This is a genomic window from Haloferax sp. KTX1, assembly GCF_902410085.1.
In the GTDB taxonomy this organism is placed as follows: Archaea; Halobacteriota; Halobacteria; order Halobacteriales; family Haloferacaceae; genus Haloferax; species Haloferax massiliensis.
Window position 1 is genome coordinate 332131 of sequence record NZ_CABPRH010000002.1, and the last position, 53810, is coordinate 385940.

At 69.1% G+C, this 53810-nt stretch carries 59 protein-coding genes (2 of these 59 only partly in view); 35 read left to right on the forward strand and 24 right to left on the reverse strand.

All coding sequences use genetic code 11. From position 1 onward, the window contains the following. Positions 1-599, forward strand: the 3' portion of a protein-coding gene (locus FY251_RS05925; RefSeq protein ID WP_148413874.1) for a Zn-ribbon containing protein. Its footprint begins 376 nt before the window's first position; only the last 599 of its 975 coding nucleotides appear in the window; its start codon lies off the left edge, out of view; its stop codon occupies positions 597-599. 346 nt (positions 600-945) lie between these two features. Further along, a complete protein-coding gene (locus FY251_RS05930; RefSeq protein ID WP_148413875.1) occupies positions 946-3513 on the forward strand; it encodes a DEAD/DEAH box helicase in 2568 nt (855 codons plus the stop codon). Between the two features lie 24 nt (positions 3514-3537). Here FY251_RS05930 and FY251_RS05935 read toward each other — a convergent pair whose 3' ends face one another. Both FY251_RS05935 and FY251_RS05940 read right to left on the reverse strand, forming a co-directional pair. Further along, entirely contained in the window at positions 3538-3927 is a 390-nt protein-coding gene (locus tag FY251_RS05935) for a universal stress protein (RefSeq protein ID WP_148413876.1), read from the reverse strand. Positions 3928-4008: 81 nt separating this feature from the next. Next, positions 4009-4710 (reverse strand): Sjogren's syndrome/scleroderma autoantigen 1 family protein, encoded by a 702-nt coding sequence (locus FY251_RS05940; RefSeq protein WP_148413877.1) that lies wholly within the window; start codon positions 4708-4710, stop codon positions 4009-4011. Positions 4711-4916: 206 nt separating this feature from the next. Here FY251_RS05940 and mdh point away from each other — a divergent pair, with 206 nt between their 5' ends. Together mdh and FY251_RS05950 are read left to right on the forward strand one after the other, a co-directional pair. After that, the gene (mdh, locus tag FY251_RS05945) at positions 4917-5831 is read left to right on the forward strand and encodes a malate dehydrogenase (protein WP_089777116.1); all 915 of its coding nucleotides are present in this window, start codon (positions 4917-4919) and stop codon (positions 5829-5831) included. Between the two features lie 111 nt (positions 5832-5942). After that, positions 5943-6869, forward strand: a complete 927-nt coding sequence (locus FY251_RS05950; RefSeq protein WP_148413878.1) for a CPBP family intramembrane glutamic endopeptidase — start codon at positions 5943-5945, stop codon at positions 6867-6869. A 60-nt stretch (positions 6870-6929) separates the two neighbouring features. On the opposite strand, the gene FY251_RS05955 is transcribed toward FY251_RS05950, so the two are convergent. Further along, on the reverse strand, positions 6930-8669 hold the full coding sequence (locus FY251_RS05955) for an excinuclease ABC subunit C (protein ID WP_148413879.1): 1740 nt from the start codon (positions 8667-8669) through the stop codon (positions 6930-6932). Positions 8670-8801: 132 nt separating this feature from the next. Between FY251_RS05955 and FY251_RS05960 the strand changes: the two genes are divergently transcribed. After that, the gene (locus tag FY251_RS05960) at positions 8802-10328 is read left to right on the forward strand and encodes a methyl-accepting chemotaxis protein (protein ID WP_148413880.1); all 1527 of its coding nucleotides are present in this window, start codon (positions 8802-8804) and stop codon (positions 10326-10328) included. 22 nt (positions 10329-10350) lie between these two features. Here the strand turns inward: FY251_RS05960 and FY251_RS05965 are convergent, their stop codons facing one another. Further along, the gene (locus FY251_RS05965; protein WP_148413881.1) at positions 10351-10887 is read right to left on the reverse strand and encodes a VIT1/CCC1 transporter family protein; all 537 of its coding nucleotides are present in this window, start codon (positions 10885-10887) and stop codon (positions 10351-10353) included. A gap of 122 nt (positions 10888-11009) precedes the next feature. On the opposite strand from FY251_RS05965, the gene FY251_RS05970 reads away from it, so the two are divergent. The 3 genes from FY251_RS05970 to FY251_RS05980 all read left to right on the forward strand — a co-directional run bounded on the left by FY251_RS05970 (position 11010) and on the right by FY251_RS05980 (position 13318). After that, the gene (locus tag FY251_RS05970) at positions 11010-11285 is read left to right on the forward strand and encodes a hypothetical protein (protein WP_148413882.1); all 276 of its coding nucleotides are present in this window, start codon (positions 11010-11012) and stop codon (positions 11283-11285) included. A 132-nt stretch (positions 11286-11417) separates the two neighbouring features. Beyond that, on the forward strand, positions 11418-12398 hold the full coding sequence (locus FY251_RS05975) for an ABC transporter ATP-binding protein (protein WP_148413883.1): 981 nt from the start codon (positions 11418-11420) through the stop codon (positions 12396-12398). After that, positions 12395-13318 (forward strand): ABC transporter permease, encoded by a 924-nt coding sequence (locus tag FY251_RS05980; protein WP_148413884.1) that lies wholly within the window; start codon positions 12395-12397, stop codon positions 13316-13318. Before FY251_RS05975 ends, FY251_RS05980 begins: the two co-directional genes overlap by 4 nt. A gap of 66 nt (positions 13319-13384) precedes the next feature. Here the strand turns inward: FY251_RS05980 and ligA are convergent, their stop codons facing one another. The 4 genes from ligA to FY251_RS06000 form a co-directional block, all read right to left on the reverse strand. Further along, the gene (ligA, locus tag FY251_RS05985) at positions 13385-15472 is read right to left on the reverse strand and encodes an NAD-dependent DNA ligase LigA (protein WP_148413885.1); all 2088 of its coding nucleotides are present in this window, start codon (positions 15470-15472) and stop codon (positions 13385-13387) included. Between the two features lie 93 nt (positions 15473-15565). Continuing rightward, positions 15566-15784, reverse strand: a complete 219-nt coding sequence (locus FY251_RS05990; protein WP_148413886.1) for a hypothetical protein — start codon at positions 15782-15784, stop codon at positions 15566-15568. A gap of 94 nt (positions 15785-15878) precedes the next feature. Further along, entirely contained in the window at positions 15879-17231 is a 1353-nt protein-coding gene (locus FY251_RS05995) for a cytochrome P450 (protein WP_148413887.1), read from the reverse strand. Positions 17232-17329: 98 nt separating this feature from the next. Beyond that, entirely contained in the window at positions 17330-17983 is a 654-nt protein-coding gene (locus tag FY251_RS06000) for a helix-turn-helix domain-containing protein (RefSeq protein WP_148413888.1), read from the reverse strand. A gap of 171 nt (positions 17984-18154) precedes the next feature. Between FY251_RS06000 and FY251_RS06005 the strand changes: the two genes are divergently transcribed. From FY251_RS06005 to FY251_RS06045, 9 genes are all read left to right on the forward strand, one after another. Beyond that, positions 18155-19474, forward strand: a complete 1320-nt coding sequence (locus FY251_RS06005) for an O-acetylhomoserine aminocarboxypropyltransferase/cysteine synthase family protein (protein ID WP_148413889.1) — start codon at positions 18155-18157, stop codon at positions 19472-19474. After that, the gene (gene metX, locus FY251_RS06010) at positions 19471-20718 is read left to right on the forward strand and encodes a homoserine O-acetyltransferase (protein WP_148413890.1); all 1248 of its coding nucleotides are present in this window, start codon (positions 19471-19473) and stop codon (positions 20716-20718) included. Before FY251_RS06005 ends, metX begins: the two co-directional genes overlap by 4 nt. Before the next feature lie 132 nt (positions 20719-20850). Next, positions 20851-22143, forward strand: a complete 1293-nt coding sequence (locus FY251_RS06015) for an O-acetylhomoserine aminocarboxypropyltransferase/cysteine synthase family protein (RefSeq protein WP_148413891.1) — start codon at positions 20851-20853, stop codon at positions 22141-22143. 158 nt (positions 22144-22301) lie between these two features. Next, positions 22302-23423 (forward strand): inorganic phosphate transporter, encoded by a 1122-nt coding sequence (locus tag FY251_RS06020; RefSeq protein WP_187367355.1) that lies wholly within the window; start codon positions 22302-22304, stop codon positions 23421-23423. Positions 23424-23563: 140 nt separating this feature from the next. Then, a complete protein-coding gene (gene fer / locus FY251_RS06025) occupies positions 23564-23953 on the forward strand; it encodes a ferredoxin Fer (RefSeq protein WP_089777101.1) in 390 nt (129 codons plus the stop codon). A gap of 119 nt (positions 23954-24072) precedes the next feature. Next, positions 24073-25014, forward strand: a complete 942-nt coding sequence (locus tag FY251_RS06030; protein WP_148413893.1) for a hypothetical protein — start codon at positions 24073-24075, stop codon at positions 25012-25014. 73 nt (positions 25015-25087) lie between these two features. Next, positions 25088-26146 (forward strand): A24 family peptidase, encoded by a 1059-nt coding sequence (locus tag FY251_RS06035; protein WP_148413894.1) that lies wholly within the window; start codon positions 25088-25090, stop codon positions 26144-26146. Positions 26147-26228: 82 nt separating this feature from the next. Beyond that, positions 26229-26597, forward strand: a complete 369-nt coding sequence (gene hisI / locus FY251_RS06040; RefSeq protein WP_089777098.1) for a phosphoribosyl-AMP cyclohydrolase — start codon at positions 26229-26231, stop codon at positions 26595-26597. Positions 26598-26687: 90 nt separating this feature from the next. Beyond that, complete coding sequence (locus tag FY251_RS06045) at positions 26688-26939, forward strand: hypothetical protein (protein WP_148413895.1); 252 nt, start codon at positions 26688-26690, stop codon at positions 26937-26939. A 45-nt stretch (positions 26940-26984) separates the two neighbouring features. On the opposite strand, the gene glmM is transcribed toward FY251_RS06045, so the two are convergent. Then, positions 26985-28349: a phosphoglucosamine mutase gene (gene glmM / locus FY251_RS06050; RefSeq protein ID WP_148413896.1), complete on the reverse strand. Its 1365-nt coding sequence runs from the start codon at positions 28347-28349 to the stop codon at positions 26985-26987. 139 nt (positions 28350-28488) lie between these two features. Here glmM and hisA point away from each other — a divergent pair, with 139 nt between their 5' ends. Continuing rightward, positions 28489-29205: a 1-(5-phosphoribosyl)-5-[(5-phosphoribosylamino)methylideneamino]imidazole-4-carboxamide isomerase gene (gene hisA, locus FY251_RS06055; protein WP_148413897.1), complete on the forward strand. Its 717-nt coding sequence runs from the start codon at positions 28489-28491 to the stop codon at positions 29203-29205. Between the two features lie 56 nt (positions 29206-29261). Here hisA and FY251_RS06060 read toward each other — a convergent pair whose 3' ends face one another. Further along, entirely contained in the window at positions 29262-29450 is a 189-nt protein-coding gene (locus FY251_RS06060; protein ID WP_148413898.1) for a hypothetical protein, read from the reverse strand. Positions 29451-29525: 75 nt separating this feature from the next. Continuing rightward, positions 29526-29684, reverse strand: coding sequence for a hypothetical protein (locus FY251_RS23045; RefSeq protein ID WP_255516599.1), 159 nt, complete (start codon positions 29682-29684; stop codon positions 29526-29528). 121 nt (positions 29685-29805) lie between these two features. Here FY251_RS23045 and hisB point away from each other — a divergent pair, with 121 nt between their 5' ends. Continuing rightward, entirely contained in the window at positions 29806-30399 is a 594-nt protein-coding gene (hisB, locus tag FY251_RS06070; RefSeq protein ID WP_089777093.1) for an imidazoleglycerol-phosphate dehydratase HisB, read from the forward strand. Between the two features lie 36 nt (positions 30400-30435). On the opposite strand, the gene FY251_RS06075 is transcribed toward hisB, so the two are convergent. Then, complete coding sequence (locus FY251_RS06075) at positions 30436-31119, reverse strand: hypothetical protein (protein WP_148413900.1); 684 nt, start codon at positions 31117-31119, stop codon at positions 30436-30438. A gap of 171 nt (positions 31120-31290) precedes the next feature. Here FY251_RS06075 and FY251_RS06080 point away from each other — a divergent pair, with 171 nt between their 5' ends. Next, on the forward strand, positions 31291-31794 hold the full coding sequence (locus tag FY251_RS06080; RefSeq protein WP_148413901.1) for an ACT domain-containing protein: 504 nt from the start codon (positions 31291-31293) through the stop codon (positions 31792-31794). Between the two features lie 304 nt (positions 31795-32098). Further along, positions 32099-32731 (forward strand): YigZ family protein, encoded by a 633-nt coding sequence (locus FY251_RS06085; RefSeq protein WP_089777090.1) that lies wholly within the window; start codon positions 32099-32101, stop codon positions 32729-32731. 28 nt (positions 32732-32759) lie between these two features. Here FY251_RS06085 and FY251_RS06090 read toward each other — a convergent pair whose 3' ends face one another. The 7 genes from FY251_RS06090 to FY251_RS06120 form a co-directional block, all read right to left on the reverse strand. Beyond that, a complete protein-coding gene (locus tag FY251_RS06090; RefSeq protein WP_148413902.1) occupies positions 32760-35627 on the reverse strand; it encodes a TRAP transporter fused permease subunit in 2868 nt (955 codons plus the stop codon). 6 nt (positions 35628-35633) lie between these two features. Beyond that, on the reverse strand, positions 35634-36119 hold the full coding sequence (locus FY251_RS06095) for a DUF1850 domain-containing protein (protein ID WP_148413903.1): 486 nt from the start codon (positions 36117-36119) through the stop codon (positions 35634-35636). A gap of 51 nt (positions 36120-36170) precedes the next feature. After that, positions 36171-37205: a TAXI family TRAP transporter solute-binding subunit gene (locus FY251_RS06100; protein ID WP_148413904.1), complete on the reverse strand. Its 1035-nt coding sequence runs from the start codon at positions 37203-37205 to the stop codon at positions 36171-36173. Between the two features lie 448 nt (positions 37206-37653). After that, positions 37654-37857 carry a hypothetical protein gene (locus FY251_RS06105; RefSeq protein ID WP_148413905.1) on the reverse strand — a complete coding sequence of 68 codons (204 nt, stop codon included), beginning with the start codon at positions 37855-37857 and terminating at the stop codon, positions 37654-37656. Positions 37858-38006: 149 nt separating this feature from the next. Then, entirely contained in the window at positions 38007-38687 is a 681-nt protein-coding gene (upp, locus tag FY251_RS06110; RefSeq protein ID WP_089777084.1) for a uracil phosphoribosyltransferase, read from the reverse strand. A gap of 108 nt (positions 38688-38795) precedes the next feature. Further along, positions 38796-39026 carry a hypothetical protein gene (locus FY251_RS06115; protein ID WP_148413906.1) on the reverse strand — a complete coding sequence of 77 codons (231 nt, stop codon included), beginning with the start codon at positions 39024-39026 and terminating at the stop codon, positions 38796-38798. After that, the gene (locus FY251_RS06120; protein WP_148413907.1) at positions 39023-40333 is read right to left on the reverse strand and encodes a GTP-binding protein; all 1311 of its coding nucleotides are present in this window, start codon (positions 40331-40333) and stop codon (positions 39023-39025) included. Before FY251_RS06120 ends, FY251_RS06115 begins: the two co-directional genes overlap by 4 nt. Before the next feature lie 101 nt (positions 40334-40434). Between FY251_RS06120 and FY251_RS06125 the strand changes: the two genes are divergently transcribed. The 3 genes from FY251_RS06125 to FY251_RS06135 all read left to right on the forward strand — a co-directional run bounded on the left by FY251_RS06125 (position 40435) and on the right by FY251_RS06135 (position 43657). Next, complete coding sequence (locus FY251_RS06125; protein WP_004968702.1) at positions 40435-40731, forward strand: hypothetical protein; 297 nt, start codon at positions 40435-40437, stop codon at positions 40729-40731. A 1-nt stretch (position 40732) separates the two neighbouring features. Continuing rightward, a complete protein-coding gene (locus FY251_RS06130; protein ID WP_148413908.1) occupies positions 40733-41698 on the forward strand; it encodes a TRC40/GET3/ArsA family transport-energizing ATPase in 966 nt (321 codons plus the stop codon). 135 nt (positions 41699-41833) lie between these two features. Beyond that, a complete protein-coding gene (locus FY251_RS06135) occupies positions 41834-43657 on the forward strand; it encodes a carbon starvation protein A (RefSeq protein WP_148413909.1) in 1824 nt (607 codons plus the stop codon). 54 nt (positions 43658-43711) lie between these two features. Here FY251_RS06135 and FY251_RS06140 read toward each other — a convergent pair whose 3' ends face one another. After that, a complete protein-coding gene (locus FY251_RS06140; RefSeq protein WP_148413910.1) occupies positions 43712-44365 on the reverse strand; it encodes a hypothetical protein in 654 nt (217 codons plus the stop codon). Beyond that, a complete protein-coding gene (locus tag FY251_RS06145; RefSeq protein WP_148413911.1) occupies positions 44362-44742 on the reverse strand; it encodes a cupin domain-containing protein in 381 nt (126 codons plus the stop codon). The genes FY251_RS06140 and FY251_RS06145 overlap by 4 nt, the downstream gene beginning before the upstream one ends. A gap of 88 nt (positions 44743-44830) precedes the next feature. Between FY251_RS06145 and FY251_RS06150 the strand changes: the two genes are divergently transcribed. The 6 genes from FY251_RS06150 to FY251_RS24215 all read left to right on the forward strand — a co-directional run bounded on the left by FY251_RS06150 (position 44831) and on the right by FY251_RS24215 (position 48690). Beyond that, the gene (locus tag FY251_RS06150; RefSeq protein WP_148413912.1) at positions 44831-45040 is read left to right on the forward strand and encodes a hypothetical protein; all 210 of its coding nucleotides are present in this window, start codon (positions 44831-44833) and stop codon (positions 45038-45040) included. Between the two features lie 73 nt (positions 45041-45113). After that, positions 45114-45806 carry a DUF5828 family protein gene (locus tag FY251_RS06155; RefSeq protein WP_148413913.1) on the forward strand — a complete coding sequence of 231 codons (693 nt, stop codon included), beginning with the start codon at positions 45114-45116 and terminating at the stop codon, positions 45804-45806. A gap of 106 nt (positions 45807-45912) precedes the next feature. Next, entirely contained in the window at positions 45913-46152 is a 240-nt protein-coding gene (locus tag FY251_RS06160; RefSeq protein WP_089777075.1) for a hypothetical protein, read from the forward strand. Positions 46153-46231: 79 nt separating this feature from the next. Continuing rightward, complete coding sequence (locus tag FY251_RS06165) at positions 46232-46603, forward strand: helix-turn-helix domain-containing protein (protein ID WP_004044838.1); 372 nt, start codon at positions 46232-46234, stop codon at positions 46601-46603. A 95-nt stretch (positions 46604-46698) separates the two neighbouring features. Then, positions 46699-47958 carry a threonine synthase gene (thrC, locus tag FY251_RS06170; RefSeq protein ID WP_148413914.1) on the forward strand — a complete coding sequence of 420 codons (1260 nt, stop codon included), beginning with the start codon at positions 46699-46701 and terminating at the stop codon, positions 47956-47958. 111 nt (positions 47959-48069) lie between these two features. Next, positions 48070-48690, forward strand: a complete 621-nt coding sequence (locus FY251_RS24215) for a hypothetical protein (protein WP_148413915.1) — start codon at positions 48070-48072, stop codon at positions 48688-48690. Positions 48691-48740: 50 nt separating this feature from the next. On the opposite strand, the gene serA is transcribed toward FY251_RS24215, so the two are convergent. Continuing rightward, entirely contained in the window at positions 48741-50318 is a 1578-nt protein-coding gene (gene serA / locus FY251_RS06180; RefSeq protein ID WP_148413916.1) for a phosphoglycerate dehydrogenase, read from the reverse strand. 139 nt (positions 50319-50457) lie between these two features. On the opposite strand from serA, the gene FY251_RS06185 reads away from it, so the two are divergent. After that, entirely contained in the window at positions 50458-51123 is a 666-nt protein-coding gene (locus FY251_RS06185) for a hypothetical protein (protein ID WP_148413917.1), read from the forward strand. Positions 51124-51156: 33 nt separating this feature from the next. On the opposite strand, the gene FY251_RS06190 is transcribed toward FY251_RS06185, so the two are convergent. Next, a complete protein-coding gene (locus FY251_RS06190; protein WP_148413918.1) occupies positions 51157-51594 on the reverse strand; it encodes a hypothetical protein in 438 nt (145 codons plus the stop codon). A 143-nt stretch (positions 51595-51737) separates the two neighbouring features. Here FY251_RS06190 and serB point away from each other — a divergent pair, with 143 nt between their 5' ends. The 4 genes from serB to FY251_RS06210 all read left to right on the forward strand — a co-directional run bounded on the left by serB (position 51738) and on the right by FY251_RS06210 (position 53439). Then, on the forward strand, positions 51738-52385 hold the full coding sequence (serB, locus tag FY251_RS06195) for a phosphoserine phosphatase SerB (RefSeq protein ID WP_148413919.1): 648 nt from the start codon (positions 51738-51740) through the stop codon (positions 52383-52385). 51 nt (positions 52386-52436) lie between these two features. Beyond that, complete coding sequence (locus FY251_RS06200) at positions 52437-52628, forward strand: hypothetical protein (RefSeq protein WP_148413920.1); 192 nt, start codon at positions 52437-52439, stop codon at positions 52626-52628. A gap of 185 nt (positions 52629-52813) precedes the next feature. Continuing rightward, complete coding sequence (locus FY251_RS06205) at positions 52814-53230, forward strand: DUF2178 domain-containing protein (RefSeq protein WP_148413921.1); 417 nt, start codon at positions 52814-52816, stop codon at positions 53228-53230. After that, positions 53227-53439, forward strand: a complete 213-nt coding sequence (locus FY251_RS06210; RefSeq protein WP_148413922.1) for a helix-turn-helix transcriptional regulator — start codon at positions 53227-53229, stop codon at positions 53437-53439. The genes FY251_RS06205 and FY251_RS06210 overlap by 4 nt, the downstream gene beginning before the upstream one ends. Before the next feature lie 33 nt (positions 53440-53472). Here FY251_RS06210 and lpdA read toward each other — a convergent pair whose 3' ends face one another. Beyond that, positions 53473-53810 carry the end of a dihydrolipoyl dehydrogenase gene (lpdA, locus tag FY251_RS06215; protein ID WP_148413923.1) on the reverse strand. 1090 nt of this gene lie beyond the right edge of the window, so the window shows 338 of its 1428 coding nt (coding positions 1091-1428); its start codon lies off the right edge, out of view; the stop codon is at positions 53473-53475.

Below are 53810 nucleotides of genomic sequence, written 5' to 3' on the forward strand. Positions count from 1 at the left end.
CGACCGACGACCCCGAAACTAAACCCCGCGGTTGGGGCGAGTGGCCGTCCGCGCCCGGCGAGTCTCCGGGGGCAGACCCGAAGGAGCCCGAAGAGTCGCGGAACGAACCCCGGGAAGAGCCCGCGGCGGGTCACCCCGATAGCTCGCCGGACTCGGCCTCGCCCCCGAATCGCGAACCCGGTTCGATCAACGCGCGCGAGACGGACGAGGACAACTCCCAGAGGAGCGCCCGGAGCGACGTCGTCACGCCGGAAGAACTCGCCGCGGCCGACGCGAACCGACGCGGTTCGGCGGCCGAGACGCCGCCCGAAGCGCCGTCCGACCCCGACGCGGCGGCCGGCCAGTCCGCCGACGCCGCACCCGGGGACGCGGACGGAACTGTCATCGAGCCGTCGTCCGACGACCGACCCAACTTGGACCAGCTCCGCGAGGAGCTCAACGACCAGTTCGAGAGCATCAAAATCGTCAACCCCGGTCAGTACGAACTCAACCTCATGGAGCTGTACGACCGCGACGAGTACATCATCTCGCTCCGCGAGGACGGTCGGTACGTCATCGAGGTCCCGGACTCGTGGGGTCCCGGCAACCGCGAGGACTGACCGCGGTTCTCGCGTCCGTCCGACTTCTCACCCCGCCGTTTCCGGTGGAACGCTGACCGTTCGTCCCCGTGCGTACGAGTCCAACCGTCGAATCGGCACAATCGTTATATACGATAGTTGAGAGTATATCTCCTTGGGGAAGCGCTATGTCCGATCCGCACAACGAAAAGGTCGCCGAGTGGGCGTCGCTCCTCGGAGCGTCGCTCCCGTCCGCGCGACCAGACGACCTCGACCTCGACACCGCCGACAGCGCGGGGTAACGACCGCCGCGGCGTCTCCCGGCGGACTCCTTTAGTTTCACCTCGCTCTGCGAACGCTTATCGGCGAGGGCGAGCAATCGTCACCGATGCCGGCCTCCGAGGACGTTGCGTACGTGGACCACCCGCTACTCGCGCCGTCGTTCATCGAGCGACGGCTCTATCAGATTCGCCTCGCCGGTACCGCGCGCAACGGCCACACGCTGGTCTGTCTCCCCACCGGCCTCGGGAAGACGACCGTCAGCCTGCTCGTCACCGCCCAGCGACTCCACGACGTGGGCGGGAAGTCGCTGTTTCTCGCGCCGACGAAGCCGCTCGTCCAGCAGCACGCCGACTTCTACCGCGAGGCGCTGACCGTCCCGGACGACGAAATCGTCGTCTTCACCGGCGACGTTCGGCCCGACGACCGGGCCGCGCTCTGGCAGGAGGCCCAGATAGTCATCGCCACGCCGCAGGTCATCGAAAACGACCTCATCGGCAACCGAATCTCGCTTCGGGACGTGACGCACCTCACCTTCGACGAGTGCCACCGCGCGAGCGGCGACTACGCCTACGTCTACATCGCGGAGCGTTACCACGCCGACGCCGAGAACCCGCTCGTCACGGGGATGAGCGCCTCGCCCGGCGGCGACGAGGAGGCCATCCTCGAAGTCTGTGAGAACCTCGGTATCGTCGACGTGGAGGTGATGACCGAGGAGGACGCCGACGTGTCGGAGTACACCCACGACACGGACGTGGAGTGGAACCGCATCCAGCTCCCCGACGAGATTCTGGAGATTCGCGACGCCCTCAACGAGGTCATCACCGACCGGCTGGAGAAGCTCAAGCAGTTGGGCGTCACCAAGTCGACGAAGCCCGATATCTCCCAGAAGAAGCTCAACCGGATGCGCGCGGAGCTCCAGCGGCTGATGAACGCCGACAAGTCGGAGGGCTACAAGGGCATGTCCACGCACGCGGAGGTCATGAAGCTCCGCCGGGCGGTCGAACTCGTCGAGACCCAGTCGGTCGAGTCGGTCCGGCGGTACTTCGAGCGCCAGCGCAACGCCGCCCGGTCGTCGGGCGCGTCGAAGGCCAGCCAGCGACTCGTCGCCGAACCGAAGGTCCGCGAGGCGATGCGGAAAGCCGAGTCGTTCGACGGCCTCCACCCGAAGTTCAGGAAGACGCGCATCCTCCTCGCCGAGACGCTCGGCATCCAGGACGGCGAGCGCGTCATCGTCTTCACCGAGTCCCGCGACACGGCCGAGGCGCTCACGGAGTTCCTCTCGGAGAGCTTCTCAGTCCGGCGGTTCGTCGGGCAGGGCGACCGCGAGGGCTCCGACGGGATGACGCAGAACGAACAGCAGGAGACCCTCGATAAGTTCCGAAACGGCGAGTTCGAGGTGCTCGTCTCGACCTCCGTCGCGGAGGAGGGGCTCGACGTGCCCGAGGTCGACCTCGTGCTCTTTTTCGAACCCGTGCCGACGGCCATCCGGTCCATCCAGCGGAAGGGCCGGACCGGTCGTCAGGCCGACGGTCGCGTGGTCGTCCTCCTCGCCGAGGACACCCGCGACGAGGCGTACTTCTGGATATCGCGCCGCCGCGAGAAGACGATGCAAAACGAGCTCCGGGACCTCAAGGGCGCGGCCGACGACCTCGAAGCCGAACTCGACCCCTCCCAGCGCGACCTCTCGGCGTTCGCGGGCGACGACGGCAGTTCCGCCGGCGACGCGGGGAGTTCCACCGGAAACGAGGGGGTTGACGCCGCGGCCGAGGGCGGTGCGAACGAGGCGTCGGATACCGGGTCGGACGCCGCATCGACCGCCACGAACGGAGAGACCGCGACCGCCGCGGCGACCGACTCCGAGGGACAGTCCGGCCTCGCCGACTTCGGCCCCTCCGACGAGGAGTTGGCGCGGGCGGACGAGGGCGACGATGGAAACGACAGCGATGGCGACGAGACGGATGACAGCGACGGCGACGAGACGGACGACTCGGCCACCGTCGCCGCGGCGGGCACGGACGACGAGGACACCGTCGAAATCGTCGTCGACCAGCGCGAACTCGACTCCAACATCGCCCGCACCCTCTCGAAACGCGAGGACCTGACGACCCGGCTGGAGACGCTCGCGGTCGGCGACTACGTCCTCTCGGACCGCGTCGCGGTCGAGCGAAAGAGCGTCTCGGACTTCCTCGACACGCTCACGGGCGGCGACCGGTCGATATTCGAGCAGATAGCCGACCTCACGCGCCACTACGCCCGGCCGCTTCTCGTCATCGAGGGGCGCGGGCTCTACGAGGAGCGCAACATCCACCCCGGCGCGATTCGGGGGGCGCTGTCGTCGGTCGCGGTCGACTTCAACGTGAGCGTGCTGTTCACCGAGGACGAAGACGACACCGCGGAGCTTTTGGCGACCATCGCCACCCGCGAGCAGACGGACCGCGAGCGCACCGTGAGCGTCCACGGCGGCAAGAGCGCGAAGACGCTCGACGAGCAACAGGAGTACGTCGTCTCCGCCATCGCGGACATCGGCCCGGTCACGGCGCGGACGCTGCTCGAAGCGTTCGGGAGCGTCGAGGCGGTGATGACCGCCAACGAGGACGACCTCAAAGAGGTTCGCGGCGTCGGCCAGGTCACCGCCGAGCGAATCCGCGAGGTCGTCGGGTCGGAGTACCGCTGAGCCGCGTTCACCGCCCGGAGCGCGTCAGGGAACGATAGTCACCGGAACGGCCTCGGCCCGAAGCACCGTCTCGGCGGCGCTCCCGAAGACGGTTCGCTCGACGATGCCGTCCTCGTGGTGGCCCATCACGACGTGGTCGAAGCCGCCGCGCTCGACGGTGTCGAGAATCTCCTCGCCGACGCGGTCGGCGGTCCACACGTCGACCGTGATGGTCGAGAGCTCCGGCTCGCCGCTGATTTCGCCCGCTTCGAGCCTGCCGCGCGCGTCGTCGAGAATCGCCGTCGTCGCGTCGGTCTGGTTGTTCGTGTAGTGGACGACGTGGAGGTTTCCGCCCATCCCGCCTATCATCTCGATAGCGAAGTCGAGCGCGCGCTTGCTGGCGTCGGTGCCGTCGATGGGGATGAGAACGTCCATACGAAACAGAGGGCCCGCGGGGCGGTAAGTTCTACCGCCCGGAGCGACAGCCGGCGCGAGGGCGCGACGGCAGCCAGTCGGTTAGCGGTCGAGCGCCGAGATGGCCTCGGCGGCCTCGCGCGCGGCGGTCAGGTACTCGGTCGCCCGCCGGGGGTCGTCGGTCGACTCGGCGCGCTCGGCGGCCCACGTCAGCGTCCGCACGAGCGACTCGCGCGCGTCGGTGACGTCTCCGGCGACATCGCGGGACGCACGCCGCTCGCTTCCCCGCTCGCTCGCGGTTCGCGCCGGCGTCGGCGACGCGGCCCGCCCGTTCGTCCCGGCCGCGTCGCGGCGCGCCTCGTCCGCGACGCGGGTTCCGCGGCCCGGCTCCGACTGCCGGGCTCCGACCTGCGGTCGCTCGGCTTCCGGTGCCTCGGCGGTGACGCCCGCCGAAGCGTCCGCGTCGGCGCTCTCTGCGGCCTCGGCAGCCCCGCTCGGCGCAGTCTCGGCCTCGGCGTCGACTCCACCTTCGCCCGCGTCGGCTTCGACGGCCGCCTCGGCGGCCCGCTCGGCGTCTTGGTCGGCGTTCGCCGCGGCCCCTCCCCCGGCCTGACAGGTCGGACAGAACACCTGGTCCTCGTAGCGGAACAGCGGGTCGCCGCAGTTGTCGCAGTGCTTGTTCGTCATCGTCGCGCCCTTGAGGAGCAACTCGCTCATCCGTTGGGTCGACCGCCGCTTCGTCTCGTCTCGCTCGTACTTCTCCCGAAGTCGCTGGCGCTCTGCTTCCTTGTCGAAGTCGCTCATGTGCGTGTGGACGCGACGTGCGTCGAAAAACCCCACGGCGTCGCTCGACCGGTTTCGGGACCGGCGGTCTCACCGGCTCTCGCACCCGACGACACCCCGCCGCTGTCACCCGAAATTCGACGACTGACGTACACGAAATCGACAGACTGCGCTACGGTGACCGTTCCGAAACGTTTACTCGGAATCCACAGCGTCGTTAATGTGGCATGACGAAAGTTAGCGTGATCGGTGCGGCCGGCACGGTCGGCGCCGCGGCTGGGTACAACCTCGCGCTTCGCGATGTCTGTGACGAACTCGTGTTCGTGGACATCCCGAAGATGGAAGACAAGACGGTCGGACAGGCGGCGGACACGAACCACGGCATCGCCTACGACTCCAACACGGTCGTGACGCAGGGCGGCTACGAGGACACCGCCGGCTCCGACGTGGTCGTCATCACGGCGGGCATCCCGCGGCAGCCGGGACAGACCCGTATCGACCTCGCGGGCGACAACGCGCCCATCATGGACGACATCGGCTCCTCGCTCGCCGAGTACAACGACGACTTCGTCTCTATCACCACGTCGAACCCCGTCGACCTGCTCAACCGCCACCTCTACGAGACGGGCGAGCGCGACCGCCACAAGGTCATCGGCTTCGGCGGCCGCCTCGACTCCGCGCGCTTCCGCTACGTGCTGAGCCAGCGCTTCGACGTGCCCGTCAAGAACGTCGACGCGACCATCCTCGGCGAGCACGGCGACGCGCAGGTCCCCGTCTTCTCGAAGGTCCGCGTCGACGGCAACGACCCCGCCTTCTCCGCCGACGAGAAAGAGGAGATCCTCGGCGACCTGCAGGAGTCCGCCATGGACGTCATCGAGCGCAAGGGCGCGACCCAGTGGGGCCCGGCGACCGGCGTCGCCCACATGGTCGAGGCCGTCCTGCACGACACCGGCGAAGTGCTCCCCGGCTCGCTCGTCCTCGACGGCGAGTTCGGCTACGAGGACACCGCCTTCGGCGTCCCCGTCAAGCTCGGCTCGAACGGCATCGAGGAGGTCGTCGAGTGGGACCTCGACGACTACGAGGCCGACCTCATGGACGACGCGGCCGAGAAGCTCCGCGACCAGTACGACAAAATCGCGTAACTCGGTCCGATTCGCGGCGTACCGACTTTTTCCGGATCCGCGTCACCGTCCGCCGACACGCGTGTCTCCGCGGCGTCAACCGTTATCCCCCCGCCGGCCGATAGTTCTCGTATGTCTACGGCTGGGGACGGTCCGGCGGAACCGAACGCGCGCGCCGAGTCGTTCGAGCCCCGCCGCGTCGCCGTCTTTCTCCTCGTCGCCTTCGGTCTCGCGGGGGCGACCGCGCTGGCCGTGTCTCTCACCGGCGGCCTGACGGACTCGCCGCCGGTCGCGTTCGGCCTCCCGCTGTGGCTCGTGCTCGTCAGCACGTGCTACATGTTCTCGCCGTCGGTCGCGAACGTCGTCACGCGACTCGTCACCGGGGAAGGATGGGCGAACCTACGGATTCGACCCGCGCTCCGGTCGAACGTCGGCACGTACCTCCTCGCGTGGCTCGTCCCCGGTCTCGTCGTCGCCGTCGGCGCGGCGCTGTTCTTCGCGCTCTTTCCGGCGTACTTCGACCCCGACGCGACGGCGCTCCGCGGGGTGCTCCCGCCGGGCGCGTCGCTCGAACTCGTCTTGGTGGCACAGGTCGTACAGGGGCTCGTCCTCGGCGCGACGGTGAACACCGCCTTCGCCTTCGGCGAGGAGTTCGGTTGGCGGGGGTACCTCCTGCAGAAGTTCCTCCCGCTCGGTCCTCGCCGGGCGGTCCTCCTTCTGGGCGTCGTCTGGGGCGCGTGGCACTGGCCGCTCATCGCGCTCGGCTACAACTACGGCTTCGGCTACCCCGGCGCGCCGTGGACCGGCTTCCTGGCGATGGTCTGGATGACGACGGCCGTCGGGGTGTTCCTCGCGTGGGTCGCGCTCCGCGCCGACTCGGTGTGGCCCGCGGCGCTCGGCCACGGGATGTTCAACGCCTTCGCGGGCCTCGGAACTCTCTTTGCGACGGCCGGCGCGCCGTCGTTACTCGGCCCGACCGCCGTCGGCGCGGTCGCCGTCGTTCCGTGGGTGGTCGTCGCCGGGGTGCTCGTGGTTCGCTCGCCGGCGTTCGAGGCGTAGCCCGTTTCAGAGCGTCGCATCAGAGGGTCGGGCCGGAGCGGTCGCGTCGAAGCGGTCGCGTCAGAGCCGTCGTTTCAGTTCCGCGGCCGTCTTCTCGCCGACGCCGGGCACGTCGGTCAGGTCCTCGACCGACGCCTCGCGGACGCCCTCGACGCTCCCGAACCGCGTGAGGAGCGCCCGGCGGGTTTTCTCCCCGACGCCCGGCACGTCGTCGAGGACCGTCTTCACCTCGTCGCGGAGCGTCTGGTGGTACTGGACGGCGAAGCGGTGGGCCTCGTCGCGGACGCGCTGGAGGACGTGCAGGTGCGGCGCGTCGTCCGGCCAGTCGAACGTCCGGTCGGGCGTGACGACCAGTTCGCGGTCCTTGGCGATGCCGACGGCGGGCACGTCCCAGCCGGTCTCGTCGAGGGCGTCGAGCGCGGCGTTCAACTGACCTTTCCCGCCGTCGATGAGAAGCAGGTCGGGGTCCGGGCGGTCGTCGCGGCCCTCCAGCGCGCGGGCCGCCCGCCAGCGGACGAGTTCGCGCATGTTCGCGTAGTCGTCGTTGCGCTCGGGGAGTCGCCGCCGGCGGTAGTCCGACGTTTCGGCGCTCCCCTCGACGAAACACACGTCGCTGCCGACGACGGCCTTGCCCTGCGCGTGGCTCACGTCGAAGCCCTCGATGCGGGAGACGCGGCGCACGTCGAGGTCGAGTTCGCGGGCGAGCGTGGCGAGGCCGTCGTCGCGGCCGGCGCGCCGGCGGGCGTTCTTCAGCGCGAGTTCGACCAGTTTCGCCTCGCGGCCCGCGCCGGGGACGCGCACGCTCACGCCCTCGGCTTCGAGCCACGCGACCACGTCCTCGTCGTCGGGGCGCTCCGAGAGGACGACCGCGTCGGGGAGGTCGCGCTCGGCGTAGAACTGCGCGAGGAACGCCGAGAGGACCGCGGCCGTGCGGTCTTCGCCTTCCGGGGCGTCGAGGTGGTGACGCGTCCGGTCGACAAGTTGGCCGCGCTCGGCGTGGAGTCGGGCGACGGTCGCGGAATCGCCGCGGAGCGAGACGCCGAGCACGTCGATGGCGCGCTCGTCGGACTGCGACGAGACGGCGTCCTCGCCCGCGCCGTGGAACGACTCGACGGCTTCCAGCCGGTCGCGGAGGTTGGCGGCGCGCTCGAACTCCGCGTCCTGCGCGGCCGCCTCCATCTCCCGGCGGAGCGGGTCGGCGAGGACGCCCGTCTCGCCCTCGAAGAAGCGGACCGCGGACTCCACGTCCTCGCGGTAGTCCCCCGCCGCGATTTCGCCGGTACAGGGGGCCGTACACAGGCCCATCTCGTAATCGAGACACGGCCGCGAACGGTTCGAATACTTGTGGTCCGAACAGCCGCGGAGGCCGTACGTCTCCCGAATCGCCTTCACGACCGTCTCGACGCGGCCCTTGTCGGTGTACGGCCCGAAGACGGTCGCCGAGTCCTCGGGGTCGCGCGTGACCTCGACCCGCGGGACCGCGTGGGCCGTCAGTTGGACCAGCGGGTAGGACTTGTCGTCTTTCAGGCGGACGTTGTAGCGCGGTTGGTGGCGCTTGATGAGGTTGGCTTCGAGGAGCAGCGCCTGCGTCTCAGTGTCGGTAACGGCGAAGTCGATGTGCTCCGCGCGGTCGACCATCCGGGAGATGCGCTCCGACCGGGGGTCCGCGTATGACCGGACGCGGGCGCGGATGTCGACCGCCTTCCCGACGTAGAGCACCGCGTCGCCGGCGACGAACTGGTACACGCCGGGGTCCGAGGGAAGCGCGCTGGCTCGTTCGCTGACCGCGGCAGGGTCCATCTGGGGTGGCTTACCGCGCGAGGGGCTTGAGGCTGACGCGTCGGGCGCAGCGCCGCCTCGTGGCCTTTTGATTATCCACTTTGATAATCTGCTCGAAAGATACTCCTGTGATGCTCTGAAACGTGGCCTCTAATGTCACTTGATATACTATCTCGCGCCCGCTCGTGGTTCGGTGCGAAGACGCCGTTACCGGACGGCGGAATCGTCGCCGGCTCCGCCGCCGACGCGCCCGACCTGAACGTCGACGACGACGTACTTCTCGACGGCGTCGGGCTTCCGGCGTTCGTCCTCGACGAACAGGGTCGCATCGCGGCGTGGAACTCGGGCGTCGAATCTTTGACCGGCACGTCCGCCGACGCCGCGCTCGGTCGCCGCGACCTCGGTGAGACCTTCTACGGCGACGCCGCGGCCCGCGTGCTCGCGGGGCAGGTCCTCGACAACCCCCGCGACGCCGCGTCGCTCGACGGCGTGGAGCTCGACGACCCCGACCGCCTGCTCTACGCGACCGAAGAGACGTTCACGGACGCGAACGGCGACGACTGCCACGCCCGACACACGGCGATGCCGCTCTACGAGGGCGGCGAGCTCGTCGGCGTCCTCCAGACCGTCCGCAACCGGACGACGGAGGTCGAGCGCCACCGCGAGGTCGCCGCGCTCGTCTCCGAGGTCGAGTCGACGCTGACCCAACTGAGCCGGGGCAACCTCGACGCGCGGGCGACGATAGACGAACGCGGCACCGTCGACGACCAACTCTATCTCGTCGTCGACGCGGTCAACGAGACGGCGCGGAACCTCTCGACGCTGGCGTCGAACGTCGAAGACGAGACGGAGACGGCGACCGCGGCGGTCACGCGGGCCGCGTCGGCGGCCGACGCCATCGTCGAGAACGTCGAGGAACAGCGCGACCTCCTCGACGAGGGCGCGACCCAGATGCAGCAGTTCAGCGCGACGATGGAGGAGGTCGCCGCCACCGCCGACGAGGTCGACACCGCGGCCACCGAGGCGCGGCAGGCGACCGCCGAGGGCCGCGAGGCCAACAGCGAGGCGCGAGAGGCGACCGAGAGCGTCGTCACGATGGGCGACGAACTCGTCGACCGCGTGACCGAACTCGGCGGCCGCATGGACGACATCGAGGCGGTCGTGGAGGTCATCTCCGAGGTGGCAGAACAGACGAACCTGCTCGCGCTCAACGCGAACATCGAGGCCGCCCGCGCCGGCGAGGACGGCGACGGGTTCGCCGTCGTCGCCGAGGAGGTGAAGTCGCTCGCCGACGAGACGCGCCAGCACACGGAAGACATCACCGCGCAGATAGAGAACATCCAGTCGCAGACCGGCGAGGCGGTCCACGCGGCGACGGAGTCGAACGACCGCATCGAGCACGCCGACGAGCGCATCTCCGAGATGCTGGCGGCGTTCGAGGAAATCGCTGCTTCCATCGACACTGCCGCGGACGGCGTCGCCGAGGTCTCCCGCGCGACCGACGAGCAGGCCGAGGCAGTCGAGGAACTGACCGCGACAATCGAGGACGTGCGCGACCGGACCGTCGAGACCGAGGGCGCGGTCGACAGCATCGTCACCGCGACAGACGAGAGCACGCAGGCGCTGTCGTCGCTCGCCACCGAGGTCGAGGAACTGACGGGGAACCAATCGGCTCCCTGATGCGAGGCTGACGACGCTCGTTTCAGGCGACGCCGGCGAGGAGGTTCCCGACCGCGTAGGCGACCGTGGCGGCCGCCATTCCGATGACGAACATCTCGACCCCGTTGGCGAGCCACGAGCGGTTCGTCACGAGGCTCCGACTCGCGCCGACGGCGAAGAACGCCGCGGCGGTGACGGCGATGGAGACGGGAAACAGCGGTTCGACCCGGAGCACGTACGGAAACAGCGGTGCCCATCCCGCGACGATGAAGGCGGCGAACGTCGCGGCGGCGGTTCTGACGGGCGTCTTCCCGTCGGTCCGGGCGTGGCCGTCGCCGCGGGCGTCGTGGTAGTCCTCCTCCGAGCGCTCGGCGAGGTAGTTGCTCATCCCCATCGAGAAGCCGTCGGCGAAGAGGTTGGCGAACCCGAGAACGATGACGATGCCCGGGCTCAAAGACGCGCCCGCGACGCCGGCGACGACGGCGAACGTCGTCACGATGCCGTCGTTCGCGCCGTAGATGAGTTCGGGGAGGTATCGGCCCGACGACTCCACGTCGTCGCCCAGCAGCGTCTCCAACATGCCAGATTTCTACGCTCGCGGCGCGAATAAACGGCGGGGGACGCCGGGGCCGCGTCGCGTCGCGCCGCTCCCGCCGATTCGATGCCGGCACGCGTAAGGGTGCCCCGACCGAACCACGGCCCATGAGCGACGACGACACGACGCGGCTCTGGTTGGTCGAGCGGTCCTACGACGACCGGGACCTCATCATCCTCATCTACGCGACGCCGGACGGCGAGTACGAACTCCGGAAGGAGCTCGCCGCGGCCGTGATGCACCAGCGCCGGATGACCGTGACCGCCGCCATCGACGCGCCGACGGAGAACCTCGAACCCGTGGCCGACGACGACCTGCGGGAGCGGTACGCGACGGAGGCGACGAAGATGGCCGACTCCCACGACCCCGGCGACGAAGTCTGAGCCGACGAGAGGTCCGGACCGCCCGACTGCGGCGAGGTGAGCGTCCGACGACCGCCGATTTCCTCCCGGAATGTTATCGGACGTGATTTCCGCACCTAAAACACTTTAAGGCAGTGCGACGCACGCCCGCCCATGGCCGCCATCGAACTGAACGGGGTGACGAAACGGTTCGAAGACGACGAGGGACTGCTCGATTCCCTCCTCCCGTCGTCCGAACCCGACGCCGTCACCGCCGTCGACGACCTCTCGTTTTCCGTCGCTGAGGGGGAGGTCTTCGGGTTCCTCGGTCCCAACGGTGCCGGAAAATCGACGACAATCAACATGCTTCTCGACTTCGTGCGCCCGACGAGCGGGTCCGTCCGCGTGCTCGGACACGACGCGCAGGCCGAGAGCGTGACCGTCCGGCGTCGGACCGGCGTGCTCCCCGAGGGCTACGAGGTGTACGACCGACTCACCGGGCGCGAACACGTCGAGTTCGCCATCGAGTCCAAGGAAGCCGACGACGACCCCGACGAACTGCTCTCCCGCGTCGGCCTCGACCCCGACGAGGCCGGCCGCCGCGCCGGCGGCTACTCCAAGGGGATGTCCCAGCGCCTCGCGCTCGCCATGGCGCTCGCCGGGAGTCCCGACCTCCTCGTCCTCGACGAGCCCTCCTCCGGTCTCGACCCCGCCGGCGCGCGCGAGATGCGCGACATCGTCCGCGCCGAGGCCGACCGCGGCGCGACGGTGTTCTTCTCCAGCCACGTGCTCGGACAGGTCGAAGCCGTCTGCGACCGCGTCGGCATCATGCGCGACGGCGAACTCATCGCCGAGGACACCATCGAGGACCTCCGCGACCGCGTCGACGCCGAGGCGATTCTCCGACTCGACGTCGACGGCGACCCGGACCTCGCGGCGGTTCGCGCTCTCGACGGCGTCTCGTCGGTCGAATCGGACGGCGACCGCCTCGTCGTCGGCTGTACCGACGACGCGAAGACGCGCGTCATCGAGGCCGTCGAGGCCGGCGGCGCGACCGTCGCCGACTTCGAGACCGACTCGGCGTCGCTGGAGGACATCTTCCTCGCGTACACCGAGGGCGACGACCCGGCCGACGAACCGGAGGTGACGGCATGACGCTCGAATCGGTCGCGCGCAAGGACTTCCGCGACGCCCTCCGGTCACGGTGGCTCCTCGGCCTGACGCTGTTTTTCGCCCTCCTCATCGGCGGGTCGACGGCGCTGTTCTACGGCGTCCTGCTCTCCGGTGAGGGCGCGAACTCCGAGACGCTGTTCGGCCTCACCACCGCGTCCGGCGGGCTGTTCAACTTCTCGTATGCCGGTATGCTCGGGTTCGTCCTCGCGCTCATCGCGCTCGTGACGGCCCACGGCTCGCTCATCGACGAGCGCGAGTCGGGCACCATCAAGCTCCTGCTGTCGCTGCCGAACTCCCGGCGCGACGTGGTGTTCGGCAAGCTCGTCGGCCGCGCGCTCGTCGTCCTCGTCTCGATGCTCGTCGGCTTCGTCGTCGCCCTCTTCGCGATGCTGTTCACCGGCGGGCAGGTCATGTTCGTCTCCTACGCGGGACAGGTCGCCCTCTCGGGACTGCTCGCCACGGCGTTCGTCTCCATCGGCGTCTGGCTCTCGGCGACCTCGGCCTCCCAGCGACAGGCGCTGTTCGGCACCGTCGGGCTGTACTTCATCTTCGCCGTCCTCTGGTCGACGGTCGCCACGGGCGTCCCGCGGCTCGTCAACTGGGTCGTCGAACAGCTCGGTCTCACCGCGCTGACCGCGCCGCAAATCGTCCAGATGCGTCTGTTTATCAAGTACCTGAACCCGCTTCGGGCCTACGAGACGCTGGTCGCGGAACTGTACGGTCCCGCGGCCGCCGCCCGCCTGTTCAAGGCCGGTCTCGGCGAGCAGCTCGTCATCCAATCGACGTTCAATGAGTCGCTTCCGTTCTACTTCACCGGGCCGTTCATCCTCGCCATCCTCCTCGCGTGGATCGTCGTCCCGCCGCTGCTCGGCTACCGGGCGTTCGAGAAGGCGGACCTCTGAGGCCGACGTACTGAGCCTGAGGCGGTCGCGCCTGCGTCCGCCTCGGAGAACCGACCTCCGACTGTTCTATTCCGGCGGGTACGCCACGCCGCGCTCCGCGAGCAGGTCTTCGAACTCGGCTTCCGCGAGCGTCGGCACGTCGTTCGCCTCGGCGTCGTCGCGCTTCGACTGGCCGGGATTCTCGCCGACGACGAGGTAGTCGGTGTTGCCGGAGACGGAGCCGGTGACGTTGCCGCCGCGGGACTCGACGAGTTCTTTCACGTCGCCTCTGCTGACGGCGAGCGTCCCGGTCACGACGAACGTGAGGCCGTCGAGTTCGTCGCCGCCGGATTCGACGGGTTCGGGGTCGACGCCGCGGGAGAGGAGCGCGCGAATCACGGCGCGGTTGTCCTCGTTCTCGAAGAAGTCGCGGACGCGACGCGCCACCGTCTCGCCCACGTCGGGCACCGTCGTCAGGCGGTCTTCGAACGCGTCGAACTCGCGCTCGTCGGCGTCGGGTTCGATGGGAAATGCCTCGATTTCGCCGAACTCGCGGGCGAGGCCGCGGGCGGTCGCCTCGCCGACTTCGGGGATGCTCAGGCCGACGAGAAACGAGTCGAGCGACGGATGCTTGGCGTTCTCGACGGCGGCCACGAGGTTCTCGGCGCTCGTCTCGCCCCATCCTTCTAACTCGGCGAGGTCGTCGGCCGTCAGGTCGTAGAGGTCGGCGACCGTCTCGACGAGGCCCGCGTCGACGAGTTGGGCGACGCGCTCTTCGCCGAGGCCGTCGATATCCATCGCGCCCTTGACCGCGAAGTGGCCGATAGAGGCCTCCCGCTGGGCCGGACACGACAGCCCGCCCGAGCAGAACGCCAGCGGGCCGTCGCGGTCCACCGCGCTCCCGCAGACGGGACACTCGTCGGGGAACTCGTAGCTCCCGCCGCCGTCTTCGGTGACCTCGACCACCTGCGGAATCACGTCGCCGGCGCGCTTGACGCGGACGCGGTCGCCGACCGCGACGCCGAGGGCGGCTCTCTCGTCGGGGTTGTGGAGCGTCGCCCGCGAGACCGTCACGCCGCCCACGTCCACGGGGTCGAGGATGGCGACCGGCGTGAGCCGCCCCGTCCGCCCGACCTGCACGACGATGTCGCGGACGGTCGTCACCTCGTGGCGCGCGGGGAACTTGTAGGCGAACGCCCAGCGGACCGAGCGGCTCTTTTCGCCCAACCGCTCGCGGGCCTCCCGCGAGTCCACCTTGATGACCGTCCCGTCGATTTCGTAGTCGAGGTCGTCGCGGGCGGCCTGCATCCGGTCGCGGTAGTCGATGGCCCCCTCGACGTCCGCGGCGCGCTCGATGCGGTCGGCGACGCGGAGGCCCCACTCGCGCAGGCGGTCGAGCGCCGCCCACTGGCTGTCGGGGCGCGCGCTCGCGTCGAGGATGTCGTAGAAGAACACCGCGAGCGGGCGGTCGGCGACGACCGAGGGGTCGAGGTTGCGGAGCGTCCCGGCGGCCGCGTTCCGGGGGTTGGCGAAGGCGTCCTCGCCGGCCTCGACGCGCCGGGCGTTGAGGTCGCTGAAGTCGGACTTCGGCATGTAAATCTCGCCCCGGACGGCGAGTCGGTCGGGGTGGTCGCCGCGGAGCGACAGCGGGACGGTCGGAATCGTCTTCACCTGCGCGCTCACGTCGTCGCCGCGGCGGCCGTCGCCGCGGGTGGCCGCGCGGACGAACTCGCCGCCCTCGTAGACGACCTCGACCGAGAGGCCGTCGAACTTGGGTTCGCAGACGTAATCGACCGCGCCGACCTCGCGGCGGACGCGCTCGTCGAACTCGCGGAGGTCGGCGGCCTCGGTGCTCTGGTCGATAGAGAGCATGGGCGCGACGTGCTCGACCGTCTCCAGCGCGTCGATGGGGTCGCCGCCGACGCGGTTCGTCGGGCTGTTGGTCGTGTCGAGGTCGAACGCGCCTTCGAGCGCGACGAGCCGGGAGAACAGCGCGTCGTAGGCCGCGTCGGAGACGAGCGGGTCGGCCGCGACGTAGTAGCGGTGGTCGTGTTCGCGGACGGCCTCGCGGAGGAGCGCGGCCTGCTCCTCGGCCGCCTCGCGCGAGAGCGACTCGGCGGGCTCGAACTCGGTCGGCGGGTCGCGGAGATAGGGGTTCGACTCGGCGTCGCTCATTGGTTCGGGTGTCGGCCGGACGGCGGGTAAACGCTCCGGGGCGACGGCGAGTCGACCGGTGCGGCCGGCGGCGACGGCTCGTGCCGACCCGCGTCACGCGAACAGGTAGGCGACCCCGAGCGCGGACATGAAGACCCCGCCGAACCGCGTGAGCGTCACGTTCCACTCGGCGGGTTCGACCTCGTCTTTCGGGGTCTTGCTCCCGATGGCGTCGACCCGCTCGCCGAGTTTCGACACGCGGTAGGGGAACGCCGCCGCGGGGAGGCCGAATGCGAGAAAGACGGCGGCGACGAGGAGGAAGTCTCCGGCCATGGAACGCGTCCACGGCCTCGGAGAATAAGCGTGTTGGCGAGGCCGAAGCGCGCTGAGACTGCGGGGAACCGACCGACGCGACCCGCGCCGACGCTCACCTGCGGTTCACGACCATCTCGACCGAGCCCTCGGGACGGAGCGTAATCGAGGGGTCGAACGAGAGGTCGTGGGTCGGGTCGACCGTCCACGACTGGGCAATCGTCGCCAACGCGAGGCGCGCTTCCAGCATGGCGAAGCGGTCGCCGATACACCGGCGCGGGCCGCCGCCGAACGGGAAGTACGCGTACTTCGGGAGGTCGCGTTCGAAGTCCTTCGTCCACCGACTCGGCCGGAAGTCGAGGGGGTCGTCGTAGAACCGCGGGTCGCGGTGGAGGACCCACTGCTGGACCGCGACGGTCTGACCGGGTTCGACGCGGTAGCCGCCGACGGTGTCGGGTTCGGCGGCCTCGCGGATGAGTTCCCACACCGGCGGGTAGACGCGCATCCCCTCCTTGACGACCTGCTCGGTGTAGGTCAGGTCGTCGAGGTCGTCGAAGCCGGGGCGTTCGCCGCCGAGGACGGCGTCGAGTTCCTCGCGGAGCGTCGCCGCCTGCTCCGGGTTCGTCCCGAGGAGGTGGAGCGTGTAGGTGAGCGCCAGCACGGTCGTCTCGTGGCCGGCGAGGAGGATGGTCACGAGCTCGTCGCGTATCTGCTCGTCCGGCAGGGGCTCGCCGTCGTCGTCGCGGAACGTCAACAGGAGCGAGACGACGTCGTTGGCCTCGGGGTCGGGGTCGTTCTCGCGGTGCTCCGCCACGATGCGACCGACGACCTCGGTGAGGTCGTCCAGCGCCCGCTGGTACCGGCGGTTACGCGGGGTGGGGACCCACCGCGGCACGTCCACCGGGCGCTTCATCGAGGTCGACGAGTAGTCCATGACCGTTTCGAGGGCGTCGCCGACGGCGGACTCCTCCTCGCGGATGTCCACGTCGAACAGCGTCTTCGCGGCGATTTCGACGGTGAGGCTCATCATGTCCTCGTGGATGTCGCGCGTCTCGCCGTCCTCCCACGACGACAGCATGCGCTCCGTGTACTCGACCATCACGTCGCTGTAGCGCCGGAGCATCTGCGGGAGGAACGCCGGCTGCATCAGGTGGCGCTGCCGCCGCCAGAACTCGCCTTCGCTGGTGAGCAGACCGTCGCCGAGGACCGTCCCGAGCGACTCTTGGAACAGCCCGCCTTTGATGTACCGCTGGTTCTCCTGGACGAGGACGTGCTCGACGAGTTCGGGGTCGCTCAGTTGGTAGAAGGAGATGCCCCCGATGTCGTACTCGGCGACCGGACCGTACTCGCGGGCGACTCCGGTGATGAACGCCAGCGGGTCGTCCGCGTACCGGAGGGTGTGGTGAACCACGGGCTTCGACGGGGGACTCGGCGGTCGTTCTCGACTGCCTTGCGTGGCTTCTGACATGGATAGAGATACGGGCGGAACCGGGATGGCGCTACTGCCGATGCCCGCCGGCCCTTTATATAGTGGCCCACCAAGTCGGTGACGCGACGACGACGGGGTCACCCGAGGCGGTTCATCACGCGCGACTCGACCTTCCGGAGGTGTTCCGAGACGGTGCTCTGCGAGCAGTCGAGTTCGGCGGCGAGTTCCTCGACCGACACCCGGCGCGGGATGTCGTAGTAGCCGCGCTCGACGGCGGCGTCGAGCACTTCGCGCTGGCGGGCGGTGAGGTCCGCGCGGACGCCGCCGCGGACCGGCTCGTAGTCCGAGAGGCCGTCCACGCAGAACGCGTCTGTGAGCGAGTCGGGGAGTGACGTGACCGCGCCCGTGAGTTGCGCGTGGCTCCCGAGGACGTTGACGACGACGCCGTCGCGGGTGAGCCGAATCGGCATGTCCAAAAGCAGGTCGTGTTCGTCGACGAGTTCGAGCAATCGCCGCACGGCGTCGTCGGGGACGAGATGGACGTGGCAGACGACGCCGCCGTCGGCCGTCTCGTCGGCGTCGAAGTCGACGATATCGGGGTGGTCGGCCAGTCGCGCCTCGATGTCCGGCGGCACGTCTTCGAGGACGCAGAGTTCGACCACGGTCCCGTCGGGCCGGAGCCGCAGGTCGCGAAGCTCCCCGCACGGGTGGCGGCCGTCGACCGCGAACACGTCGTACGGGCTCCCGAACGGGTTTTCCTCGGCGTCGAAGTGGGCCCGGAGACACTTCATGCGTTAGTTCCCCTCTCGCGCCGCCGAGGTATGCAAGTTACTCTCCGACGCGGACCGCCTCGTTTCCTCTGCGCTCTCCCCCGGGCCGGCCGCCGCGTCCCGGCCGCAACCACGGGCAACGCTTGCCGTAACTGACGGTTATTCCTCCGTCCAAGATTATGCACCTGATACATGAATCGAGGCTTCCGCACGCTCGGCCTCCACGCCGGACAGGACCCGGACCCGGCGACAGGGGCCCGCGCCCCGCCGCTCTATCAGACCACGTCGTACGTCTTCGACGACGCGGACCACGCCGCGGACCTGTACGCCCTCGAAGCCGACGGCGACGTCTACTCCCGCATCTCCAACCCGACGACCCGCATCCTCGAACGCCGCCTCGCCGCCCTCGAAGCGGGCGTCGACGCGGTCGCCACCGCCTCGGGCATGGGCGCGCTCGACGCGCTCACGACCGTCCTCGCGTCCGTCGGCGACAACGTCGTCCTCTCGGAGGACATGTACGGCGGCACGGCCTCGTACTTCTCGAAGACCGCCGTCAGACGCGGCATCGAATCCCGGACCGTCGAGACGCTCGACGTGGACGCCTACGAGGCGGCCATCGACGAGGACACCGCCTTCGTCCACGTCGAGACGGTGGCGAACCCCTCGCTGAAGACGCCCGATTTCGAGGCCATCGCCGAGGTCGCCCACGAGCACCGCGTCCCGCTCGTCGTGGACAACACGTTCGCCACGCCCGCGCTCTGTCGGCCCATCGAACACGGCGCGGACATCGTCTGGGAGTCCACGACCAAGTGGCTCCACGGCTCCGGTACGACCGTTGGCGGCGTCGTCGTCGACGGCGGCACCTTCCCGTGGGACGCGGCCGACTACGACGAGCTTTCGGGCGAGAACCCCGCCTTCGGCGTCGACTTCGTCGAGCGGTTCGGCGAGCGCGCCTTCGCCGAGGCCGTCCGCCAGCGCGCCGTCAGGAGCACCGGCAGTTGCCAGTCGCCGTTCGATGCGTGGCAGACTCTGCAGGGCGTCGAGACGCTCGCGCTCCGGATGCGCGCCCACTGCGAGAACGCCCGCCGGGTCGCCGAGTTCCTCCGCGACCGCGACGGCGTCGCGTGGGTCACCTACCCCGGCTTCGAGGACCACGAGACCCACGACCTCGCGACCGAGTACCTGCAGGGCGGCTACGCCGGCATGGTCACCTTCGGCCTCGACGGCGCGGACGACGAGGCGGCCTACGGGGCCGCAAAGACCGTCTGCGAGTCGGTGGACCTCGTGAGCTTCCTCGCCAACATCGGCGACGCGAAGACGCTTCTCATCCATCCCGCGTCGACCACGCACGCCCAGCTCTCGATGGACGAACAGCGCGCCGCGGGCGTCGCGCCCGACATGCTCCGGTTGTCCGTCGGCATCGAGGACGCCGCCGACGTCATCGCCGACCTCGATCAGGCAATCGAACGCGCCCTTCGTCGGCAGGCCGATGGGGGCTCGGAGGAGCGATGAGCCGCACGCGAACCACGCCCGGTCGCCGGGTCGAATCCGATGTCGTCGACATCGGCGAACACGAGTTCGAGTCGGGCGAGATACTGCCGGACCTCAAGGTCGCCTACGAGGCTTACGGCGAGTTCGACGGGCAGAACGCGGTCCTCGTCTGCCACGGCCTCACCGGGAGCCAGCACGTCGCCGGCCACGGCACCGAGTCGGGCGTCTCCGGGCAGGCCCGCGCGTGGTGGGGTGACATCGTCGGGCCGGGCAAGGCGCTCGACACCAACGACTACTACGTCATCTGCGTGAACGTCCCGGGGTCGTGTTACGGCACGAGCGGCCCGGCGAGCGAGGGCCCCGACGGCGAGCCGTGGGGGACCGACTTCCCGCCGGTCACCGTCCACGACTGGACCCGCGCGCAGCGCCGCCTGCTCGACCACCTCGGCGTCGGCCGCTTACACGCCGTCGTCGGCGGCTCCGTCGGCGGCATGAACGCCCTCGACTGGGCCGTGCAGTTCCCCGACGACGTGGAGCGCCTCGCCGTCGTCGCCTCGGCGGCCCGCCTCGACTCGCAGTGTCTCGGCATCGACGCCGTCGCCCGCCGCGCCATCACCTCGGACCCGAACTGGAACGGCGGCGACTACTACGGCGAAGAGCGCCCGTCGCCCGACGCGGGCCTCGGCCTCGCCCGCCAACTCGGCCACCTGATGTACCTCTCGAAGGACTCGATGGAGCGCAAGTTCGGCCGGCGCTCCGCGGGCCGCGGCGACCGCGGCGACGCCTTCCCCTCGGACCCTGCAGCCGCGTTCTTCCCGTACCGCGAGGTCGAGTCCTACCTCGACTACCAGGCCGAGAAGTTCGCCGAGCGGTTCGACGCCAACGCGTATCTGTATCTCACGCGCGCCATGGACGACTTCGACCTCTCGGAGGGTTACGAGTCCGACGCGGCCGCCCTCGCCGCCTTCGAAGGCGAGTCGCTCCTCGTCTCGTTTACCGGCGACTGGCACTTCACGACCGAGCAGTCGGAGTCGCTGGCGGGCGCGTTCCGCCGCGTCGACGTGCCGGTCGCCCACCACGTCGTCGAGTCCGACCACGGCCACGACGCCTTCCTCGTCGAACCCGAGAAGGTCGGGCCGCCGCTCGGCGATTTCGTCGACGAGGGCGTCGCGGGCCGCGCGGTGACCGACACCGCGACCGACGGCGGGGAATCCGACGACGACGAGGACTTCGCGCCCGTTCACTCCTCGCTGTTCTCGCGCTGAGACGCGGGCGTCGAATCGAGGGTACCCCCGGTTCTCGGGGGCTTCTTCTGCGGGACGGTACCGCGTCGCAGAACCCGGCGGGAATTGCGACCGCCACCGCGATTTACGCCCGTCCGCTTCGACGGTCGAGGTATGAGCGACGACAACCCGGGCTTCCACACGCGGAGCCTCCACGCCGGACAGAGCCCCGACTCGGCGACGGGCGCGCGCGCGCCGCCGCTGTACCAGACCACCTCGTACGTCTTCGAGGACGCCGCCGACGCCGCCGCGCAGTTCGCCCTCGAAAAGCCGGGCCACATCTACTCGCGGCTGATGAACCCGACCGTCGGGATGCTGCAGGAGCGCCTCGCCTCGCTCGAAGGCGGCGTGGGCGCGGTCGCCACGTCGTCCGGGATGGCCGCGTTCGACCTCGCCACCTTCCTGCTCGCCTCGGCCGGCGACAACATCGTCTCCGCGTCGTCGCTGTACGGCGGGACCTACACCTACCTCACCCACACCGTCGAGCGCCGCGGCGTCACGACCCGGTTCGTCGACACCCTCGACGTGGACGCCTACGAGGAGGCCATCGACGACGACACCGCCTTCGTCCACCTCGAAACCATCGGCAACCCGGCGCTCGTGACGCCCGACATCGAGGCCATCGCCGAGGTCGCCCACGACCACGGGACGCCGCTGTTCGTGGACAACACGTTCGCCACGCCGTACCTCTGCAACCCCATCGAACACGGCGCGGACCTCGTCTGGCAGTCCACGACGAAGTGGATTCACGGGGCCGGCACGACCATCGGCGGCATCCTCGTCGACGGCGGGACCTTCCCGTGGGACGAGTACGCCGACGACTACCCCGAAATCGCCAAGCCGAACCCGGCGTACCACGGCGTCAACTTCGACGAGACGTTCGGTCCCGCCGGCTTCACCTACGCCGCCATCGCCCGCGGCCTGCGCGACCTCGGCAACGCCCAGTCGCCGTTCGACGCGTGGCAGACGCTCGAAAAGCTCGAATCGCTCCCGCTTCGGATGCGCGCGCACTGCGAGAATGCCCAGGCCGTCGCGGAGTTCTTAGACGACCACGAGAAGGTGTCGTGGGTGAACTACCCCGGCCTCGAATCCCACGAGACCCACGAGGAAGCGGCGAAGTACCTCGACGGCGGCTACGGCGGCATGATTACCTTCGGCCTCACCGACGGCTACGAGGCCGCCAAGGGCACCGTCAACAACGTCGAACTCGCGTCGCTCCTCGCCAACGTCGGCGACGCGAAGACGCTCGTCATCCACCCGTCGTCCACGACGCACCAGCAACTCACCGAGGACGAGCAGGCCGCCGCGGGCGTCACGCCCGACATGGTCCGCCTGTCGGTCGGCATCGAGGACGTCGACGACATCATCGACGACCTCGACCAGGCGATTCGCGCCGCGTCGAACTGAGTCGGCTCGCCTCGCCTCGGTGGAGTCGTTCCCGGCCGGCGGGTCGGCGTCGTCGGCGGCGGCGAGTGGGTCGGCGACCGACCGCCGTTCCTTTTATTCCCGCGTCAGTAGGTACCTCCGTGGTAGAAGCACTCCTCTTCGTCGGTCTCCTGGTGGCAGTGTTCGTCGGGTTCAACATCGGCGGCTCGTCAACGGGGGTCGCCTTCGGCCCCGCGGTCGGGAGCGACGTGCTCGGAAAGCTCGCCGCCGCGGCCCTGATGACCGGGTTCGCGCTCCTCGGCGGGTGGACCCTCGGCCGGGAAGTCGTCGCCAAGATGGGCGGTGAAATCGTCCCGCAAAGCGAGTTCACCCTCGCGGCGAGCGTCGCCGTCCTCTTTTTCGTCGGCTTCGCGCTGTTGGTCTCCAACACCTTCGGCGTCCCCGCGTCCACGTCGATGACGGCCGTCGGGGCCATCGCGGGCCTCGGTCTCGCCCACGGGTCGCTCGACGCCGGCGTGATGCTCGAAATCATCTCGTGGTGGATCGTCGCGCCCGTCATCGCCTTCTGGGTCTGCGCGGTCATCGGGCGGTACGTCTACCCCTACCTCGACGCGTGGCTCAAACTCGACCGAAGCCCCGGCGCGCTCGTCGCGCTCGACCGCGACGGCGGCGTCCCGCGGCCGCGACTCGGGCCGAACACGACATACCGGGAGTTCGGGAGCACCGTGCTCGTCGTCGTCGTCGCCTGTTACATGGCGTTCTCCGCGGGCGCGTCGAACGTCGCCAACGCGGTCGCCCCGCTCGTCGGCAACGGCGCGCTCGAAATGAACACCGGCATCCTCGTCGCCGGCGGCGCTATCGGCCTCGGCGCGTTCACCATCGCCCGCCGGACGCTCGACACGGTCGGCAACGACCTCACGCAACTGCCCATCCTCGCGGCGCTCATCGTCGAGACGGTGAGCGCGTCGCTCATCTCCTTCCTGTCGGCCATCGGCATCCCCGCCAGCCTCGCCGTGAGCGCGACGATGTGCATCGTCGGTCTCGGCTGGGGTCGGGCGACCCGTACCGTCACCCTCGGGGAGGCCCTGAGCGGCGGCGAGGCCCCGCCGGTCTCGGTCAACGCGCTCACCGTCGAACGCGAGGACGAGGTGCCGAAGATGGGCGAGGAAGCGCCGGACGAACTCTCCGCGCAGGACCTGTTCGACCCCGGCACGACCGGGCGCGTCATCTTCTTCTGGATGCTCACGCCCTCGCTTTCGGCCATCGCGTCGTACGCGTTGTTCTCGGCTGACATTATCTGAAGCGCTCGCCCGACCCGCCGGCCGTTCCGAAACCATCACGGTCAACAATGAAACAAACGGGCGGCCATCGCCCCGGTACGGGTCGAATTCGGCGCACGGAACAGCAAAGTCTAATGGGGTGGCCTTCGAATCCTCTGTCGATGCCCACGGTAACCTACCTCAACTACGAAGTTCTCGACGACAACGGCTGGGACCTCGACGACGACAACCTCTTCGAAGAGGCGGCCGACGCCGGTCTCGACGCCGAAGACTACGGTGAGATGGAAGTCAACCAGGGCGAGTACATCCTTGAAGCCGCCGAGGCCCAGGGCTACGACTGGCCCTTCAGCTGCCGCGCAGGTGCCTGCGCGAACTGTGCGGCCATCCTGAAAGAGGGCGAAATCGAGATGGACATGCAGCAGATCCTCTCCGACGAGGAGGTCAACGACAAGAACGTCCGTCTCACCTGCATCGGTTCGCCCATCGAGGACGAGGTCAAGATCGTCTACAACGCGAAGCACCTCGACTACCTGCAGAACCGCGTCATCTGAGGCGCTCACCCGCACATTTCTTTCGACGCGCCGACCCGTGACCAGCGGCTACGCCGTTTGTCCGCCCCGTGAACTGCGAGGCCGACAGCGATTTGTCCCGCGACGCGGTCGCTTCGCTCGTGTCGAGTCTCACGACCGTCGCCCGGGAACTCCGTTCTGACCGCTCGCTTCCGTCCGAAGCGACCGAACTCGGACGGCTCGGACTGTTTCTCGCCTGTCTCGCGGTGGCGAGCGCGGTCAGCTACTGGGTCGCGCTCAGGCTCCGCGGCGTCCCGATAGTCGGCGCGCTCTCGTCGCCGGACGTCGCCGGACTCGCGATTCCGACGCTCGCATACGCGAGCTATCGCGGCGTCTCGCTCCGGTTCGGCCCGCCCGAGCGGTCCCGACTCGCCGACGCGCTGGCGACGGCCCTCGCGCCGGGGCTCGCCGTCGTCGCCACGAGCGCCCTCCTCGCGGTCGGCTTCGACGCCTCGTACGCCGCGCTCGTCGGGTGGACGTACCACCCCGAGGCGTCGGTCGCAACGGCGGCGGTTCGGGCCGCCGAAGACGCGGCGCTCGCGGGGCTCGGGTTCGGGCTCCTCGTCGCGGTCGTGTTCGACCTCGGCTCGTCGCGGGTCGGCCTCTCGCCCGCTCGCGCGGTCGCCGCGACGGCCGCGCTCGTGACGTTCTTTCGCTCGGTGCTCCGCGACGCCGCCTTCACGCTGGTCGTCTTCCCGAAACCGTGGCGTGTCGCCACCGTCTCCCTTCTCCTCGTCGCTACCGTCTGCGGCTGCGTCGCCGCCGGCGTGACGTACCGAAGCGCGGTCGAGCGGTCGCTCCGCCCCGTCTCGCGGCCGGCGCTCGCTCCCCTGTTCGCCTTCGGACTGCTCGGTCTCGTCGCCTTCGGGACCGTCTTCGCCGAGTTCCCCGGCGGCGTCGAGCACCTCCTACGGGCGCTCGCGTTCGGCGTCGCCGCCTTCGGCTACGCCCGCGCGGAGTCGGTGTGGGTCCCCGCGGCCGCGCTGGCGCTGTTCTCGATTTCGGTTCGACTCGTCGGCTTCGTGGAACTCGCGGCGTTCTGACCCGTCGGCGGGGTCGGTTTCAGGATTGATACCCGTCCCGAACACCTAACTCCCCTGCCCCCAGTCTGCGGGTATGTTCGGTATCGGCACGCTCCCCGACCTCCTGCGGTTGGCGGTGCTCCCCATTCTCGCGTGGACCGCGGTACGCGACGTCCGCACGCGGCGCGTCCCCAACGTCGTCTGGTATCCGCTGGCCGCGCTGGGTCTCGTCCTGCTCGCGTGGGAACTGGTCGGCCACCTCCCGCCCGAGACCGTCTTCGACCGGCTCTATCTGATTCGCGTCGGCGTGAGCGTCTGTCTCGTCGTCCCGCTTTCGTACCTGTTCTGGCGGCTCGGCGGCTTCGGCGGCGCGGACGCGAAGGCGCTCATGGTGTTCGCCGTCCTGCTCCCGACGTTCCCCAGCTACACCCTCGCCGGGACGGAGTTCCCGCTGGCCGCCACCCGCCTCGGCGTCTTCTCGATGACGGTTCTCACGAACACGGTCATCGTCGGCCTCGCCTACCCGCTTTTCCTCGCCGCCCGGAACCTCGCCGACGGCGAGTTCGAGTTCCCCATCTCGTTCGTCGGCCGCCGCGTCCCCGTGGCGTCGCTCTCGACGGCCCACGGCCGCCTGTTCGAGTCGCCCGAGGGCGTCACGCGGAACGGCCTCGACCTCGACGCGCTCCGGATGTACCTGCGCTGGCGCGGCCTGACGCTCTCGGACCTGCGTTCGAACCCGGACACGCTCCGCGACCCCGACAGCATCGACGAGACGTTCGACCCGACGGACGGCGCGGTCCACCGCGCGGCGACCGACGGCGGCGCGTCGGCCGATTTCGACGGCGACGACGCGGCCGCGGACGCCGGCGACGGAGACACCGCCGGCGGAGGAGACGCCCCCGGCGACGGGGACGCGGACGCCCCGTCCGACGACCCGTGGGGCGCGGCCCGGTTCCTCGACAGCATCGAGGGCACCGCCTACGGCACGTCGCCCGAGAAACTCCGCGGCGGACTGGAACTCGCGGCGACCCGCGAGTCGGTGTGGATTTCCCCGGGCATCCCGTTTCTCGTCCCCATGTTCGTCGGCCTCGTCGTCGCGTTCGTCTACGGCGACGTCCTCTTCGGCGTCCTCGGCGCGCTCGGCATCGTCTGAGAACTCGCGGAGAGTCGGGTCGGGCGCGCCTCCCGCGCGGCGACGCACAAGAGATAACCCCCGCCACCGCGTGGCCCGAACCATGACCGTCGATGTCGACTTCGGCGAGGACGGCCTCGTCCCCGCCGTGGCGCAGGACGCCGACTCCGGAGAGGTGCTCATGCTGGCGTACGTCTCGCCCGAGGCGCTCGACCGAACCGTCGAGACGGGCCGGGCGCACTACTACTCGCGGAGCCGCGACGAACTCTGGGAGAAGGGTGCTTCGAGCGGCCACACACAGGAGATTCGGGAGGTCCGCGTCGACTGCGACGCCGACACCCTGCTGTACCTCGTCGACCAGACCGGCGGCGCGTGCCACACCGGCCACCGGTCGTGTTTCTACCGCACCGTCGAGGGCGAGCACGTCGGCGAGCGCGTCTTCGACCCCGACGCGGTCTACGACGACGAGTGACCGATGCGAGCCGACCGATGACGGGCGCGACCGGCGCGACGACCACGGCGACCCCCGTGGCGACCGACCGATGACCGCGGTCGCGGGCCGATGGTGAACGTCAGTCCGATTTCGGTGGTCGCCATCGTCGTTGGGCTGACCTGTTTCGCCCTCGGCGGCCGACTGCTCAAGAGCGCCGCGGCCGCCCGCCGGGTCGCCCGCTCCGACGACCCGGAGTTCGTCCTCGACCCGACCCGCGAGGACCCGCCGGACGACGAACTCGACGGCGACGACCTCGAACGCGGCTTCATGCTTCTGGTGTTCGGCGCGCTGGCGCTCCTGTTCGCGGCGATTAGCCTGTGAGCGGCGCGTGAAAAGAGGTTCTTTTCGGTCGGTTCTGCGGTCGAGTTACAGCGTCGCAACCGCGTGTCGGAGCGCGTCGGCGGCGTCCTCGGCGAGTTCGCTCGCGCGCTCCTCGGAGCGACCTTCGGCGTAGACGCGGACCTTCGGCTCGGTCCCGGAGGGGCGGACGAGCACCCACGCGTCGCCGTAGTCGAGGCGGTAGCCGTCGGTCGTGTTCGGGGTCGCGTCGGCCGATTCGGCGTAGTCGGCGGCGGCGTTGAGCATCGCCGTCAGCTCGGCTTCCTCGTCGTATTCGAGATTGATGCGGACGTTGTAGTAGTCCTGATACGGGGCGACGAGTTCGCTCGGCGGGCGCTCGGCGACGAGTTCGAGGAACTTCGCCGCGATGTACGCGCCGTCGCGGACGAGGCGGTAGTTGGGGTAGAACACCCCTCCGTTGCCCTCGCCCGCGACGGGGACGTTCCGCCCCTCGCGCCAGAGTTCGCGGACGCGGGTGATGAGGTTCGTCGCGCCGATGGGCGTGAGTTCGAGGTCGGCACCGACCGCCTCGCAGACGTCGACGAGCCGCTGGGAGACGTTCACGGCGGAGACGGTCGCGTCGCCCGGTTCGAGGGCGGCGGCCGCGAGGGCGGCAAGCGACGCCTCGCCGGAGATGCACTCGCCGCGCTCGTTCACGAAGACGGCCCGGTCGGCGTCGCCGTCGTGGGCGATTCCCACGTCGGCGTCGGTCGCGCGGACGAGACGTTCGAGGTCGCGGAGGTTCTCGGGGACCGGTTCGGACTGGCGGCCGGGGAAGTGGCCGTCGGGTTGGGCGTTGACGGTGCGGACCTCGCAGCCGAGTTCGCGGAGGAAGTCGGGCGTGACGAGCGACCCGGCACCGTGGCCGGGGTCGAGCGCGACCGTGAGGTTCGCGGCGGCGATCTTCTCGCGGTCGACGTTGGCGAGGAGGTCCTCGCGGTAGCCGTCGTTCGCGGTCTCGACCGACCGGACGCTCCCGACGGCGTCCCACTCGGCCACGTCGAACTCCTCGGCGAGGATGTGGTCTTCGATGCGCTCTAACTCCTCGACGGCGAGTTCGACGCCGTCGTCGCCGACGAGTTTGACGCCGTTGAACTCCGGCGGGTTGTGCGAGGCCGTGATGACGACGCCCGGAACGGTCTCGGTCTCGCAGTAGCGGACCGCGGCGGGAGTGGGGACGACGCCGAGGTCGTCCACGTCGACGCCGACGCTCGCCAGCCCGGACTCGGCGGCGTTGACGAACATCTCACCCGTCGTCCGGGTGTCCCGTGCGATGGCGACCCGGTCCGCGTTCCAGACCGTGCCGGCGGCCTTGGCGACGCGGAGGACGAACTCCGGGGTGAGGCTCTCACCCACCACGCCGCGGGTGCCGCTGGAACCGAAGAGTTTCATTGAGTGTGTGTGAACCCCGGCGCGACAAAGCCGTTCCGAACTGGTGGCTCCGCTGAGACGTTTCCCGCCGCGTCTCGGTCACCGACTCCCGGTCGCCGTATCCGGTGCGTTTACGCACGTCGCTCGCCCACGGTGGCGTATGTTCCCGGAGTTCGAAGTCGTCCCCGCGGTCGACATGCAAGACGGCGAGGTCGTCCAGCTCGTGCAGGGCGAACGCGGCACCGAAAAGACCTACGGCGACCCGGTCGAGGCCGCCCGCCGCTGGGTCGACGCCGGCGCGGAGACGCTCCACCTCGTCGACCTCGACGGCGCGTTCGAGGGCGAGCGGAAGAACGCCCCGGCGGTCGACGCCGTCCTCGACGCGGTCGACGTGCCGCTCCAACTCGGCGGCGGCATCCGCACCGCCGACGACGCCCGCGACCTTCTGAACCGCGGCGTCGACCGCGTCATCCTCGGCACCGCGGCCGTCGAGAACCCCGACATCGTCGCCGAGCTCGCCGACGACTACCCCGACGGCGTGATGGTCAGCCTCGACGCGAAGGGCGGCGAGGTCGTCGTCTCCGGGTGGACCGAGGGGACCGGTCTCGACCCCGCCGAGGCGGCCGCCCGGTACGAGGACCTCGGCGCGGCGGCCATCCTCTTTACCGACGTTGACGTGGAGGGGCGACTCGAAGGCGTCCACCTCGACACGACCTCGGCGGTCGTCGACGCGGTCGACATCCCGGTCGTCGCCTCCGGCGGCGTCGCCTCGCTCGACGACGTCCGCGCGCTCCGCGAGGCGGGCGCGGCGGCGACCGTCGTCGGCACCGCGCTCTACGAGGGCCGGTTCACGCTCGCAGAGGCGATGGAGGCGTAGCCGCGTCGCTCACGTCCCACGCGCCCAGCGCCGAAGCGCCGCGCGGCCGCGCGGCGCTACGCGTCGAGATACGCGGCGACGGCCGCGACGAGGCTCTCGACCGTTCCGTAGACGCCGACGGCGACGAACAGCGCGCCGATTATCACGGTCTCGGGGCGCGAGGTCGCGAGGAACGGCCCGGCGAGGACGAGCATGCTGACCGTCACGACGTCCCGTTTCGGGCTGCCGGTCGCTCCGCGCCGCATCAGTCGCTCGCCCCCGGACGAGTCGGCTCACGGCGCATCCGCTCGCGGCGCGTCGACCCCCGCCGCGTCGGCTCGCTACCTGTCACTTCGGACGCCCCCGCCGAGCACCGCCGCGCCGACCGCGAGCGTCACCAGCGCGACGCCGAACGCGACGGCGACCCCGGACCGCGCGGTGAGCAGGAGTCCCCCGACGCAGATGGTGTACCCCACCACCAGCGCTCCCTTTCGCTGCATACCCCACCGTACGCGTCCGAAACCATGAACGTCCGTCAGACGCGCGTCTGACGCGCCGGTGGCGTGAATCACCCGCTCGGCGACGAGAATCCCTATATGCGCGGCCCGCCTCGAACGCGACATGAGCGACGCCGACCGACGCGCGGCCGTCTCCAGAGAGACGGCCGAGACGACCATCGACGTGACGCTGGCCATCGACGGCGACGGCGACGCGGTCGTCGACACCGGTATCGGATTCTTCGACCACATGCTGGAGGCCTTCGCCAAACACGGCCTGTTCGACCTGACCGTCCAGTGCGACGGCGACCTCCACATCGACGACCACCACACCGTCGAGGACGTGGCCATCGTCCTCGGCGAGGCGTTCACCGAGGCGCTCGGCGACAAGCGCGGCATCGTCCGCTACGCCGACCGCAAGGTCCCGCTCGACGAGGCCGTCGCCTCCGTCGTCGTGGACGTGTCGGGCCGCCCCTTCTTCGAGTTCTCCGGGGAGTTCTCCCAGCCCTCTATCGGCGAGTTCACCAGCCACATGGCCGAGCACTTCGCCATGTCGCTCGCGATGAACGCCGGCCTCACGCTCCACGCGGGCGTCGAGGGCGACAACGCCCACCACGAGGTCGAGGCGCTGTTCAAGGCGCTGGCGCGGTCGCTCGACGACGCGACTCGCGTGGACCCGCGGCGCTCCGACACGCCGAGCACGAAAGGGAAACTGTAGTCACCGCTTTTTCTCCGAGTTCCCGCGTTCGACCGCTCAGGGCCGCCGGAGCGTCCCCGCGTCGTCGACGAGCAGGCCGCGTTCGATTGCGTAGTCGAAGATATCGGCGACCTCGTCGTCGTCGAGGTCGTACGCGCCGGACGCCAGCGCCTCGACCTCCGCCCGCTCGACGGGGAACTCCCGGTTCTGGAGGATGCGGATGACCTTCCGGAACTTCGGCGGCTCCCCGTCCCGGCCGGACGACTCGGCGCTCGTCTGTGGCTCCTCGGCGGCGGCGACCGACTCGGGTTCGTCGTCGGTCTGTTCTGCTTCGTCGGTCTGTTCTGCTTCGTCGGTCTGTTCTGCTTCGCCGGTCTGTTCCGCTTCGTCGGAGTCGCCGGTCTCGTCCGACGAGTCGTGGTTCGCCGGCTCCGGCGGCGTCGGCGCGGGGTCGACCGCGTTCACGTCGACGGAGGCGGCCTCGCCGACCGACCCGCCCGCAGTTCGCTCCGGTGCCGCGGACGCGCCCGTCTCGGCCCGCGCGTCGTCGGCCACGTCCACGTCGGCGTCGACGCCGAGTCGGGAGAGAAGCGGCGCGATGACCTCGCCGAGCGTCTCCTCGCAGTGCTCGCAGAGGACGACGCGGCGCTGGTCGTCGGCCGGCGTCAACGCCGGCGGCAGTACCTCGAACACGCCGACGGCGTCGGTCCCACAGAAGTCGCAGGTGCGTAGTTCGCGCATGCACGACGGGTCTCCGCGCCGACGGTTAAACCCACTCCCCGGCCGCGACCCCGGTGGCCTGCCCGCGGCGTCGGTCGCCCGTCCGCGGCGTCGCCCCCGCGGCACCGTCGCCCCGCGGTCGCCGGTGACGGACCACTTAATGTACCCGCCCGCAAATCCCCCGACCAACGAATGTTCGACGAGATTATGGAGAAGTTCGAGGGCAGCCCGAGCCAGCAGGCCGTCATCCGGCTCCTCTTGGAACGGGGCTTTTCCGTCAACGACCAGGGACGGGTCGTCTCGGGCGGCATCGAGATACCGAACACCGGCATCGCCCGCGAGGCCGACGTCGACCGGCGGGTCGTCGACTCGACGACAGACGCCATCCTCGCCGACGAGGAGCTTCGGCGAATCTTCCAGAACATCTCGTCGATTCCGAGCCTGATGGACCTCGCGCCGGTGCTCGACCTCTCCGTGCTCACCGTCGAGGTCGCCGACGCCGACGAGCCCGGCATCGTCGCCACCGTCACCTCGAAGCTCGCCGACGCGGACATCTCGATTCGACAGACGATAAGCGAGGACCCCGAGTTCACCGACGACCCGAAGCTCTACATCATCACCGACGAACCGATTCCCGGCGACCTGCTCAACGACCTGTCGAACCTCGATTTCGTCCGCCGAATCACCATCGCCTGAGCCGGTCCGTCGGCTCCGCGAATATTCTGTCAACGCTGCAATAAGATTCTTGTGACCTCCCGCGGTAGGTTTTCGCATGGGTTCCATGCGCAGTTGCATGTGCTGTGGTGAGCCGATCTCCGAGACGCGCCACCTCTGCGGCGTCTGCATCCAAAACGGGTGTACGTCGTACGCGGACGCCTGCGGTCAGTAGCGCGTCGCGTTCGGTCCGCGCCCCCGTCGCCTTCCCTTCCCCGACGCCGGCGTCGGTTCGCCGACGACACGGTGCGAACGCTTTTCCACGCCGCGCCGCCAACTCGGTGGCATGACCGACGCCTATCGAACCGTCGCCGGCCGGGCCGACGCCCGCTTCGAGGTCAACGGCTCGGAGTTCATCGGCTACGTCTCCCCCGCGGAGACGGTCGAGGAGGCGGAGGCGTTCGTCGCCGAAATCGAGGAGCGCCACCCCGACGCCACCCACAACGTCCCCGCCTACCGGGTGCCCGCGGGGTCGGCCTCGTCGTCGGTGCCCGGCGGGGGGAGCGTCATGCTCCGCGAGTACCAGAGCGACGACGGCGAGCCGAGCGGTTCGTCGGGCAAACCGGCGCTCAACGTCCTCGTTCAGCAAGACGTGCGCAACGTCGCCGCCGTCGTGACGCGCTACTACGGCGGCACCAACCTCGGCGTCGGCGGCCTCGCTCGCGCGTACTCCCGGGCCGTGAAGGAGGCGCTCGACGCCGCGGGCGTCGTCGAGGAGATACCCCACGAGCGGTTCACCGCGACCGTCGAGTACGACGACTCGGGGAGCGTCCGCGGCCTCTTGGAGAGCGCGGGCGTCGAGTTCGAGGCCGCCTACGAGGCCGACGTCTCCTTCGCGGTCCGCGTCCCCGTCGAGGACGGCCCGGACCTCCGCGACCGCATCCGAAGCGCGACCAGCGGCCGCGCGGACATCGAGTAGCGCGGCCGCGACGTTCCGTTTTCGACGTTCAGTCGGTCGGCTCTACCTGTTCCGCGGGGGTCGGCGCGGCCTTGTCGCCCGCCTCGCGGCGGTTCTTCGCGGCCAGCGCGCCGAACAGCGCCCCGCCGGCCGCGCGCATGGCGAGGTCGACGGGGACCGTGTTGGGGACCTCGCCGACGAGTCCGAGGAAGCCGCCGAGGTCGTACACGGCGTTCAGAAGCAGCATCGGTGCCATGAGGAGGAACGCCGAGAGGGCGAACAGGGCGCGTTCGGTCTGCGACACGCGGCTGTAGAGGTAGCCGATGACGGTCGCGCCCAGTCCGACGACGCCGACGAAGACGCCCGCCACCGGGATGACCACCTCGGGGACGAAGTAGCCCACGTCGGCCACGTCGGCGAACGTGACGACCGCCGCGGCCTCGCCCCGCCCGCGGAGGAGCAGGATGCCCGGCGTGAGGGCGAACGCGAACGGCACGATGGCCTTGTTGAGCGACAGCGAGAACGCCTTCGTCCCGGTCCGGAACGGATTGGACCGGGCGATACCGGAGGCGGCGTACGCCGCGACCGCCACCGGCGGTGTGATGTCCGCTATCACCCCGAAGTAGAGGATGAACAGGTGGGCCGCGAGCAGCGGGATGTCGGAGGACTGCGCGATGGCCGGCCCGAGCAGCGAGACGAGGATGATGTACGTCACCGTCGTCGGCATCCCCATCCCGAGGATGATGGAGGCGATGGCGGTGAAAAGCAGCAGGAGGACGATAGAGCCGCCGGCGACCGCCTTGATGAGCGCGGTCAGGTTCGGGCCGAGTCCGGTCGCGCTGACGACGCCGGGGATGATGCCCGCGGCGGCGACGGCGACGACGACCTCGGTCGAGGTGCGCGCGCCGGAGTCCATCGACTTCCCGATGAACGTCACGTAGCGGAAGACGTTCAGGTCGGACAGCGACGGCCGCGAGACGGCGTTGGCGACGTTGTCGGCCGCCTCGTCGACCGCGTCGTCGAACTCCAACAGCGGCGAGTCGAGCGCCGGCCGGACGAGCATCACGACGAGGCTGACGAAGATGGCGATGACGCCGAGGTCGCCCGCGGCGGCGAACAGCGCGGCGGTCGCGCCCAGCGGGTCGCCGCTCCCGCCGGTGACCGCGTCGACGATGCCGACGCCGGTGGTGACGTACGAGCCGAGTTGCGCGACGAACGCCGCCGCGATAGCGCCCAAGAGGGGGACGCGGGTCCGCTCGCTGTACGCCGCGACGACGGACAGAAGCGCCATGATGGCGATGAGCGTGAACCACGCCGAGCGCGCGACCGTCAGGCGCTCGACGAGCAGGTAGTACATGAGCAACACGAGCGGGATGAGGTAGAACCACCCGCGGGAGAGGTGCTTGCCGAGGTCGACGACCTCGGAGCGGTCGAGGCCGCCGATACCGGCCCGGGTCGCTTCGAGGTGGACCATCACCCACACGCCGAAGAAGAACACCACGGCGGGGATGGCCGCCGCGATGATGATGTCGGAGAAGGGGACGCCGATGAACTCAATCATGAGGAACGCCGCCGCGCCCATCACCGGCGGGAGAATCTGTCCGCCGGAGGAGGCGGAGGCCTCGACGGCCCCGGCGAACTCCGAGCGGTAGCCGGAGCGCTTCATCAGCGGGATGGTGAACGCGCCGGTCGTCACCGTGTTGGCGATGGAGGAGCCGGAGATGGTCCCCATGAAGCCGGACGCGAGGATAGACGCCTTCGCCGGGCCGCCCTTTCGGGTCCCGGTCGCGGCGTACGCGAGGTCGATGAACCACTGGCCGGCCCCGGACATCTCCAGGAACGCCCCGAACAGGATGAAGATGTAGATGAACTGCACGGAGACGGTGACCGGGATGCCGAAGACGCCGTTTTCGGTGTTGTACCAGAGGTTCTGGACGATGTTCGCCCACGACCCCTCGGGGATGGACAGCACGCCGACCAGCGGCATCGACGGCGAGATGAGGTAGCCGAACTTCGCGTAGACGATGAACGAGGCGACGATGACCATCAGGTAGAACCCGAGCGAGCGGCGGGTCGCCTCCAGGACGAGGAGGACGCCGACCGCGCCGAGGAAGAACGGGTAGGACACGTCCGCGAAGGGGAGCACGCCGATGACCGCGACGACCGCGTCGGCGAGGAAGCCCAGCGGGCCGAGCGTCTCGGACAGCGAGACGAACGGTGCGCCGAGGTACTCGGCGACCGTCCGACCGGCTTCGAGTCCGAACACGCGAAGTTGCTGTATCTCGGACCACTCGAACACCATGTAGGCCGCCGTGGCGACGGCGAGTACGATGCAGAACACGTCGAGCGGCGTCACGCGCTCGCGTTCGGGGTCGACCGCGAGCCACCGGACGAACCGGCGGAGGCCCGCCGCACCGCGGGTGAGCGGGTGGTCCTCGCCGAGACTCGACGCGAGGCTCGGGACCACGCGGCCGAGCGCCGTGGCGAACCTGCCGTGGCCGGTCGTCGGCGGGAAGAGGACGAACGCCAACACGAGCGCGAAGGCGACGTGGATCGAGTTCACCTGCAGGAGTTGGAGCGCCCCCAGCGACACCTCGCCGACGAGCGGTAGCGTCGCGGCGAACTCGAAGCCGCGGGCGGCCAGCCACGACTGGAAGACGGAAAACGAGATCGCGACGAGCGACGTGAGAATCGCCGCCCACCCCGAGAGCGTCCGCTTCCGGTCGATGCCCTCCAGCATCTCCTGTGCCTCTTCTTCGGATAGTTCTTCGTCGGTGCTCGCGGCCTCGCGGTCGTCGTCCGCGGGCGACTCGCCGCCGTCGGTTCGAACCGGCGGGTCGGCCGGTGCCGCGTCGGGCCGGGAGTCGCGTCGGTCGTCGGGGCCGTCGGTTCGGCCCTCGTCGTGTGTTCGGTTCATCGTTGGTCAGTGGAGGGCGGCGTCGAGGACGGAGCGGTGCGTGACGTACAGGCGGACCGAGCGCGCGTCGGAGAGCGCTACGAGGTCGTAGGTCCGGTCACCGACGTGTAGTTTGTGGCCGGCGATGCGGCCGGGTTTGACGTACAGGTCCTCGTAGCTCCCCTCGGGGTCGAAGACGAACGAGCCGTTCTCGGTCGTCACGTTCGCCCGAGCGGGGAGTCCCGCGCCGTAGGATTTGAACTCCATTTTGGTCATGACGAGCTCGCCGTCCCGAACCGCGTAGGCGTCGAGGACGCGCGTCTTCTCGACGCTGTGGGTGTATTCGAGCGCGACGGTCGTGTTCTCTTCGACCGGCATCGTCTGTAGTCGCTCGCCGGTCTCGGCGTCTTCGACGACGAGCACCTGTCCGGCCGGGACGGCGGCGCTTCCGCCGACGGCGACCGCCAGCACCGCGACTACGACGAGGAGACGTGTGGGAGTCGAATCAAGCATCGAAAGGTGGGTAGGAAACCGCTGTTCGAAAGTGAATCGAAGCGTCCCGCGTTAGCCGAAGTAGGCCTGCGCGCCGGGGTGAAGCTCGATGGACATGCCGTCCTGTGCGCTCTCCTTGGAGATGAACTCCGTCTTGATGGTGAGCTGGTCGACGTTGTCGAAGATGGCGCCGGTGACCGCTTCGACGGTCGCCTCGGGCTGTTCGGCGTTGGTCGCGATCATGGCCTGAACCGAGACGGTCGGGGCGGGGTTCTCCAGCCCGTAGGTGCCCGACGGGACCTCGTCGTCGGCGTAGAACGGCGCGGCGTCCTTGACGGCCGTGCGGTTGTCGCCCTCGATGGGGACGATGCGGACGTCCTCGGTCGCGGCGAGCTCCTCGATGGCACCGACCGGCCAGCCGCCGACGACGAACGCGGCGTCGATGTCGCCGTTCTTCAGCTGGTCGGAGGCCTGCGAGAAGCCGGTGTTCTGCTCGCTGTAGTCGGAGATGCCGAGGGCTTCGAGAATCTGGGTCGCGTTGACCTGCGTGCCCGAACCGAGGTCGCCGGTGTTGATGGTCGCACCGGAGAGGTCCGAGGGCGTCTCGATACCCGTGTCCGCGAGCGTGACGATGTGAATCGTCTCGGGGTAGAGCGTGGCGACGCCGCGGAGGTTCTCGACGGGGCTGCCCTGGAACGCCTCGATGCCCTCGCCGTTGCGGGCGAAGTAGGCGACGTCGTTCTGAATCAGCGCGAAGTCCGCGTCGCCGCGGGCGAGACTACCGACGTTCTCGACGGACGCGCCGGTGGACTGCACCTGAAGCGTGAAGTCGGTCTGCGACTCGACGACCGACTTGAACTCGTTCGAGAGGGGGTAGTACGTGCCGCCCGTCCCGCCGGCGTGCCACGAGAGTCGGCTCTCCGTGCCACCGTTACCGCCGGATTCGGTCGTCGTCTCCTCGGCGGCGGTAGTGGTCTCTTCGCCGCCGGATTCGGTCGTCGTCGTGGTCGTCTCTTCGCCACCGCCGCCGGAACAGCCGGCGAGTCCGGCGAGGCCAGCGGCACCTGTCGCGGCGATAAACTGTCGGCGGTCAAGCTTTCGAGTCATACAGTCCTATTCGACGCGATGCGTATTTATGGTTGTTCATGTCAATGACCAGCTAATCGCGATTTTCCCGCCGATACTGCCACATAATTACCGAATTTTGAATAGTAATTCGATAACGAGGCACATCCCTGAACTGGTCGGTCGAAAGAGGACTTCAGTCTCGGGCTGTCGATTCGGTTCGGTCGGGTCCGACGCGCCGGCCTCTCCGCGTTCGCCTTCGATATTCGTCCCGTGCGTTCGCGGGACGTTCGACTCGAAACGAAGGGGTTCGGCGAGTCGGGTCCCGTCCCCGGGGAACCCAATGGGAACGCATCTCACAGTAGTCTACGGGGGTCCGGTTCGGGACGTTCGACTCGAACAAAGACCGGCCGCCGGAGGCTCGTTTTCGACCCGAAGAGAAGGGGTTCGGACGGCGGGCGTCGGGAACGCGGCCACCGGCCCGATGCCGTCAGTCGACGATTATCTCGGAGTCCGCGGAGTCGTCCGACGACTGTTTGGGCGACATCTGTTCTTCGTACTTGGTTATCCAGTCGGCGAAGCAGGTCGGACAGAGTCGCTGGTCGTCGACGGTCGAGCCGTCGACCTGCAACTGGACCGCGCGGGCGAGGGCGTCTTCGACCGCCCGCCCACAGCCATCGCACGGGTCGCTCATCGTCGGCTCCCTCCGGCGGCGCGAGGTTCGTCCATGCGTCGGAGGTGCGCGGGCGGTAACTTAGTCGTTACCCGAATCCGGGTCGGCGGCCGAGGCGGCCGTCCGCGACTCCCGCGCGACGAAGCGAGGCGCGACGGGACGAGACCGAGTTACGTCGTGCGGAACGCGCGGTCGCCGGCGTCGCCCAGGCCGGGGACGATGTAGCCGTCGTCGTCGAGGTAGTCGTCGATGGCGACCGTCAGCAGGTCGACCTCGGGGAACTCGTTGTCGACGCGGAGCAGGCCGTCGGGCGCGGAGACCGCCGAGAGGACGAACAGCTTCTCGGGGTCGACGCCGGCGTTGTCGAGGATGTGGTCGAGGACCGAGCACATCGTCGAGCCGGTGGCGAGCATCGGGTCGGCCACGATGACGGTGTCTTTCTCCGTGATTTCGGGGAGCTTCACGTAGTCGATGGTGATGGGGAAGCCGCCGTCGTCGTCCATCCCCGCCTCCTCGTCGCGGCCGGCGGAGATGACGCCCTGCTTCGCCCGCGGGAACGCCTTGAGCAGCCCCTCCACGAACGGCGTCGCGGCGCGGAGCACGTTGATGATGACGACGTTGTCGAGACCCTTCACGCGCTCGCCGGTCGTCTCGGCCAGCGGGGTCTGGATGGTGACGTACTCGGTCTCCATCGCGCCGTCGATTATCTCGTAGCCACAGATGCGGCCGAGTTTGACGAGGCCTTTCCGGAAGGCGACCTGCGTCGTCTCCACGTCCCGGAGGCGCGAGAGCGTGTCCTTCGCCAGCGCGTGCGTGATGAGGTACGCGTCGTCTCGGTCTTCGATGGGCATCTTACTGAGAAGGCGGTTTCCCGAAGGACATAAATGCGGCTATCGGCCGCCAGCGGTGCCCTGCGGGTAGTTCACGCGTAGAATGGGTCGGCGACGCATCCGGCGGTTTCAGTTCGTCACGAGGTAGGTGACCGCCGTGAGCACGAGCGCCGCCGACGCGACGTTGACGACCGAGAAGGCCGCGAGGTCGATGTACGACAGGCCGTAGACGACGACCGCCGCGAACGCCGTCGAGAGGACGAGATTCATCACGAAAAGCACCCGCGGGTCGCCCTCGCCCCACTCTATCTCCTCTCCGCGCTCCTCGTCGTCGCCGGCTCGCTCCGACTCGCCGCTCATCGGCCGCCCTCCGAGGCCGCGTCGGCGGTCGGGGTCGACTCGCGCTCCCGGGTCGGTTCCGCGAGCGCGACTTCCGCGCCCGGTTCGGTCGGATAGTCGCCGGCGTCGGCGTCCGCGCCGGGGTCGAGCAGGTGGGCGTCGAGCGCGGCCGCGAGCGCGTCTTCGTCCATCCGGCGGCCGATGAACACCAGTTCGGTCCGCCGGTCGCCGTGGTCGTCGTGCCAGTCGAGTTCGGGATGATTGCGGCGGTAGGTGTCCTGTTCGAACTCGGGGCGCGAGGCGACCCACGGACCGGCGGCGGCGACGTACGCCGACGGGCCGGCCTGACTGTAGGTGTAGTGGACGTCCTCGGCTCCGGCGACCCACAGCGACCCTTTCGCCCGGACGACCGAGTCGGGGTGATTTCCGAGGACTTCGGCCGCGCCGTCGGGGTCGAGCGGTGCCCGGCGGCGGTAGACGAACGAGGTGACGCCGTAGGTCGCCTCGGCGTGTGTGGTTTCGTCGCGGCTGTGGTCCTGTTCGTGGTCGCCGTGGTCGTGGCCGTGGTCCTGTTCGTGGTCGCCGTGGTCGTCTCGGTCGCCCTCGCTTCCGTCCGCGTCACTCTCCAACGCGGCCCGCCAGCCGACGGGCGCGTCGGGGTCGTGGAGGTCCGACAGGAGCAGGTCAACGTCCACGTCGCCGTGGTCCGTCTCCACGACGGTCGCGCCGGGGCGGAGCGCCTCGACCGCGTCGCGGACCGCCGCGAGTTCCGCGTCGGAGACGAGGTCGCGCTTGTTGAGGACGACGAGGTCCGCGCTCTCGACCTGTTCGACGAGGAGGTCTGAAAGCGGGCGCACCGAGCCGTCGCCCTCCTCGGCCACGGTGCGGTCGGGGTCGCCGTCGCCGAAGGTGTCCGCGAACAGCCGCGAGTCGACGACCGTGGCGAGGCCGGCCACGTCGTAGCGGGCGGCCGCCCGGGAAGTGACGAACAGCCGGGCGACCGGGCCGGGCTCCGAGACGCCCGAGGCCTCCACGACGAGGTGGTCGAACGACCGCTCGCGCGCGAGGCGGACGACCGCGGTTTCGAGGTCGTCCTGAAGCTCACAGCAGATACAGCCGTTCGAGAGTTCGGTCACGCCGTCGCCGACCGCGAGGTCGGACTCTTCTGCGACCAGTTCGGCGTCGACGTTCACGGAGCCCATGTCGTTGACGAGCACGGCGATGTCGCGGTCGCCGGCGTTCGTCAACAGGTGGTTGAGAAGCGTCGTCTTGCCCGCCCCGAGACTCCCGCCGAGCACCGTCACCGGAATCGTCTCCCCCGCGTTCATGAGCGGGCCTACCGGGGCCGCACATATGAAATCGCAGGTAACCAGCGCGGACGTTCGTGAACGATACCCTTTTGTCCGAAAGCGGGTGAGTGTGTAAACTGATGACGCTCGCCGCGCGCATCGAATCCTTCCGCGAACTCGTCGAAGAGTGGCTCCGCGGCCTCTACCACGGGATGATTTCGCACCCCGCCTACGAGAAGATCGAAAAACAGGCCGAGGACGACGAGGACGCGTTCATGCTCGCGTGCTTCCCCGACGCGTTCGGCATCCCCTCGCCCATCTCGTACTACACCGCCGAACTGCTCCCCTATCTCGAAGACGAGTTCGAGGCGTGGGAGCGGCGGATGTGGGACCGCGGCTCGCTCCTCGAACGCAAGGGCCACCAGTACCACTTCTAACATGCGCAAATTCGTCTTCTTCGGCGGCAAAGGCGGCGTCGGCAAGACCACGATGTCCAGCGCCTACGCGGTCAAGTGCGCCCGCGACGGCGTCCGGACGCTCCTCGTGTCGACCGACCCGGCCCACAGCACGAGCGACGTGTTCGACCAGTCCTTTACCGACGAGCCGGCGGCCGTCGCCGACGAACCGAACCTCGACGCGATGGAGATCGACCCCGAGACGGAGGTCCGCGAACACCTCATGGAGACGAAGCGGGCGATGGGCGACCAGGTCAGCCCGGCGATGGTCAACGAGATAGACCGGCAGATAGAGATGGCCCACCAGACGCCCGGCGCGTACGAGTCGGCGCTGTTCGACCGCTTCATCGACGTGATGCGGTCGGCGGACGACTACGACCGAGTCGTCTTCGACACCTCGCCGACCGGCGGGACGCTCCGACTGCTCTCCTTACCGGAGTACCTCGACGGCTGGATTCAGCGGCTCCTCCACAAGCGCAAGGAGTCAGTCAAACTGTTCGAACGCGCCGCTATCGGCAACAACGAACCGCGGCGGATGATGGACGGCGACCCCATCATCGCCCGCCTCGAACAGCGCCGCGACGACTTCTCGTTCGCAAAGGAGACGCTGCGGGACGACGCCGCGTTCTTCCTCGTCGTGAACCCCGACGAACTGTCGCTGCGCGAGACCGAGCGCGCGATCGACCAACTCGACTCCTACGGCCTCGACGTGCGCGGCCTCGCGGTCAACCGCCTCACGCCCGAACCCGACCCCGACGAGTCGGGACGGGGCGCGACGTTCTTGCGCGACAGAGTCAAGACAGAACGGGAGCGACTCGCCGACCTCCGCGAGAACTTTTCGCCGCCGCTCGTCGCCGCCGTCGAGACGCGGGTCGCCGAGGTCAAGGGTGACTTCTTGGGCGAGGTGGCGGCCGAACTCGACATCGACACCGCGACCGCAGTTCAGTAGGTAGGTAAACCGACCCCGCGGTGAGAATTTTCGGCGTCCCTCGCCGATTGAACCTGTCGTTCGAACACGATACATTCCTATCTATCGTTAATGTTAAGGTGGGGATTTTCGTGTCACCGAGTGGGGCAGCGTACCATGGTACAAGTCATTTGGTTGGTCGTCACGGTACTCGCGTTGTTTACCGTCGGGTATCTCGGTTACTCCCGATATCTCGCGCAGTTCGTCGAACTCGACGACAGTCGTGAGACGCCAGCGCACAAGTACGAAGACGGTCAAGAATACGTTCCGGCGAAAAAGCCGGTGTTACTGGGGCATCACTATTCGAGCATCGCAGGCGGCGCGCCGATCGTCGGACCGATTACGGCGGGCGTTGTGTGGGGCTGGGTTCCCGCGCTCGCGTGGATCGCCATCGGCAACCCGCTTCTCGGGAGCGTCCACGACTTCGTGTCGCTGTCGAGCAGTCTGCGACACGACGGGAAGTCCATCGGCTACATCATCGGCGAGTACGTCGGCGAGCGCGGCAAGAACATGCTGTTGTGGTTCGCGTTTCTCACCATCGTCCTCGTCGTCGCGGTGTTCGCCCTCGTGGTGGCCATCGTGTTCAACGCCTATCCGGAGGCGGCCACGGCGAGTCTGGTGTACATCGTCCTCGCGGTGCTGTTCGGCATCTATCTCTATCAGCTGAACCTCCCGTTCCTGCTCGGGACGTTCGTGTTCGTCGTGGCGATGTTCGTCGGCGTCTACGCGGGGATTCAGTACCCGATTGCGCTGTTCGAACCCGCGGCCCGCGCGCCCGCCGAGACGTTCGTCCTGTTCTCCGGCTCCGGCGCGTGGCTCCCCGGCGCGAGTTCGTTCAACGGGAACACCGCGGCGTGGGTGCCGCTCATCCTTGTCTACGGGGCGATTGCGAGCGCCCTCCCGGTCTGGGTGCTGCTGCAACCGCGCGACTACCTCTCGTCGTTCCTGCTGTACGCGGGCGTCGGCGGCGCGCTCGTCGCCATCGTCGCGGGCACGTTCTTCACGACCCCGACCCAGCCGCTCGTGACGAACCTCGAACCGTACTACGGGTTCATCGGCCGCTCCGGCGCGCCGCTGTTCCCGCTTCTGTTCATCACCATCGCCTGCGGGACGATAAGCGGGTTCCACTCGCTCGTCTCGTCGGGCACGACCTCGAAGCAACTGAACAAGGAGTCCGACGCGCGCGTCATCGGCTACGGCGGCATGCTCGGCGAGGGCCTCCTCGCCACCGTCGCGCTGGCGACGGTCGCCATCGTCGCGCCCGACGTGGGCGGCGGCATCGGCCTCGCGCTGCCGACGTTCGCCGCGGGCGGCGGCGTCATCCTGTCGAGCTTCGGCATCCCGACTGACTTCGGCGGGCCGTTCATGGCGCTCGTCCTGGTCAGCTTCCTCCTCACGTCGACCGACACCGCGGTTCGCCTCGGTCGCTACATGATGGAGGAAATCGTCGGGACGCCCGAGACGCCGGTCGAGGAGTTCGCGACCAACCGCTACGGCAACGCGTTCGTGCAGTCGCTGCCGGCGTACATCCTCATCACCAGCGGCTCGTGGCTGACGCTCTGGCAGTTGTTCGGCGGCGCGAACCAGCTTCTGGCCGCGCTGGCGCTCCTGACCGCGACCGTCTGGCTGGCCAACTGGGACGACTCCAAGCAGCTTCTCAGCACGGGCCTGCCGATGGCGCTCATGACGACTATCACGTCGCTGGGCCTGCTGTGGCTCGCGTTCCACGACAACCTCTACGCGAAGTTCCTGAACCCCGAGTGGATGGCCTCGGCGGGCACCTTCGCGATGGTGTCGGCGGTCGTCCAAATCGTCCTCGCGCTGGTGCTCGTCTATCTGGCGCTGTCGCTGGCGAAAATCGGCTACGACAACATCAAAGAGGCCCGGAGTTCGGGCGGCGGTGGCGGTAGCGGCGGTCGTCCGCAGCCGGGCGACGACTGACGCGCGGTCGTTCGCCGTTCGCCTCTGACCACCGACCCTTCGACTCCGTTTTTCTCACCGACGCAACTTCCCGAGGACCCGGCCTAACAGCCCGTCTGAGACCGCCGGCGAGCCGTCGGTCCAGAGCGTGAACGCGGCGACCGAGTCGGCGTTGCGGCTGGCGACGGCGTCCTCGTCTGCCGGCGCGACGACGGCGACGTTCACCTCGTAGTGGCCGTAGTAGCCGAACTTCAGGAGCGTCCGGTCGGCGAACTCGGACACGAACGTCCGGACTTCCTCCGGCACCGCGTCGGCGACGAGCACGAACGTGAAGTCCGTCCCGTAGTGCTCCTCGTCGGGGTCTATCCACTCGTCGGCGAGCGCGTGACCCAGTTCGACGAGCCGTTCGAGTTCGGCGACCGTCGCCGACTCGACCCGCCGCGCGAACATGTACTCCATCGCGTGGTGGTTGGCGTAGTTGATAGACCGGTGGAGGAACTGCTTTTGGCTCTCCATCCGCATCGAGCCGAACAGGTCGAACCGCTCGCCGCGGACGGCGTACGCCCGCTCCAAGTCGTAGTTGTACATGAGCCGCTCGGCGACTCGGTCGAGGTACTCGTCGTCCCACTCGGGGCGGTCGAGGGCCGGATTCGGGGGCGACGCGTCCGCCCCGCTCGGCTCGTCCGGCGCTTCGGGTCCCTCGGCGTCCTCGGGTTCGACGCTCCTCATTCCTCGTCGGGGTCGTAGGGCACGGCGTCGCCCGACACGGCCGGCGAGCCGAGCGCGAGCAGTTCGACCGGCTCGTCGGCGTCCTCGGGGTTGTACGCCCGGTGCGGGCTCTCCGGGTCGGCGACGAACAGGCCGTCGGCGTCGACTTCGAACGTCTCGTCCGGCGTCTCGACGAACAGCGTGCCCGAGAGGACGTAGAACGCCTCCTCCTGTTCGGTGTGGTAGTGGTACGAAAGCGGCACCTGCTCGCCGGGGGCGGCCCGGAAGCGGTTGAGCGCGACGGTCTCTAAGCCGCCCTCGCCGCCGATGCGGCGGAGTTCGCACGGGCGGTCGTCGGCGGGTTCGACGGCGGTTGCGTCCACGACGCGATATCCCATGAGACGGAGCAACACGTTCGACCGTATAAGCCCGTCGCGACCCGCCCGGAAACCAAGGTTTATTCGTGAAGGTTCCGAACCCCGGCGCATGGGAGACTCGACCCGAGAGGCGTGCGGCCGGTGTTCGATGACCACCGTCGTGGACGCCGCCGCGAGCGGGGACCGCGACCCGTTCGGCGACGACCGAATCGAACTCGACGAGTCGGCGCTCCGGGCCGCGTCGCCGACGGCGTGGCTCGGTCGGGTGTCGGCGCGCCTCGACGCGGCCGCAGAGCGGCTCGTCTACGGCGACCGCTAGACGTTCTCACCCGTGTGCGAACCTGTCTCCTCGTAGAGTTTATACCGTCTGGCACGTAGTCCCGTCAACGACAATGGAAGAGAGCATCTCCGGGTTCAAACGCCGCGGCACCTGGGACGAGGTCGTCGAACACGGGGAGCGAATCACCCGCGCGCTCCGCGACGCCGACGTCGACGGCGACGCCTTCGACGACTGGGACGAGTGGCGGCCGAAGTCCCACGAGCGACTCGGCGAGGACGTAAACGAGAAGACGGCCCAGCAGGCCAGCGTCGGCGAGGGCGAGGGCGAGAAGGCGGGCAAGACGCCCAACGACGACCTCAAGACGGCGGGCGAGAAGCTCTCTCGCTCCTACGAGCGGGTCGAGGAGGGCGACAACGAGGGGGCTGTCGAGTCGTGGCAGGACTCCATCAACTACGTCGCTCGCGCGGCCGACTCCGCCGGGCGGAAGGCGCTGCGGAAGGTCGAGGACACGGTCTACCGCAACGTGATGACCCAGTTGGCCCCGTACTACTTCGACAACGAACTCGTGAGCGCGAACATCCAGCGGGTCGGCCGCGGCTCCGGCGACGAGCGGTTCGTCTTCGAGGTGAACGTCAACGACGACGAGCTGAAGTCGGAGGTGTCGGAGACGCTGCGGGGCTTCGAGGACGAAATCGACCGCTGGCACATCGACACGCCGAAGGAGACCGAGGTCGCGGAGGCCGTCGAGGGCGTGGAGGTGCCGACGACGGACGAGGAACACCGTTCCAACTGGACGACGAACTGAGCCGGGTCCGGTTTCGGCTCGGTTCGCCGCCCGCTGTCGGCACGCGTTTCTGTCGGCACTCGCCGCCATCGACAATACTGATAGCGCTCGCCTGCGACCCTCCGGTATGCCCGAGCCGCTCCGAGTCGAGTCCGGCGAACTGACCGCAGACGAAATCCTCGACGCGCTCCGCGAGGGCCGCCGCGTCGTCGTCCGAGCGGAACTGCTCGGCGGCGTTCACGAGGTGACGCTCCGCCACGACGGGACGGTCTTTTACTGCGATACGCCGACGACGCTCCACAAACACGAGGACGAAGACGGGATGCGGGCGTGCGTGCTGAAGATGGGCTACGCGAAGGCGGAGTAGCCGCGGCGTCCCGTCCGGCCCCGACCGCTCGCTCGCCTGTAGGTGAGGGTTTAATCCGGCGCACGGCGAACAGGTGTGCATGGCCGACGCACCGGACATGGGCGAACTGATGGAGACCGAGGACCCGAACTTCGGACAGGTCCTCGCGTGCGTCTTCGGCATCCAGAGCCACGAGAGCCGGACGTATCTCGCACTACTCGACAACCCCGGGAGCACCGTCGCCGAACTCGCGGAGGTGCTCGACCGCGACCGGAGCAACGTCAACCGCTCGCTGACGACGCTCCTCGATAAGGGCCTCACCGAGCGCAAGCGCCGCCTGCTCGACCCCGGCGGTTACGTCTACCAGTACACGGCGACGCCGCTCCCCGAGGCCAAGGAGATGATGCACGCCGCGCTCGACGAGTGGGCCGAAGACGTTCACGCCCGCATCGACGCGTTCGGCGAGTCGTAGCTCCCCCGGTCGACCGCGCTCCCGGCGAGTCCGTCGCCCGGCAGGTGCCGCCCAAACCCGCCCGCTTTTGTCCCTCTGGTGCCACCGCCCGAGCAATGAGCCTCGAACTCACGGCACCCGCCCCCGAGGAGCCATCCGTCGCCGACGACGGCACCTGGCTCGAATGTATCGCGTGCGGCGCGCAGTTCGCGCCGTTCGAGGACGTTCGGTACACCTGCGACGACTGCGACGGCCTCCTCGAAGTCCGCTACGCCTCCCCGCCGACGTGGGACGACTTCGAGGGCCGCGGCGTCTGGCGCTACAACGCCGCGCTCCCCTTCGAGGAGGGCGTCTCGCTCCCCGAGGGCGCGACGCCGCTCCACGAGGTCCCGCGCCTCGAAGCCGACGTCGGCGTCGAGACGCTCCGCGTCAAACACGAGGGGATGAACCCCACCGGCTCGTTCAAGGACCGCGGCATGACCGTCGGCGTCCGCGTGGCGAAGGAACTCGGCGTCGGCCGCCTCGCCTGCGCCTCGACCGGGAACACCTCGGCCGCGCTCGCCGCCTACGGCGCGCGCGGCGGGATGGAGACGCTCGTGTTGCTCCCCGCCGGGAAGGTCGCCGCCGGGAAAATCGCGCAGGCGTCGCTCCACGACGCGCGCATCCTCGAAGTCGACGGCAACTTCGACTCCTGTCTCGACATCGTCCAGGACCTCGCCGCCCGCGGCGAGGCGTACCTCCTCAACTCGCTGAATCCCTTCCGGCTTGAGGGTCAGAAGACCATCGGCCTCGAAATCCTCGAAGAGTTCCACGAGGACTACGGCGGCTATCCGGACCGCATCGTCCTCCCCGTCGGTAACGCGGGCAACACCTCGGCGCTCTACAAGGCGTTCCGCGAACTCGTCCAGTCGGGCGCGCTCGACGCCGACGACGTGCCGAAGCTGACCGGCGTGCAGGCCGAGGGCGCGGCCCCGATGGTCGAGGCCGTCGAGAACGGCTGGGACGACACCCAGCGCTGGGAGGACGTCGAGACGCGCGCGACCGCCATCCGCATCGGCAACCCGGTCAACGCGCCGAAGGCGCTCCCCGGCATCCGCGAGACGGACGGCACGGCCGTCGCCGTCTCCGACGAGGAAATCACCGAGGCGCAGCGCGACCTCGCGGCCGAGGGCGTCGGCGTCGAACCCGCCTCCGCCGCCTCCGTCGCCGGCCTCCGAAAGCTCCGCGCCGAGGGCGTCGTCGACGCCGACGAGCGGGTCGTCTGCCTCACGACGGGCCACCTGCTGAAGGACCCCGACGCGGCGTTCGAGGCGGGCGACGACCCCGAACCCGTCCCGAACGACACCGAGGCGGTGCTCGAACACCTCGCCGAGTAGGCGCGCCGGCCGCCCTCGGCGACCGGCGAAGCGGTCACCCCGGGGACGATGACGGGCGTCAGGTGCGCGTCTGACGCATCCTTTTCATTCTGTGGTACGTTGTGCCACACGATGTCGCTCAGCAGCATGCCGACCGGGACCGTCAGTCGGGACGGGGCCGGTTCGAGAACGTACCCGCCGGACGGAATCGAGAACGGGCCGTCCGAAACCGCGTCTTCGGCCGCCTCAGCCCCCGCGTCTTCGGCCACGTCCACCCGCGCATCCGCGGCCTCGTCAGCGCCCTCGTCCTCACGCGCATCCACGACCGCGTCAGCGCCCTCGTCCTCACGCGCGTCCACGACCGCGTCAGCACAGGCGTCCACGGCCTCGCAGTCACGCGGTCGTCAGCAGTCGCACGGTCGTCAGCAGTCACGCGGCCGCCGTCCGTCGTCGGCTACCGACGCACGGAGCCGAGAGTCGCTCCAGCGCGAGAACGAGGCGCTTCGCCGCGCGAACTCTCGACTCAGCGAGCGTCTCGACAACGCCGATGCGGACCAACAGGAGATAATCGACCACTACGAACAGTTGCTGGCCGAGAGTCGCGGCCGCGGCCGACAGCGGACGCACGGCCCGTCGGGCCGGCAAAATGAGCGGTCTCGTCACTCGCGCGTCGAATCGAGCGCGGCCGAAACGGTGCAAGCCGCCGTCGGGCGCGTGGTCGATGGAGTCGCGTCGGCGCTCGGCCGGCGGTAGCGTCGTTTCGGTCGTAGTCGTTTCTCAGAAAGAGGCGCGGGTCGCCCGCTTCAGAGCGTGATGAGGTCCACGTCGATGATGCGGTCGTCGGCGAGGAGTTTCTCCCGAACGTCGTCCGGCACGTCGTCGTCGAGGTTGTAGACGGTCAGCGCCTCGCCGCCGGCCTTCGCGCGGCGGGCGTTGAACATCCCGGCGATGTTCACGTCGTTCTCGCCGAGGACGGTCCCGATGAAGCCGATGACGCCCGGCTTGTCGTAGTTGCGGGCGACGAGCATCTGGCCGTACGGAATGGCGTCGAGCCGGTAGCCGTTGATGCGGACGATGCGCGGGTCCTCGCCGGTGAAAAGCGTCCCGGAGACGGTCATCTCCTCGTCGCCGTTGCGGACGGTGACGGTCACGAGGCTCTGGAAGTCGTCCGACTGGCGGGACTTCGACTCGACGACCTCGATGCCGCGTTCCTTGGCGACCTGCGGGGCGTTGACGGCGTTGACCTGCCATTCGAGCGGCGCGAAGACGCCCTTCAGCGCGGAGGCCGTGACGAGTTCGATGTCCTCGGCGGCGATGTCGCCGGTGTAGGTGACCTCGACTTCGCCGAGGCGGCCGTCCAGCAGTTGGGCGGCGATTTTCCCGGCGGTCTCGGCGAGGCCGATGTACGGCTGGATGCGCGGGAAGGCGCTCTCGTCGACCGACGGCGCGTTGAGCGCGTTGATGACGGGTTCGTCGCGGAACGCGGCGACGATTTGGTCGGCCGTCGAGACGGCGACGTTCTCCTGTGCGGCCGAGGTGGACGCGCCGAGGTGCGGCGTGACGACCACGTCGTCGACGGAGAGAAGCGGGTTGTCGGGCGAGACGGGCTCGTCGGCGAACACGTCGACCGCGGCCCCGTCGATGACGCCGGCGTCGACGGCTTCGGCGAGAGCGCCCTCGTCGACGACGCCGCCGCGGGCGCAGTTGACGAGGTAGCCGCTCCCCATCGTTTCGAGTTCGTCGGTGGAGATGAGCCCCTCCGTCTCGGGGGTCAGCGGCGTGTGGACGGTGAGGAAGTCGGCGCGGGCGAGACAGGCGTCGAACTCGACGAGCTCGGCACCGAGCTGGTCGGCGCGCTCCTCGCCGATGTAGGGGTCGTAGGCGACGATGTCCATCCCGAGCGACGAGAACTTCTTCGCGACCTCCTGGCCGACGCGGCCGAGGCCGACGACGCCGAGGGTCTTGCCGTTGACCTCGTTGCCGAGGTAGTCGGACTTGGCCCACTCGCCGTCCTTGAGGCGGGCGTGGGCCTGCGGAATCGAGCGCGCGGCGGCGAAGCCCATCGCGACGGTGTGTTCGGCGGCGGCGCGGACGTTCCCCTCGGGCGCGTTGGCGACGATGACGCCGTGTTGGGTCGCGGCGTCGATGTCGATGTTGTCGACGCCGATGCCGGCGCGTCCGACGATGACGAGGTCGGGAGCCGCCTCGAACACCTCGGCGGTCACCTGCGTTCCGGAGCGGACGATGAGCCCGTTCGCGTCGGAGACGGCTTCGAGCAGGGCGTCACCTTCGACGTCGTACGCGGTCTCTACCTCGTAACCGGCCTCGCGTAGCCGATCCAGACCCGCGTCGGCGATCGGGTCCGTGACGAGTACCTTCATGCGCGTAGCGTCAGACCCATTCGGGTTAAGGGTTGTCACAACGGCCGATATCGTGACATTGAGACTGTCTCGCACGATTCGGGCGACGCGGTCGTTCGCCCCACTAGTATTATCTGCACGACTCCGGTAGATTCGGTAGATGGTCTTCCGTCCCGAGAACGCTTCGCCGGCGACGCGGTCGCCCGAGGTGTCGCTTCCGGACACCGGGTCCGTGCTCATCGCCGGCCCGACGATGACGCGGAAGCGTCGGCTCATGCTCTCGATGCTCGCGCCCGGCGAGCGCGACGACGCGGGGACGGTCGTCGTGACGACGAAGAAGCCCGCCCCGAGCATCGCACAGGAGCTATCGTCCATCAGCGGGTCGCCCCCGGAGCAGTTCGAGGTCATCGACACGACGAGCGTCGCCGACCTCCTCGGCGACCGCTCCGACGCGGGCAACCTCCGGTACGTCTCCAGCCCCGGCGACCTGACCGGCATCGGCATCCACCTGACTCAGTCGCTCCGGGAGCACCACGAGGCGAACCGGTCGGCCCGCGTCGGCCTGCACGTCCTCTCGACGCTCGTGATGTACACCGACCTCAAGCGACTGTTCCAGTTCCTGCACGTCATCACGGGCCGCATCTCAGCGGCGGGGTTTACCGGCGTCTTCACCCTCGACACCGGCTTCGTCGACGAGCGCGAACTCGCGCTCCTCAAACAGCCGTTCGACGGGTTCGTCGAGACGCGCGACACCGACGGCGACCCGGAGTACCGGGCCCGCGGCCTCGACGACGGACCGGGGTCGTGGACGCCGCTCCGAATCTGAGCGGGCGTCGCGGCCGTCGTCTCTCGGCCGACCTCACGAGAGGTGCTCCACCGCGAGGTCGACAAGCGGCGAGTTCGCCCGGTCGAACGTCGCGATGGCTCCCGACCACTCGTCGTTGGGGTAGATGGCGACGACGACTTCGTCGAACCACCTGATGACGGCGTTCAAATCCCCGTATCCATCGAGTCCGGGTTCGTTGACCGGTTCGCCGAGCGCCTTCATCACGAGCGTCTTCACGCGCTCGCTCCGCTCGTTCGGTCCGAGCGCGTCGTCGATGTCGTCGCGGAGGTAGAGGAGTTCGAACGCCTCGCCGTCGTACTGACCGACCGCGCGCACGTCGGCGTCGTCGAGGTCGCGGAGGCTTCGGACGAACTGTCGGAGCGGGCTGTCGCCCTCGTCGCCGAAATCGTCGGCCAGGTCGGCTTCGACGTCGCTGAGCGTCTCGTGTTCGGCGTCGTGGGGGTCGTCCATACGTGCTTGTCAGGGAGACGACGGGTAAATAGCTGTGCGCGGTCACCCCCCGTTTCCCGCCGGGGGCGGCTCGCCAGCGCCCCTCCCCGCCGCATAACTGCCGACGCGGAAGCTTTGAAACCCCGCGGCGACGACGGGCAGATATGCGCATCATCGCCTTCGACTTCGACGGCACGCTCTCGGACTCCGAGATGACGGTCCTCCTCGGCAAGAAGAACGGCACGGCCGACGAGATGGCCGACATCACCGAGCGGGCCATGAACGACGAGATGAGCTACGCGGAGAGCCTGCGCTCGCGCGCCCGCCTCCTCGAAGGCCTCGAAGAGGAACTCGCCGAGGAGGCCTACGGCGAGGTCGAACTCCGCCCCGGCGCGGCCGACCTCATCCGGCGCCTCCGCGACTACGGCCACCACGTCGCCATCTTCACCGGCGGGTTCGAACGCGGCGTCGAGCGCGCGCTCGAAACGGAGGGCGTCGAGGTCGACGACATCGTCTCGAACCGCCTGCCCGTGAGGGGCGGCCGACTCACCGGCGACGTGGAGGGGTCGCTCATCGAGGGCACGAAGGACACGGCGCTGGAGAATCACGCCGCCGAACACGACGTGCCGATGGACCGAACCGTCGCGGTCGGCGACGGCGCGAACGACCTCCCGATGCTCGAAGTCGCCGGCCTCTCGGTCGGCTTCGTCCCCAAGGACGCGGTCCGCCCGGCCTGCGACGCCGTCGTCGCCTCCATGGACCGACTCGGAAAGCTCTTCGAGAGCCACGGGATTCTCGACGCCGACGAGTAGACTGTTTGTTCCTTGCTAACATTTATCATATGGGGGGCCGTAGCCCCGCGTATGCCAATCAGCGACGTCAACACGCCCGAGTTATGGGTGGCGGGCTTCGTCTTCGTGGCCCTCGCGCTCGCCGCCCTGTTCGAGGGCGTCGTCCTCTTCGACGTCCGGACACTCGGCGTCGACGAGTCGATTCCCGCGGCCGCGGCGGTCGTGGGGACGATGCTGGCGCTGTGGTGGTTCGACGACGGGTGAGCGCGACCGCGACCGCGACCCGACTCGACCCGGCCTGAACCGACGCTGACGCCCTTCTCTGCGGCCGCGCGAACCTCGGAGCGACGCGACCGAACCGGGACAACGATTAAGTCGGTGTGTAAAGTATGCTTTACTGTAAAGCGAACTTTCCACCCGGTCTCCGACCCGGCGCTTTACACAGAACTATGACACAGGTCCAACGCTCACCGACGCCTCGGCTCTCCAGACGACGGCGGTACCGACGCCTGCTGTTCGGCTCCATCGGGGCCGGCGTGCTCGCCTCCCTCGTCCTCCGGTTTCTCGACTACCCCGTGGTCGGCGAGGCCGTCTACTGGCTCGGCATCGTCGCCGCGCTCGTCGCTTGGCGCAGCACCGACGTCGCGCTGTTCGACGAGCGCGACCGGTCGCTCGAACGACGGGCGAGCCAGCTCACGATGACCGTCGCCGCGGTAATCCTCGTCCTCGGCGCGTCCGCCGCCCGGCTCGGCGCGACGCTCGGGCTGTTCGAGGTCTCGCCGTTCGTCTCGGGCGCGCTGTACGGCTTCGTCGGACTGTTCGGTCTCTTCGCCCTGTGCTACCTCTGGGTCCGCGCTCGGACATGAAAAACGGGGTCCGCACGCGCCGCGAGGCCGCAGACCTCAGTCAGGGCGAACTCGCCGACGCGGTCGGCGTCACCCGACAGACCATCAACGCCATCGAGCGCGAGCGGTACGACCCCTCGCTCGAACTGGCGTTCAAGCTGGCGGCGTACTTCGACTGTCGCGTCGAGGACGTCTTCGACCCGGAGCTCGACGGCGACCTGACCGCGTAAAAAAGTCCTCCCGCTTTTCGACCGCTCCTCACCTCACCGATTCAGCGTGTGAATCGCCTGTCCGAGCGCGTTCTCGGCGGCCTCCATGACCGCTTCCGCGAGCGTCGGGTGGGTGTGGATGGTCGAGGCCACGTCTTCGAGCGTCGCGCCCATCTCGATGGCGAACGCGAGTTCGGCGATGAGCTCCGAGGCCTCGGGGCCGACGATCTGCGCCCCGAGGACGAAGCCGGACTCCTCGTCGGCGACGACGCGGACGAAGCCGTCGGCGTGGTTCGTCGTCAGCGCGCGGCCGGACGCCCGGAAGGGCATCTGCCCGACGACGGGCGTGAAGCCGGCCTCCTCGGCGTCGGCTTCGGTCATGCCGACCGTGC

Bases quoted from the DNA above. Each gene is read 5' to 3' on its own strand.
- FY251_RS05930 (WP_148413875.1), top strand. From the start codon at position 946: ATGCCGGCCTCCGAGGACGTTGCGTACGTGGACCACCCGCTACTCGCG.
- FY251_RS05935 (WP_148413876.1), bottom strand. From the start codon at position 3,927: ATGGACGTTCTCATCCCCATCGACGGCACCGACGCCAGCAAGCGCGCG.
- FY251_RS05940 (WP_148413877.1), bottom strand. From the start codon at position 4,710: ATGAGCGACTTCGACAAGGAAGCAGAGCGCCAGCGACTTCGGGAGAAG.
- mdh (WP_089777116.1), top strand. From the start codon at position 4,917: ATGACGAAAGTTAGCGTGATCGGTGCGGCCGGCACGGTCGGCGCCGCG.
- FY251_RS05950 (WP_148413878.1), top strand. From the start codon at position 5,943: ATGTCTACGGCTGGGGACGGTCCGGCGGAACCGAACGCGCGCGCCGAG.
- FY251_RS05955 (WP_148413879.1), bottom strand. From the start codon at position 8,669: ATGGACCCTGCCGCGGTCAGCGAACGAGCCAGCGCGCTTCCCTCGGAC.
- FY251_RS05960 (WP_148413880.1), top strand. From the start codon at position 8,802: ATGTCACTTGATATACTATCTCGCGCCCGCTCGTGGTTCGGTGCGAAG.
- FY251_RS05965 (WP_148413881.1), bottom strand. From the start codon at position 10,887: ATGTTGGAGACGCTGCTGGGCGACGACGTGGAGTCGTCGGGCCGATAC.
- FY251_RS05970 (WP_148413882.1), top strand. From the start codon at position 11,010: ATGAGCGACGACGACACGACGCGGCTCTGGTTGGTCGAGCGGTCCTAC.
- FY251_RS05975 (WP_148413883.1), top strand. From the start codon at position 11,418: ATGGCCGCCATCGAACTGAACGGGGTGACGAAACGGTTCGAAGACGAC.
- FY251_RS05980 (WP_148413884.1), top strand. From the start codon at position 12,395: ATGACGCTCGAATCGGTCGCGCGCAAGGACTTCCGCGACGCCCTCCGG.
- ligA (WP_148413885.1), bottom strand. From the start codon at position 15,472: ATGAGCGACGCCGAGTCGAACCCCTATCTCCGCGACCCGCCGACCGAG.
- FY251_RS05990 (WP_148413886.1), bottom strand. From the start codon at position 15,784: ATGGCCGGAGACTTCCTCCTCGTCGCCGCCGTCTTTCTCGCATTCGGC.
- FY251_RS05995 (WP_148413887.1), bottom strand. From the start codon at position 17,231: ATGTCAGAAGCCACGCAAGGCAGTCGAGAACGACCGCCGAGTCCCCCG.
- FY251_RS06000 (WP_148413888.1), bottom strand. From the start codon at position 17,983: ATGAAGTGTCTCCGGGCCCACTTCGACGCCGAGGAAAACCCGTTCGGG.
- FY251_RS06005 (WP_148413889.1), top strand. From the start codon at position 18,155: ATGAATCGAGGCTTCCGCACGCTCGGCCTCCACGCCGGACAGGACCCG.
- metX (WP_148413890.1), top strand. From the start codon at position 19,471: ATGAGCCGCACGCGAACCACGCCCGGTCGCCGGGTCGAATCCGATGTC.
- FY251_RS06015 (WP_148413891.1), top strand. From the start codon at position 20,851: ATGAGCGACGACAACCCGGGCTTCCACACGCGGAGCCTCCACGCCGGA.
- fer (WP_089777101.1), top strand. From the start codon at position 23,564: ATGCCCACGGTAACCTACCTCAACTACGAAGTTCTCGACGACAACGGC.
- FY251_RS06035 (WP_148413894.1), top strand. From the start codon at position 25,088: ATGTTCGGTATCGGCACGCTCCCCGACCTCCTGCGGTTGGCGGTGCTC.
- hisI (WP_089777098.1), top strand. From the start codon at position 26,229: ATGACCGTCGATGTCGACTTCGGCGAGGACGGCCTCGTCCCCGCCGTG.
- FY251_RS06045 (WP_148413895.1), top strand. From the start codon at position 26,688: ATGGTGAACGTCAGTCCGATTTCGGTGGTCGCCATCGTCGTTGGGCTG.
- glmM (WP_148413896.1), bottom strand. From the start codon at position 28,349: ATGAAACTCTTCGGTTCCAGCGGCACCCGCGGCGTGGTGGGTGAGAGC.
- hisA (WP_148413897.1), top strand. From the start codon at position 28,489: ATGTTCCCGGAGTTCGAAGTCGTCCCCGCGGTCGACATGCAAGACGGC.
- FY251_RS06060 (WP_148413898.1), bottom strand. From the start codon at position 29,450: ATGCGGCGCGGAGCGACCGGCAGCCCGAAACGGGACGTCGTGACGGTC.
- FY251_RS23045 (WP_255516599.1), bottom strand. From the start codon at position 29,684: ATGCAGCGAAAGGGAGCGCTGGTGGTGGGGTACACCATCTGCGTCGGG.
- hisB (WP_089777093.1), top strand. From the start codon at position 29,806: ATGAGCGACGCCGACCGACGCGCGGCCGTCTCCAGAGAGACGGCCGAG.
- FY251_RS06075 (WP_148413900.1), bottom strand. From the start codon at position 31,119: ATGCGCGAACTACGCACCTGCGACTTCTGTGGGACCGACGCCGTCGGC.
- FY251_RS06080 (WP_148413901.1), top strand. From the start codon at position 31,291: ATGTTCGACGAGATTATGGAGAAGTTCGAGGGCAGCCCGAGCCAGCAG.
- FY251_RS06085 (WP_089777090.1), top strand. From the start codon at position 32,099: ATGACCGACGCCTATCGAACCGTCGCCGGCCGGGCCGACGCCCGCTTC.
- FY251_RS06090 (WP_148413902.1), bottom strand. From the start codon at position 35,627: ATGAACCGAACACACGACGAGGGCCGAACCGACGGCCCCGACGACCGA.
- FY251_RS06095 (WP_148413903.1), bottom strand. From the start codon at position 36,119: ATGCTTGATTCGACTCCCACACGTCTCCTCGTCGTAGTCGCGGTGCTG.
- FY251_RS06100 (WP_148413904.1), bottom strand. From the start codon at position 37,205: ATGACTCGAAAGCTTGACCGCCGACAGTTTATCGCCGCGACAGGTGCC.
- FY251_RS06105 (WP_148413905.1), bottom strand. From the start codon at position 37,857: ATGAGCGACCCGTGCGATGGCTGTGGGCGGGCGGTCGAAGACGCCCTC.
- upp (WP_089777084.1), bottom strand. From the start codon at position 38,687: ATGCCCATCGAAGACCGAGACGACGCGTACCTCATCACGCACGCGCTG.
- FY251_RS06115 (WP_148413906.1), bottom strand. From the start codon at position 39,026: ATGAGCGGCGAGTCGGAGCGAGCCGGCGACGACGAGGAGCGCGGAGAG.
- FY251_RS06120 (WP_148413907.1), bottom strand. From the start codon at position 40,333: ATGAACGCGGGGGAGACGATTCCGGTGACGGTGCTCGGCGGGAGTCTC.
- FY251_RS06125 (WP_004968702.1), top strand. From the start codon at position 40,435: ATGACGCTCGCCGCGCGCATCGAATCCTTCCGCGAACTCGTCGAAGAG.
- FY251_RS06130 (WP_148413908.1), top strand. From the start codon at position 40,733: ATGCGCAAATTCGTCTTCTTCGGCGGCAAAGGCGGCGTCGGCAAGACC.
- FY251_RS06135 (WP_148413909.1), top strand. From the start codon at position 41,834: ATGGTACAAGTCATTTGGTTGGTCGTCACGGTACTCGCGTTGTTTACC.
- FY251_RS06140 (WP_148413910.1), bottom strand. From the start codon at position 44,365: ATGAGGAGCGTCGAACCCGAGGACGCCGAGGGACCCGAAGCGCCGGAC.
- FY251_RS06145 (WP_148413911.1), bottom strand. From the start codon at position 44,742: ATGGGATATCGCGTCGTGGACGCAACCGCCGTCGAACCCGCCGACGAC.
- FY251_RS06150 (WP_148413912.1), top strand. From the start codon at position 44,831: ATGGGAGACTCGACCCGAGAGGCGTGCGGCCGGTGTTCGATGACCACC.
- FY251_RS06155 (WP_148413913.1), top strand. From the start codon at position 45,114: ATGGAAGAGAGCATCTCCGGGTTCAAACGCCGCGGCACCTGGGACGAG.
- FY251_RS06160 (WP_089777075.1), top strand. From the start codon at position 45,913: ATGCCCGAGCCGCTCCGAGTCGAGTCCGGCGAACTGACCGCAGACGAA.
- FY251_RS06165 (WP_004044838.1), top strand. From the start codon at position 46,232: ATGGCCGACGCACCGGACATGGGCGAACTGATGGAGACCGAGGACCCG.
- thrC (WP_148413914.1), top strand. From the start codon at position 46,699: ATGAGCCTCGAACTCACGGCACCCGCCCCCGAGGAGCCATCCGTCGCC.
- FY251_RS24215 (WP_148413915.1), top strand. From the start codon at position 48,070: ATGTCGCTCAGCAGCATGCCGACCGGGACCGTCAGTCGGGACGGGGCC.
- serA (WP_148413916.1), bottom strand. From the start codon at position 50,318: ATGAAGGTACTCGTCACGGACCCGATCGCCGACGCGGGTCTGGATCGG.
- FY251_RS06185 (WP_148413917.1), top strand. From the start codon at position 50,458: ATGGTCTTCCGTCCCGAGAACGCTTCGCCGGCGACGCGGTCGCCCGAG.
- FY251_RS06190 (WP_148413918.1), bottom strand. From the start codon at position 51,594: ATGGACGACCCCCACGACGCCGAACACGAGACGCTCAGCGACGTCGAA.
- serB (WP_148413919.1), top strand. From the start codon at position 51,738: ATGCGCATCATCGCCTTCGACTTCGACGGCACGCTCTCGGACTCCGAG.
- FY251_RS06200 (WP_148413920.1), top strand. From the start codon at position 52,437: ATGCCAATCAGCGACGTCAACACGCCCGAGTTATGGGTGGCGGGCTTC.
- FY251_RS06205 (WP_148413921.1), top strand. From the start codon at position 52,814: ATGACACAGGTCCAACGCTCACCGACGCCTCGGCTCTCCAGACGACGG.
- FY251_RS06210 (WP_148413922.1), top strand. From the start codon at position 53,227: ATGAAAAACGGGGTCCGCACGCGCCGCGAGGCCGCAGACCTCAGTCAG.